This is a genomic window from Phocaeicola sp. RTP21198st1_B8_RTP21198_201120, from assembly GCF_040929485.1.
Lineage (GTDB): Bacteria > Bacteroidota > Bacteroidia > Bacteroidales > Bacteroidaceae > Phocaeicola > Phocaeicola dorei.
This window is the reverse complement of sequence record NZ_JBCOCI010000002.1, coordinates 173,015-230,685: the sequence shown is the minus strand read 5'-3', so window position 1 is coordinate 230,685 and position 57,671 is coordinate 173,015. Positions and strand designations below refer to the sequence as shown.

The following is a 57,671-nucleotide window of genomic DNA, read 5'->3' as shown; positions in this document are numbered from 1 at the left end:
CATTCAAACAGGCACGCCAAATGAAAAATATCATTGACATGATTCTGAACATGCGCAAAATGGAGGTGGAGAAGAATATCCTGCGCATGTCTCCCGCGCCTTTTAATGAATGGCTGCAAAGTATCCTGAATGATTTCAAGGATGAACTTTCATTACGTAACATTTCGTTGATATTTGCTCCCGATACTGCTATAGATAGTATGTATTTCGACCATAGCCAATGCGAAATCATTATAAATAACCTCTTGACAAATGCCTATAAATTCAGCGAAGAAAACTCTACCGTTACAGTTTCCACTTATCTGGAAGGCAACGGGAACCGCATCCGGATAACTGTAAAGGACGAAGGAACAGGACTTCAAAAAGAGGACATCGCCAACTTATTCACCCGTTTCTATCAAGGCAAACATAGCCTGCAAGGTTCAGGAATCGGCTTGTCATATGCCAAACAACTGGTCGAAATGCATGGAGGCATTATCGGAGCACAAAATAATGAAACCAAAGGAGCGACCTTCTTTTTCACCTTACCGTATAGACAGGAAGCCGCCGACATTCAATCCACACCTCAAACCTATTTGAATGACGCATTACATCTATCAGCCGACATAGATCGCAAACAACCTCAACAAGACAGCATAGAGAAATTCCATTCTATTTTAATAGTGGAAGATGATCGTGACTTATGTAATTACCTGATTTGTAATCTACAAGTTCTGTTTGAAGAAGTATATGAAGCCCATGATGGTATGGAAGCACTCCCTATCCTCACGTCACGACGTCCCCAAATTGTATTAAGTGACATAAAAATGCCTCGCATGAACGGCTTCGAACTATGTCGCTATATTAAACAAAAGCCTGATTTAAACTACATGCCCGTAATCTTACTTACCTCCTGCGTTGATGACACCAGTATGGAAGAAGGATACAAAATGGGCGCAGAAGCCTATATTACCAAACCGTTCGATATGGATTTGCTGTTTATTCAGATACAGAATATCATGCATAATCACAACTTCATGAAAAATCACTATGCCACCATAGATATCCCTATACAAAAACAGGAGAACCTGAATTATATCAATGAACAGCTAATGATCCAATTCAACCGCATTATCAATGAAAATATCAGCAATGTAAATATGGACGTTAATTTCATAGCACAACAAATGGGAATGAGCCGTGCATCACTCTACAATAAGACTAAAGGGATGATGGATATGGGCATCAGCGAATACATCATTAAATGCCGTCTGGAATATGCACGTAAATTATTAGACACGACCACATTATCCATTGGCGAAGTGGCAGAACAGACAGGATTCAAACACTCACGTAATTTCAGTACTGTATTTAAGAATATAGTGGGAATGAGTCCGTCTGATTATAGGAAAAAAGATTCCCGACCTTCTTGCAAATAGAAGAATCGGGAATACTCCATACTATGTTAAATTTAGGTTAGATTAGGTTGTCAGTCTTTGTATATATTCCGGATAGGATCATCATACTGCACTTGAAGACGCAACAATTCGTCTTTCAGTTCTTTTGTTAATTTTTCCGTTCCGGGTTGTCCGTAGATATTATGCATTTCCATACGATCTTCCTGTAAATCATATAGTTCCCAACAGTCTATGTCATTATAAAAATGCATCAATTTATAACGATCTGTACGTACACCATAATGACGGCGGACAGCATGTTCAGCCGGGTATTCATAAAAATGATAATACAATGACTTACGCCAATCGGAAACTTTCTCTCCTTTCAGTAAAGGCAGGAAAGAAACTCCGTGCATATCCGATGGCACCTTCACTCCTGCAAGGTCCAATATAGTAGGGCCATAATCAATATTCTGTACCATTTCATCAATATCACCTTTCTTTCCACCCGGCAAACGGACCATCAGAGGAGTACGGAAAGATTCTTCATACATAAAACGTTTGTCAAACCAACCATGTTCCCCCATATAGAAGCCCTGATCGGAAGTATAGACAATCATCGTATTCCCCATCAATCCATTTTCTTCCAGATATTTCAAGACACGCCCCACATTACGGTCTACAGAATGAATAACTCGCATATAATCATGCATATATTGCTGATATTTCCATTCCGCCAAGGCTTTACCCGTCAGTTTATCCTTTTTGAATCTGGCAATGATAGGATCATAGTGCTTATCCCAAGCAGCCTTCTGTTCCGGGTTCAGAGCATTATACATATTTCTGCCCGCTTCTTCCAGTCCTGTCGTGGTATGGATCTCATTCTCCTTATCCGCCATTTTCAGGTCATACACCAAATCCATATCCTTTATAATACTCATTTCCTGCTTGGATGCAGGAATTCTACCTTCATATTTATCATAGAAGTTTTCGGGCATCGGATAAATCACATCATCATACAAGTCAAGATCACAAAGATCGGGCATCCAGGTACGATGAGGAGCCTTATGATGAATAAAAAGACAGAATGGTTTACTCTTGTCCCGGATACTGTCCATCCAATTTATTGCTAAATCTGTCACAATATTGGTAGCATAACCTTCCCGTTGTACCCGTTCACCATTTTTAATAAATTTCGGATTATAATAATCTCCTTGTCCTATCAAGATGTCCCAATAATCGAATCCTGTAGGTTCAGATACCAGATGCCATTTACCGATCATAGCAGTCTGATAGCCATTAGCCTGAAGCAATTTCGGAAAAGTCTGCTGACTACCGTCAAATGTGATGGTATTATCCGTAAATCCATTGGCATGACTATGTTTACCGGTCAGCATGCAGGCACGGCTGGGACCACTCAGAGAGTTTGCTACAAAGCTGTTTGTGAAACGGACACCCTCACTGGCTATCCGGTCAATATTGGGCGTCTGCATATAACGTTGGTCATAGGCACTGATCGTCTGATAAGAATGGTCGTCACACATGATATAGACTACATTCATCGTTTTTTTTACCTCTTCAGATTTCTTTTCTTTGCAGGAAGACAGCGATGACAACACCACTGCTCCCGTCAAAGAATATAATAACACAGGTGTTACTCTACTCATATCTTTTTTTATTAACATAATTCCTACCATCCAGGATTTTGTTCCCACATACCACCGGTCAAATCTCCTAACATACGTGTCTGAATGGGTAACAGATAGTCACGGTTGACATTAAATTTCCAACCCGATTCATATCCTGCGGGATTCGTAGGTATAATATAGCGCAACGGATCCCCGGACTTGCCTGTCAGGAAAAGATTATTTCCCGAAGCTTGATCATAAATTAACTTATCACCATATACAGGATGGTTCTCAAGATTACTTCCCACAAAGAGCGCACCTTTCGGCCATTTGCCCACTATTAATTCGTCCGCAGCAGCCCAGCGCATGATATCTTCCTGACGGCGTCCTTCACAGGCTTTTTCAACCCGGCGTTCACGACGTACAGCCTGAATATACTTATCAAGATTGCGGAAACCATAATCAGCTTCCTGATTATACTCCCTGTCAAAATCCACCGGAGGCATACCTACACGGTCACGTAAAGGTTGCAAGGCATCAATAATTTTCTGCGCATTCCCCACACCATCCAGTTCAGCCAGAGCTTCTGCATAATTCAGCAGGATATCTGCATAACGGAACTGAATAGCCGGTGTGGCTCCCTTGAACTCGGCATCCAGACTGCCCGTATAATCAATTTGCACATGTTTTAATAAAGAATAACCAGTCATATTCTGATTATAGGATGAAGTACCAATCAATGGCGGTACAACATAATAAGGAGCCTTGTCATCCGGACGTAATTGCTGCCCCGGCATACAAACAGTCTGTGACAAACGCGGATCACGCAAAGTCGGCTGCAATTCATTCCCGAACACCTTTTTCGCTTCAATCCGCTCATCACCAACAAACGGTTTACCATCAATTGTCAGATAATCATCCACTAATGAAGCCGTAACACCTACACTCCCTCCTCCTTGATTTAAGTAACGGTTTACATTATTACCAATCTGATCTCCATCATACTGTTTATACCAAAGTACTTCCGGATTACCCGATAAATCTGTAGTCTGAAACATCTGACGATAATCATCCAATTTGTTACCAGTATTATAAATGGCCCATACGCCACGATCCATCACTTCTTTTGCAGCTGCAACAGCCTGATTAAAATAATCGCGAATTTTTTCATCGGTCACCGTAGAATCAAAAAACTTATCATTTTTCGCTTTATGGTATTTTTCCCAAGTTCCTTCAAACAAGGCCACTTCACTTTTCAAAGCACGCGCCACATCTTTATGAATCCGCATGGTAGCACTATTGTTCTGAGTATTGAGATACATCACCGCTTTATCCAGATCAGCCAAAATACTGTCGGCAATAATCGTGCGGTTAGCACGAGGCAATTTCATTTCTTCCATATTAGGATCAAGCGGAGTGTTCACCCACGTCAGGCGCCCATAGCTGATAAACATCTGATAATAATACCATGCGCGGAAATAATAAGCCTCACCCACATACTGATTATAATCAGCAGATCCTTTTTCCACACAATTATCTAAATTACACAGCATAAAATTTAAATTACGGATAGCTGTATAATTTTGCAGTTTGACCGCACTACTCAATGTCGTTTCACCTGCCAAACGGGTACTGACCGAACTGGAAGCCATATTATCACTATGTGTATCTGCCCCGGCAATATATTGTCCACCACCGGCATCAAAACCTTGCGCACGCATTCCATCACCAAAGCTGACATAGTCATATTTATAATTACCTGTCTGATAGAATTGATCCAGATAATTTCTCATTTCCCCCGTACTTGCAAAAGGAATCGTCGTAGACAATACCCCTTCAGGCATCTTATCCAAATCATAGCAACCGGTAAGACCTAACATCAAAACCAGACCCAAAAATATATTTCTTTTCTTCATAATATTCATCAAATTATAAGTTAACAACTAGACCAAAAGATATCACCTTGTTCATAGGATAGTTCTTTCCACCTTCAGCCGTGTAATCATTCTTGGTAAAGATAGCTTCCGGGTCAAACATTCCTTTCAAAGTGGTAAAAGTCAACAAATTCTCACCAGAGAAAAACACCTGCACTTTCTGTAAACCTACCTTTTTTGTCCATACGGCAGGGATATCATAACTCACTGTCAGATTTTTCAGACGACAATAAGCACCACTCTGGAGATAACGGTCACTAAGCGTCATTGTCTTATTACGGAAAGGAACCACTCCTCCTGCTGTATGAATATAAGGTTTTGGATAATAAGCCCCTGTATTTGTCTCACTCCAATAATCCAAATGCTCTTTAAACACCGTCACCTGCGCATAAGGTCCGCTTCCCCAAAAATAAGCTCCCGTACCAGGATCCCAGTCCCGCTTAGCGACCCCTTGGAACATAGCGCTTACGGTTACACCTTTCCAGCTAATTGAACCGTTAATGGTATATTGATAACGAGGAGTGGTATTACCGATTACTGTCATATCACCCATATCATCCAAGGTATTAAGCCCATTATTGATTTTCTTATCCCCATTCAGGTCACGATATTTTACATCTCCCGGCGTCCAAGGTTTACCGCTTATAAAAGACAAATCATAGGTATTATTATACTCATCCGCCTCTGCCTGAGTCTGGATCAGTCCGTCCGCCCGATATCCCCAAATTTCACCAGCTTTCTTTCCTTTATACCAATTATCTTTAGGATTTGTTCTAGTCCCTTCATATTCAGTTACTTCAGCAGTAGCATCCGAAAGAGAACCGCCTATGCTATAGTCAATATCCTTTCCAATTTTTCCACGATAACTCAGCACCAATTCCCAACCACGGTTACGCATACGGGCATTATTGGTTTTAGGAGCGTCTGCACCAAAGAAATCCGGGAAATCCACCGTAGGTCCTAACATATCCTTCGTATCACGTTGAAAAACATCAAAAGAACCGGTCAACGAATTACCAAAGAAACCGAAATCCAAACCTATATTCTTACTCTCCACTTTTTCCCAAGTCGTATTCGGGTTGACTACGGCAGGGGCCTTAGTAAAGATGTGGCGTCCATCAGAGAATATATAATTTCCCAATTTATCATTCAAATCCATAGTAGCGGCAAAAGTATAAAGGGCCGCACCCGCCTGATTACCCAGTAATCCGTAAGAAGCACGAAGTTTCAAGTTGGAAACTACATCGGCTATTGGCATCATAAACTGTTCCCGGGTAATATTCCATCCTAAAGATGCAGATGGAAAGAAGCCCCAACGATTACCTTTGGCAAAACGTGACGATCCATCATATCGTCCATTCAATTCAAGAAGATAACGTCCGTCATAATCATAATTCACACGTCCGAAAAAGCCACGGGTTGCCCAGCCATTACGAGTATCGACTACCGTCTTATCACCGGTTCCCATACCTACATTAGGATTTGAAGTTGAATAAAGTCCGGTAATCGAGTTCTTCATATAACTATAGTCATTATTTTCTTCCTGATAACCTGCCATTACGGTAAAATTATGCTTGTCTCCCAAAGTAAAGAGATAATTCGAATATAAATTTATAGATTGGTAGCGAGTATGCGCATAATAACGGGTAAACTTGCCATCGGGTGATACACCCAACTCATCACGCACACCTTTTGAAGTACTCACCCCGTCAGCCCCATAAATTAACGGGCTCACGTTCAATGCCTCATATTCCAAATCCATCAATTTATATGTATAATCAAAAAAGATAAACCAGTTTTTCACAGGTTGGATATCTAAACCTGCCGTTAAACTAAAACGGTCACGTTGAGTATTTGTATACGTACCACTCTGCAAATAAGGAATCATAGTCAGTTCTGTAAAATGCCCATTCGGATCAATAGGAGCAACTGTAGGACGGAAACGTGCTAATGAATGATAAAAGCCTTCACTAAGCCCTCCGTCACCAAAAGGAGTATCCTCATCGGAATGCATAAACTTCGTATTTACTTTTACCTTCATCCAATCGGTAATCTGAGAAGAAATATTAGCGGCAAAATTATAACGGCTGAAATCCATATCGGCATAACGGAGAATACCATCTTCCGAATAATAACCACCAGAAATATAATATTGTGCTTTTTTGCCACCCCCACTCAAGCTAAGATTATGATTTTGCTTGAATGCCCAATCCTTATAATGCAAATCGAAATAATTAGTATTTCCTACTCCTAATTCTGAATTTTCGAATGCCGGGTTCATATTAGAATTTTTAGGAAGCTCGAACCAAGGATCCACACTACTGGGATCTTTAATATATTGCTGTAATAACCCCATTTTTTCCTCACTATACAAACGAGGAGAACCTGCATTAATACATCCGGCATTCCAATACTGAGCAAATTCATAGGAATCAACCATATCAGGCAATACAGTCGGCGTACTCCAACCTACGTTTCCTTGGTAATTTACACGCATTTTACCTTCCTCACCTTTCTTGGTAGTGACCAAAATGACACCATACGCCGCACGTGCACCATAAATGGCACAAGCAGCAGCATCTTTCAATACAGAAATACTTTCAATATCATTCGGATTCACGTCCGAGAGACTCATTTCCACTCCATCAACCAAAATATAAGGATTCGCATTATTATCCAGATTGCCTTGTCCGCGCAAAGTCAATGTACCACTAGCTCCCGGACGGCCCGTATTTGAGTTGCTCACCAACAACCCCGGAACCATCCCTTGCAAACTCTGTGTGGCATCAGCTACCGGACGACGTTCCAATGCATCTCCTTTCACTGAAGACACAGATCCGGTAAGATTCACTTTTTTCTGTACGCCATAACCTATTACAACAACTTCATCCAACGTTTCGGTATCCTCAGCCAATACAACACTGAAACTAGTCCTCCCATTAATAGGAAGAGTTTGTGTAGCATAACCAATGTAAGACACAACTAAACTTCCTTTGGAAGGAACATTAGAAAGCATAAAGTTACCATCCAAATCGGTTATTGTACCGTTTGAGGTTCCTTCAATTAAAACACTGGCCCCAATTACAGGCTCCTGACTGTTTTTGTCAATTACCTTACCACTGATAGATAAGGATTGGGCCAACACCTCCGATGAGAACAAAAACAGGATAGCTGTCACCAATCCAAGGATTGAAAGCAGTTTTGTTTTTTTATTCATAATAAAAGAATTTAAGGGTTAATTAGATTAAATCTGTTGCAAATATAAACCTCCTCCCCTTGCCTGCACCTCTTTATTTGTCTAATTAATCTCTATATTTGTCTAGAATAGTCCTCATTATCTACCTCTTAGACAAAAAGAAGACCTGAATACTTCCGGATATACCTCATCACCGGAAGACATTCAGGCCTTCTTTCTATATGTTAAAAAAAAGATTATTTTGTTTCCATACTCATCGCTATTCCTTTTTCTAAGCCACGAAGCTCGGCAAGGCCACGCATACGTCCCAAACAAGAATAACCCGGATTTGTTTTCTTGTTCAAATCATCTATCATCTGATGGCCATGATCCGGACGCATAGGAATAGATATTCCACGACGTTGCTGCACTTTCAACAAGTTCTTAACTACATGATACATGTCCACATCACCCTCTAGATGATTTGCCTCATAAAAGTTCCCTTCAGCATCACGTTGGGTACTGCGCAAATGAACAAAATTGATACGGTCTCCCCAACGTTCCATGATACCCGGCAAATCATTCTGTGCAGATACGCCAAATGAACCACAGCACAGACAAAGTCCGTTTGACGGATTAGGTACAGCTTCCACCAACAGCTTGAAATCCGCTTCCGTACTCATAATGCGCGGCAAGCCCAGAATAGACATAGGCGGATCATCCGGATGAATAACCAGCTTTACTCCCATTTCATCGGCTACCGGACAAATTTCTTTCAAGAAGAAAATCAAATTATTGCGGAGCTTGTCCGCATCAATATCCTTGTAACGGTCCAGTTCTTTTTGGAATTGCTCCAATGTAAAACTTTCCTCCGAACCGGGCAATCCTGCAATCATATTTCGTGTCAGACGATGAATTTCTTCCTCATCCATTTGTGCCAGACGCGCTTTTGCCTTTTCTATCTCTTCGGCCGAGTATTCCTTTTCGGCTCCCGGACGTTTCAAGATGAACAGATCGAACGCTACAAAAGCAGCCCGCTCAAAACGCAATGCCTTGGAACCATCGGGCAACGTATATGCCAGGTCCGTACGGGTCCAATCCAGTACAGGCATGAAGTTATAAGTCACAATATAGATACCACATGCTGCCAGATTGCGCAAACTCTGTTTATAGTTCTCGATATATCTCAGATAGTCTCCTGTCTGTGTCTTAACATGTTCGTGTACGGGCACGGACTCTACGACACTCCAAGTTAATCCTGCTTCTTCAATCAATTTCTTGCGCTTCATTATTTCCTCTACTGTCCATACTTCACCGTTGGGAATATGATGTAAGGCATTGACAATACCGGTTGCTCCGGCTTGTTTGATATCCCACAATGATACGGGATCATTCGGTCCGTACCAGCGCCATGTTTGCTCACATAAAATCATATCAAATAAAAAAATTGAGAATTAAAAACTAAAGACTTGTTACATGGCAAATGCATTGAAACCACCATCTACTACGGCTACTGTACCGGTTACAAAACTGCTGGCATCGCTGATGAGATACTGGATGGTTCCACACAGTTCCTCTGCTTTACCGAAACGTTTGAACGGAGTCTGGCGAATCACATCATTACCACGCTGAGTATATGTACCATCTTCGTTTGTCAACAAAGTACGGTTCTGTTCGGTCAGGAAGAATCCCGGAGCAATGGCATTCACGCGGATGCCTTCACCAAATTTCGTAGCCACTTCATTGGCCATGAACGCAGTGAAATTAGAGATTCCCGCTTTTGCAGCCGCATAACCACATACACGAGTCATCGGACGGAATGCCGCCATAGAAGAGAAATTCACAATAGCCCCTTTCTTCTGCTCCACCATCGGCTTCAAAAATACCTGTGTAGGCAGAACTGTTCCGGTAAGATTCAGATTAAGCACTTTTTGAAACTCATCGACCTTCAAATCAAAGAAATTTCCTGTAGGAGCAATCGTAGCACCCGGCATATTACCTCCTGCTGCATTCAGCAATGCATCTACACGACCATATGCTGCGAGAATATCCTTCAGATTCTGCTCCAATATAGCCTCATCCAACACATTGGTTACAAGAAACATGGCTTCCCCGCCTTTGGCCTTGATTTCGTTTACAATGGCATTTCCTATTTCTGCCTTACGGCCTAATATAACAACCTTGGCACCTTCTTCTGCCAAATGGGCGGCAATAGCCTTTCCCAAAACCCCTGTTCCACCGGTGATTACCACCACCTGGTCTTTTACACTAAACAAATTATTCATGATATTATTCTTTATGGTTTATACCTTTAACACTATCTCGCAAAACAATCAGGCTCTCCGGCCCCATATTAAACAAAAGATCGGCGATACTCAAATTCGGCAGAAAACCGTATTTGGCATCAAAAACTTGATAGTAAGGTTTAGGGCAAAAGTCAGCATCCGCTTCACGCCAGTCACGCTTCGGATGAATAATCTCACGAAAATCAACCTCGCCCGGAACAAATTCCATGCAATATTCCGTTGTTCCTTCCATACGGGGATGAATATCGATCAAATCGCATACTAAAGAACAAATTTCCTGATTATAATCCCACAAGAAGGCATATTTCTTTTCATAAAAGACGTGGAAATCATCAGCATAGTACTCAAAGAAAGGACTATTTCTATATGCAGCCACCAAAGCATTCCAATGTATATGACGCCAATTGCCATGATCCGAAATGCGGACATCCTTCATCAGGCATTTAGGTGTACCGCTTTTTTCTGTAGGGATAGTCAGCGCCAGCGGACCATCGGCTGCCGCAATGACACAACGGTTGCGATAAGTCTGTTTCACATAATTGTCATACTGTTCCACATAGGCCTTCTCACAGGCGAACAGTTTTGTATAATATTCCACCGGGGCCAGATAGGCCGAACTTAAATATATCGTATTCTCCATTATTGCACTCGTTGAAAAATGCGCCCTTTTCTGGATGAAAACCAAATGCGCCAAGCTTTACCGATCAAATGGTCATCGGGCACCAAACCAAATAAACGTGAATCACACAAATTCACCGGATTATTGGATGCCATCCAGTAATAATTTTTATTAAATGTATAGGCTTCTACAGGTTTTCCCCCTACATACAGGGTATCTCCCCTGACAGAAGCCACTCTTCCTTCATGGCGAACAATAGTATTACACAACAAGGTCACATTCCAAGGATATACCTTGACAGGTTTCCCTTTTTCCGGGATCACAAAGGGATGGCTCTTGCTTATATCTTTATGATAGAGAGGAATCAAATCCACTTTTCCTGCCAGTTTTTGTTTTAACAGGTAATATTCATAATGACTGAAGGTACGTATGTACTTCCCCTCGGCATATCCCACTAACCTGTTTCCCTGAATGTTCACTTGCTGCATGGCAGCCTGCATCGTTTCTTCTTCCGTATGAGAATAGACATACAAAGATTTACTATCCGGGCTCAACACTTGTTCGTCAGTCACCCACAGTTCATCATTCAACATCAACGTATCTCCGGGTATTCCTACCACACGGCTTATAAACACCTCCCGGTTGCCCACCGACGTTTGAGGAAACCGTGGATTAGGGTTGTTGAACAACACAATATCCCCCTTCCCGGCAGTTTTTCCCAACCATCGCCAGATAGAAAAAGGCACACGAAACCCATAACTCCACTTATTCACCAGAACCCTTTCCCCTTGATAAAGGCTATTCTCCATACCGGTAGAGGGAATGGTGCAGGAGGTGAAAGCAAATGTCTTTACCAACAGTACCAGAATGACAGCAGTAAGCATTGCTTTTATCCATACAGGAATACAGGGTATGCGCAACTTATTTAATATTATCTACAAAGGTAAACAATCGGTTCCAACGTATTTTTCCATCTAGCCAGCCACGGTCATTATCCAATGACAACCAGATAAAGATGGGTTTTCCCACCACATGATCTTCGGGAACAAATCCCCAAAAACGGGAGTCAGCCGAATTATGACGGTTATCTCCCATCATCCAGTAATAATCCATCTTGAAAGTATACTCATCGGTTTCCTTGCCGTTAATATAAATCTTTCCATCTTTCACTGCCAGTTCATTACCCTCGTAAGCATGAATAGGGCGCTCATAAACAGGAAGATTCTCTAGCGTGAGTTTCACCGTCTCTCCCTTTTTGGGAATCCATACAGGTCCGTAGTTATCCGTAGTCCAGTTCTTATACATATTCAGCGGGTATAAGCCTCCCGCATCATCAGCCGGTGTATTCTCAATACTGACAACAATATCCTTACGCGCCAACAAACCTGCTTTCGCTTTTTCTGTCAGAGGCATATTATAAACAGAAGCATCCGTATAATACATCATCATATCCTCCTTGCTGATACCCAGTTCATGAGCCAGGTCATCGGGAATAGGACGCTTGGTTTTCACCAGATAACGATACTGCACATTATCAGGCTCTTTATTAGCTTTACCATCCAAATAAATAATACGATCCTTTATCTCCAACGTTTGTCCGGGCAAACCCACACATCGCTTCACATAGTTCTCACGGCGGTCTACCGGACGGCTTATTATCTCACCGAAATTCTGTGGATTCTCTTTCAGATACTCCCGTCCCAACTGATAATAATAATCATAGACCACCCGTTGCTGCTCCGGAGTCATGGAAGCCAAATCCACCGGTTTTGCCAGCTCCTTGCCTGCTCCATAACTCAGACGATAAACATCATCATTAGGCACACCAGTGGCAACTGTATCTCCGGCCGGAAAGTTAAAGACAACGATATCATTCAACTGTACGTCCCCCAAACCTTTCACCCGTTTATAATCCCATTGTGGATGCTCAAGGTATGATTTACAATTAAAAAACGGCAATGTGTGTTGCGCCAACGGCATGTGCAGCGGAGTCTGGGGCACACGGGGCCCATAACTCATTTTGCTCACAAACAGATAATCACCCGTCAGCAATGATTTTTCCAGCGAGGAAGAAGGAATCACATAGTTCTGGAAGAAATAGAGGTTGACAAAGTATACTGCCACCAGTGCGAATACAATAGCATCCACCCATCCCATGACGGTCACTACATGACGGTTCTTGGACTTTCTCCACCAAGTCCATGGAATCTTCTTTGTGATATACGCATCGAAGATAAACGGTACAACCACCAATCCCAGCCAGCTTCTCAACCAAACAAGAAATATCAGGTAAAGCGCCAGAACAACGGCAAACTTAATCCACTGTGTACGTGTTGCTTTTATCATATCTTAAAACTGAAATAAATCACTCATTCCTAATAATCCTTCATGCCTGGATGTATATTCCGCCGCCAAAACAGCTCCCAAGGCAAACCCCTTCCGATTCTTGGCATCATGGGTAATTGAGATGCTATCCGCCTCAGAGTCATAGCGGATAGTATGAATACCAAACACCTCCCCTTCACGGATGGAATTTACAGGAAACTCATTCTCGGCACATTCCGATGTTCCCGACACGGTTCCATCCGGTGCCACCATGGTCCCTTTCACCCATTTACTCTTGCGGTTCATATTTTCCAGAATCCCTTCGGCCAGCGTGATGGCTGTTCCGCTGGGCGCATCCAGTTTATGAATATGATGAGTTTCGGTCATAGAAACCTCGTAAGCGGGAAAGTTATTCATTATTTTTGCCAAGTATTTATTTACAGCAGAGAAAATAGCGACCCCCAGACTGAAGTTAGACGACCAGAACAAGGTCTTTCCACCTTTCGTGCATAATTCTTTCACCTCATCACCATGTTTGTCCATCCATCCGGTACTGCCCGATACCAATTTGACACCGGCAGCAAAAGTTTTCATATAGTTGTCATATGCCACCATCGGGTTAGTAAACTCAATAGCCACATCTGCTGATTTAAATGCTTCCGAATTAAAATCATCTTGATTATCAACATCTATAATACTCACAATTTCATGTCCGCGGGCAACTGCAACCTTTTCAATCTCCTTGCCCATCTTTCCATATCCTATTAATGCTATTTTCATAATTACGAATGTTATTTCAGCCACAAAGATAGCGTTTTTCGTTGTAAACCATTACATTTGCCAAACATTTACACCTCATTAACATGGAACAACTATTACACTATGTATGGAAACATAAAATATTTTCTCTCAAAGAACTGAAAACAACAACCGGCCAACAAGTGGAAGTTATAGATACGGGACTGGCGAATACCGACGCCGGTCCCGGTTTTTTTAATGCCAAGCTCAAGCTGGACGGTGTACTTTGGATAGGTAATATCGAGATACATGAAAGATCTTCAGACTGGTTCAAACACGGACATCATGCAGATGCCGGTTACAACTCTGTCATTCTGCATATAGCCTCCGAAATAGATATGGAAATCAGCAGGAGCAATGGAGAAAGAATCCCCCAAATACAACTCATCTGCCCGGAAGCGGTCCGCACCAACTACAAGGAACTGTTGGAAACAGACAGCTACCCTCCTTGTTACCGCATCATTCCTTCGCTCTCCCCTTTCACCGCCCACTCATGGATGTCCGCCTTACAGATGGAAAGATTCGAGCAAAAAGCGACCTTATTGAATGAACGGTTAAAACGTTGTCAAGGCAATTGGGAAGACGCTTTTTTTATCACACTGGCACGTAATTTCGGTTTCGGGCTGAACGGAGACGCTTTCGAAACCTGGGCTCATCAGCTTCCCTTCCGGGCGGTAGACAAACATCGGAACGACCTTTTCCAGATAGAAGCCATCTTCTTTGGACAAGCCGGCATTCTGGAAGATTCTGATGGAGACGGATACTATCTCCGGCTAAAAAAAGAATACATCTATCTACAGCACAAATTCGAACTTATCCCGATGAATACTTCCCTATGGCGTTTTCTCCGGCTACGTCCTACTAATTTTCCGCATATACGGATTGCACAGTTAGCATGTCTTTATCATCGTGCCTACGGACTACTCTCTCGCATCATGGAAACGGAGACACTACAAGGTGTCAGAGATATTCTGAAAGGAGGAACTTCAGAATACTGGCTCACTCATTATACATTTGGCGGTTCTTCCCCTTCCCGTCCGAAGGCTCTAAGTAACACCTCACTGGATTTACTCATTATCAACACGGTAGTGACATTTCTCTATGCTTACGGACTGCATAAAGGAAATCCTGTACTTTGTGCACGTGCCGGCAGTTTTCTGGAAGAATTGAAAGCGGAGAACAATTATATCACCCGCATGTGGGAACAATACGGAATGAAAGCTTCCAATGCCGCCGACAGCCAAGCTTTGATACAATTAAAGAAAGAATATTGCGATAAGAAAAAATGCCTGTATTGCCGGATAGGGTACGAATATCTGAAAAGAAAATAGAAAAAGGGGACTGAAGTCTTGAACTTCAGCCCCACCTGTTCTTATAATTTTCTGAATAACGACATCACTTTGACAAGCTTTTTACAATAGTGGAAACTATCTTTGAAGAACTTTTCCGACTATCCTTACTCAACTTATCTTTACTTTCCAAATTCATGCTGGTAAAATAGTTATTACCTCGGGTTACTTCCTTCTGATTCTTATCAAACAAAGAATAACTGGTGATATGAAACAAAGTACGCAAAGGCTTTTCCTGCCATTTCAAATAATGCTGATTCAAAAATAATACATAATCCGAATCAGTATCCTTTATCAGCTGTTCATACCGATTATCATCCACCTGACTAAGATCCGCATACCTCTCCTCTTCTTCACCTTCCAGTCTGATTTTATCCAACAAACTGCTGATGGCCGCCGCCTTTTCCGGAGTAACGAACTGGTATTTCTTATTCTTATTGGATGCAATAATATTCTTTGCTATAATCTGATTATAAGTATAATCTATGCTATCAGTCGGTATTCCAGTTTCCTCAGTAATCATACTGCCGGGAAAATAGTTGGATTCCACATTGTCGTGAAGTCCTATAACAAGAACCTTTACCAGATTGTTATTAGCCTTGTTAGCACCTTCTTCGTCAGCAGGCGATGCACATACAGAACCTGTCACCCATAATACCAATCCCAAAGCCAATGAGATTTTCTTTAATAAACCAGCTTTCATATTATCCTTTTTTAAATTACAGTGCAAATGTATTGTGTTCCTATTACATCCCTATTTGAAAGGAATTACATTTTTATTAAGAATCTCCTCCATTTTTCCGAATCAGCTTTTCAGTTTCCAATGGATAATCAGTAGTTATATAATCCACCTGCTGGTCAATCATCTTCTGAACCATCTCCATATCATTGACTGTCCACACATTCACCTTCATACCCAACTGATGTGCTTCAGCAATCCATTCCGGTTTCTCAGCCAATACCTTGATATAATAATCAATACCATTAATTCCTTTCGCCTTCAGGTCTTTAGGAGCCACATCACTTTTCAGATAAGCTATTTCCGAATCCGGACTCAGTTTCACCAACTGTTCGCAAATGTTCATGCTGAATGAAATATATTCCACCTGTTTCTCCATTCGCATCTTTTTCACTTTATCTACAATGATTCTTACCGCTTCATTTTCCGCTTCTTCGGTTCTGTGAGGCTTGATTTCCAATATCAGCTGAGTACCAGTCAGTTTCTTACCCGCTACCAGATAATCATCCAAAGTGGACAACTTCTCGCCGTTACTCAATTTCAAATCTTTCAATTCAGCAAAAGGAGTATCAAAAATGCAAATTCCCTGAATGCTATCGTCATGATTGACTACGATTTCCTTGTCCTTCGTCAGTTGTACGTCGAACTCCGAACCATACACCTTTGCCTCTGCAGCCTTTGTCAAAGAAGCAATAGAATTTTGGGCAGAACCTTCACATTTCCAATATCCGCGGTGGGCAATCACTTTGGTCTGGGCAGTCCCGGTCAAAGTAACAGCACACATGGCAAAAGCCATCATTAGTTTACTTAGTTTCATCTTTATTTCTTATTTAATCATTATCTATTAGAATCCATATCTCAAACCTATCTGAACCTGAAAAGGAGTACCGTTCAGACTGGATACACCTGTGTTGGCATTTACATTATAAGTATATTGTTTGGCATCTTTGTCAAATCCCTTGATACTATAAATTTTCTGTGTTCCCAGATTATGACCGGCTCCCCAATCTTTATTCAACATATTGGCCACATTGAAAATATCAACAGACACTTCCAGATTCTGCTTTTTGTAAGTCTTGAATTTCTTGGCCAGACGAAGATCTAAAGTGCCATAGAAACCATTGACCCCTCCATTACGTTCGGCCACTTTACCAAAACTCTTACGAATATAATCTTTCACACTCTTTTCCGCATCCGGATTGTTCAATATAGAATTAATACCTTCACGAATATAATCAGGAGTAGCGCTGCTATTCGGATCATATACATAGGCCAGGTCATTACTATCCACAAAGTCACCGTTCACATTTCCATTCACAATCATGGAATAACGTGTTCCCCCGATGCCGGAAAAGCGAGCACCTACGGTAATGCCCCAGAAAGTAGGCGCCGAACCATAAACCACCAGTTTATGACGGAACTGATTGTTGGAGTAAGTCATTTTGCTTAAATCACGGGGATCGTCAACCACCATTTGGGAAAGAGTAGCGGAATTAGCCACATTACCATTATAGGAAGTATTGTCTTTTGTATCGTTCCAAGTATAGCTGAAAGAAAGTTCTCCGTCTTTATAGTAACGCCATGTTCCATCTACGGTGAAAGCGAACTGATTTACTTTTCCCTCGCTGACCAATTCGAGCACACGCCCTACTTTGGTACTTTTACGTCCTTCCATCCAATCAAGAGTACCATCTTTTCCTATAGTAGAAGCAGGTACATAAATACCCCGGTTCCCTTCTGCAGAAAGACGAAAATAAGGATCATCCACCATGTTCCGGTCTATATACATATAGTTGTTACGTCCCAAAGTCATATATCCGCTGACACTCATTTTCAAACGGTCACTGAAGAAGTGAGTGTATGATATATTCGCCTTATAAACCACGGGAACCTTGGCATCCTTGCTATTCATATTGATCGTAGGTACAGCCTTGTCCGCATATTTGGGATTATTCAGCAAATCAATACCCGGAGCCGTGGAAGGATCTTTCCGATACCCTATAAAATCGGGAGTGGGAACTATATCCGGTTCTTCTTCCGTATTCTTGATATCAACCGACATCACTTTCGTACCATCAAATACCATATTATTAATCATGGCATAGTTGTTGATATCAGATGCAAAGATTCCCCCGCCAATACGAAGAATATCCGTGTGCTTGTCATTAAAGTCCCAAGTAATCTGGACACGAGGCTGAATCTGGAAAGTAGAGAGTCCATTGTCTGTACGCAGTCCCAATTCATCATACACCAGTTGGCTGAAATTACCTTTATTGAAATAAGTGGCATTATCCAAACGTAAGCCTGCCATCAGCTCGAATCCTGTGAACAGTTTAGTCTGCAACTGGGCATAGATACCTGCATTCAATATATTTTGGCGTACACGCTGATTGTTTTGGTCAGGATCCAAATACACTTCACGTACATAACGAGAAGGCTTCAATGCCTCGAAATTATCCAGTCCGGTAAAATAAAAACGCCCGTTGGCCTCACTACCGTAACGAGAATTCAGATTCGTGTACATCAAATCAAAACCATATGTATAGTTTACCTTATTGGTATTATAATAATAATTATCTACCAACTGAAGTACGTGATTATAGAAATTCTCGGGGCTATAACGCTGACCACCCAGCTGAATGGTAGTAGTCGCCGTGTTTCCATCTATTTCCGATTCTACACGTTGCACAATGGCACGTGGAATATTATCAGCCGGCAGTTCACTGCCCGGCATGGATTTTTCCAATGTATAAAGATGTTGCAACTTCAGTTCGTTGGTACTGCGTGGTCCCAGTACAGAACGTAAAGTCAGTAAAGCGCTGTTGTTCAACGAATGTACATCACCATACACTTCATAAAGATTGATAGCACTATTGTCGCTCAAGCCCATATTGTTATTGTCATTCACAAAATTATCAGTAAACGATAACAGGTTTGTAGCATTAATCTGCCAGTCCAGACGAGCAAATACCGCATCGGTATTCTGTTTTTTATCAAAAGACCCGAACTGAGGATGGTCCGACACTCCATATTTATTGCGGGCTATTTCCAGAAAGCGGTCTCTGGTCTCCGTAGTCAAATTATAACGCTTTTCATCGGCAGCATTATGAATATCGGCAATATACAACGGACGTGAATCAGCCTGATGATCCCAAGAAATAAAGAAGTGGGCACGGTCTTTCACCAATGCACCGCCCAATGAGGCTCCAAACTGGTAAGTAGAGAAATCATTCGAGCGCTTGTTGCCCCGGATATCATATTTGCTGGACAACCAGTCGGAACGCAGATAAGTGAAAGCGCTACCTGTCAATTGGTTGGTTCCCGATTTGGTCACCGTACTAATAGTACCTCCTCCGGCACGACCGTTAGTCACATCATATTCATTCGTCACGACTTTGAACTCACGGATAGCCTCCATCGAAATGGCGTATGGCACACCGTTGCGACTGGTTGTACTACCTCCCGAAGTAGGGCCCTTGGCACTCATGCCATCAATGGTATAATTAGTAGAAGAAGCCAACTGTCCGGACAGGCTGGAACCTGTACTCAATGGTGACAGGTCAATGAGCGAAGTAAAGTTACGCCCGTTCACCGGCAGTTTGTTCAGATCATTGGCCGTCACCGAAGTAGCGGCCCCCGTAGTGGCGATAGAATTCTTCAATGAATTAGCCACCACCTGTACAGCCTCCATCACGACACTTTCCTCCTTTAACTGGAAATCCAGACGGAGCACATCACCTTGGTTCAGCGTATATCCTGTCTTTTTCTGATCACCATAGCCTACATAGCTGACGGTGACAGAGTAAGGTGAACCCAAAGGGAGTTGCTTCACAATGTACTCTCCCGTCTCGTTGGTGATAGAACCGGCACTGAAACCGGTCGATTCGTTCTTTACCAACACTGTGGCTCCGATAACCCCCTCTCCGGTTTCGTCAGTCACAATACCTTTTACAATCGCCCGGTAATCCTGTGCGGAAACATAGCCCGCAACGAATAGCGACAAGCATAATAACAACAAAAATCTCTTTGACTCAATAAGAATTTTCATGTTCAAATGATTGATAGCAGTTTAACAATAATACCTATTTTCATTAAATTTAATTTGCAAGTGCAAAAGAATGCTGAATGGATTACGAACAAATTGCTACAAAGTGACAATGCTGTTTCAAAGACAAGGAGATAAAAAAAGTGTGTGGATATGCCCTGCACATCCACACACCATCTATGCTTTTATTACAAAAGAATTACGCTTAAAACGCCTTCTTGTAAAGTTCCAGAATAATTTCTTCCGTCACTTCACGAGGATTGCCCGGCGTACACACATCGGCAATAGCCGAAGCGGCCAGACGGGGCAAGTCTTCTTCCTTAATACCCAGTTCAGACAAATGCTGAGGGATACCCACCTTGACAGACAATGCCTTCACCGCCTCAACAGCAGCCTTCGCAGCCTCTTCCTGGCTCATGCCATCCTTGTACACATTCATCGCCTTGGCGATATCTACATATTTGGGCAAAGCAGCCGGAGCATTGAACTCCATAATGACAGGCAGCAACAGTGCATTAGCCACACCGTGAGGAATATCGAAGATAGCTCCCAACGGATGAGCCATACCGTGAACCACGCCCAAGCCTACATTAGAGAATGCCATACCTGCAATGTACTGTGCCACGGCCATGCCGTTACGAGCTTCCGCATTGGTAGGCTCGAAGACAGCAGTTTCCAGATAACGGGCAATCATTTCAATCGCCTTGATCTCAAACATATCGCTCATTTCCCAAGCACCTTTGGTTATCAACCCTTCGATGGCGTGGGTCAGTGCGTCCAAACCGGTAGAAGCAGTCAGCCCTTTAGGTAAAGTGTACATCAGTTCCGCATCCACAATAGCAATGGCGGGGATATCGTTCGGATCTACACAAACCATCTTCTTATGGTTTTCCTCATCCGTGATGACATAGTTGATAGTCACCTCGGCGGCAGTACCGGCGGTAGTGGGCAGTGCAATGATAGGCACTGACTTTTTCTTTGTAGGAGCCACACCTTCCAGTGACACCACATCACTGAAGTCAGGATTATTAGTGATGATACCAATCGCTTTCGAAGTATCGATAGACGAACCGCCGCCGATAGCCAGAATAAAGTCCGCTCCTGATTTTGCAAAAGCTTCAACTCCTGCCTTTACATTACTTACGGTAGGATTCGGTTTGATTTCACTGAATATTTCGTATGGAATACCTGCATTCTCCAATACTTTCAACACTTTATCAGCCACACCGAATTTAATCAAATCCTTGTCTGTAGCAACAAATGCCTTATGCAAGCCCAAACGTTTAATCTCTTGTGGAAGCACTTCACGCGCACCCGGGCCGAAGTAAGATACTTCGTTTAATACGAATCTGTTAATCATAGTTTTTTTAATTATGTAGTTTGGTTGCAAACTTAGTACAAATTCTTGAGAAAACGGCTTTTTAAAAAGATTCTTATAGTATGTTTTTTGGCATTCATGTACCCCGCCTTCAGACCATTCAGCGTGGTTAACACACTGTCACACAACAAATAAGACTGACAGAAGCCCCTTCAGCCTCCTGTCAGCCCTCTCAGCCGGCCTGATGGACGGGAATTATGCCGCCAGCACCACCTTATACAGATTTCCTTTCTCCGTATGCATCCGTTCCGCCCCCATGGCGCTCATCATCTTGCCGAAACGCACCACCGTCATGCCGCGCATAGCGGCAGGATAACGGCTTTGCAAAATGGTGAAAATGACCGAAGCCGAATAGAGTTTGAACTCCTCTCCTGCCTCGGGCAGATGAAAACAACGGTAGAACACCTCCTGCTCTACGGGCATGGCATAGAACTCGCGGTTGCGCAATTGCAGTTCCGCTTCCTCTTCGGCCGAAAACCAATAACGCTCGCCGCCGTCCAGCTCCGCCTTCAATTGGGCAAACAATTGCTTGTGCTCCAGCGGAGTGCAGTCTATTTTCTCCTTCACCTCGGCACAAAGATAACGGCGGCTGCCCGTGGGGTCGGTCAGCAAATCCTTATGATTACTGGTTCCTATAAACGAGGCCATACGGGGCAGGTGACTGTAGGATGAACGGTGAGACTTACGGAAATCCAACTTCTTCATCTGCATCAGTGTCTTGAGCAACGGCAGTTTTTGAGGAGAAAGACGGTCATACTCATCCAGATTAATCAGCCCGAACTGCGCCAGTTTCTGTTCGCAGCCCGACTGGCCCGTCAACTCAAAACTGTCCGTGTAATAATCCCGCAACCCATCGGGCATCAATAACTGACAAAAAGTAGATTTACACTTGCCCTGCATACGGCTCACCAACATAGGGGCCACTGCATTGGCGCAACGGTCCATGCGTCCTGACCACTGGGCGGCCATTCCCAGCATCCAGCGGTGGAAGCCGTTTATCCAGAAAGTTTTCTTCGAGATGCGCTGCGCCAGCGGAGTGATACGGTCCACTCCGTCCCATTGGGGCAGTGTATCCATATAAGTAAGGAAAGGGTGATAATCTTCCAAGCGTTCCGAATGGAGCAGGCGGCTCACATCTTTATCCCAGCAATTGATGCGATGACGGTGCGCTTCCAGGCACAAGGTGTTCAAGGTACGCTGAGTCACTATCTTATAAGGTGTGTCCGTCCCTTGCCCCTTCGCGCAATATTCGGGCTGTTCCGTCAACACGTTGAAACGGAACTCATAGTGTTTCCACAAGTAGTTCTCCAGACGGTCTTGTACTTCCCGGTTATCCGCAGCCTGTTCTTTTTCCCTTTTATCCGAAGAAGGGCCTGCCTGTTTCGCCGTTGCAGTTTCACCGTTCCATAACTTGCACCATTCCATCACCTTCCGAATCATTTCTTTCATCATGATTTTATTGTTTTTTTAGTTGTTGTTTCCACAAAGATAGCACATTGAAAAGCCTTTGTCAAGGGCTTTCCGGCCTTTCGGGATGAAAAGTGACTAAGCGTAAACATCCTTATGTAAAAGGGATTTCATCAGGACAAGTTTGTGTTTTCGTCTTGAAGAATCAATCGTCTCACTTGGGTGATGAAGTTTCATCACTAAAGTGGTACAAGTTCATCACTAGAGTGATAAGGTTTCATCACTTTAGTGAAACGATAAACTTATCAGGAAGTAACTGGATACATAACAAGGAAGATAAAAGATATGCTCCAAGAAAAGACAGATAAGTATTTCTTAAAATACAGGCATGACGAACACACCTCTCATCTAACAGGTAAGAACAAAAATATGGGCTGGAAGTAACTGACAGGAAACTGAAGGTTCTCCTATCAGGATACTTCCCTATTTTACAAGCAGTTATACCGGATGAATGAACTGAAGAAGCACTCCGGTTTTCATGTATTGAAGCCCCTTTTCCATCATTACAGCTGGTTCACCGCCGTCAAATACTTATCCATCGTTGTAGCCTTCTTTATTGCTTTCTTTATCTTCCGGTCCGCATCGGGCAGCAGGTATTCCCAATAAGGCTTCATTTTACTCAGCAATTGCGCCTCTCCCTGTAAATGGGCTTCATAATATTGAAGAAGGCGTGCGTGAAGCGCCTTCACCTTTTCATGCAATTTATCGGGAGAAAAAGAGGTTCCGTTTACATATTCCCAAGCCAATGCAGGATTGGCCAGCAACCCGCGTCCCAGCATGACGCCCTCCAGGCAGGGAAATTTCTCTTCCACTTTCCGGATATCCTCCACCGTCAGTAAATCGCCGTTATATACCAACGGATGCGCGCACTCCTCATAGAAAGCGGTGAACGCAGCCAAGTCCACCTCTCCTTTGTATTGTTGCTTCCCGATACGGGGATGCAGAACGATCCGCCGCAAGGGGGCAGCGTTCAGCAAAGGCAACAACAGCCGCCATTCATCCGCACTCTCCCATCCCAATCTCATCTTAACCGAAAAACTCAGTTCAGGATAATGTGTCAACTCTTTCAATAAAGCTTCTACCTCGGCAGGATAAGGCAATATGCCGGAGCCCTTGTGCTTTCTTGCAACCAGCGGAAAAGGACACCCCATATTAAAATCCGCTTCCTTATATCCTTTCTCTGTAAACAAAGCGGCCAACCGTTCCAGCTCGACAGGAGTGGACGCGATGAGCTGAGGCACTACATGGGAAACCGTATTGTTTTCGGGAGCAATGTCCCGTACATCCCTGTTACGGAATCCTCCTCTCTCTATTCGTACAAAAGGAGTATAATACGCATCTATTCCACCAAAAACTTCCTCATGAAAGTTTCTCCAGGGAGCTTCCGTAAAACCTTGCAAAGGCGCAGCATATAGTTTCATTCACTTCTTTTTTTTAGTTTAGATGCAAAGTAACACATTTTTCTTATACCTTTGCTTTATGGAAAAGTATATTTATGAACTGAAGATGAAGGTACGCGATTATGAATGCGACCTGCAGGGTATTGTGAACAATGCCAACTATCAACATTATCTGGAACATACACGCCATGAGTTTCTCACATCCGTAGGTATCAGCTTCGCCCGTCTGCACGAGGAAGGAGTGGACCCGGTAGTGGCACGGCTCACCATGGCGTTCAAAACTCCGCTGCGCAGCGGTGACGAATTCGTTTCTAAACTCTATCTGAAAAAAGAAGGTATTAAATATGTGTTCTATCAGGACATCTTCCGTCTGCCCGATATGAAAGTGACTGTCAAGGCCACTGTAGAATCAGTATGCGTGGTAAACGGCAGATTAGGGGACAGCGCTCTATTTGACGAGACTTTCGCACCCTACCTGAGCGAATGACACAAGACGAACAAATTTGCAGCCTGGCCCTAACCCGGATACCGGGATTGGGACTGACAGGCGCATTCAGACTGGTGAGCAGTCTGGGAAGCGCCACCCGTGTTTTCGAACACCGCAAAGAGCTGTCACAATTGGTCCCCGGAGTAAGCGAAAAGATCATTACTGCGTTGAATAACTCCGAAGCTTTCCGGCGTGCAGAGCAGGAATTAACTTTCTGTCAGAAAAATCATATCCGCTGCCTCACCTTAAATGATGAAGGTTATCCCAGCCGTTTGCGTGAATGTGATGATGCTCCGCTAGCTTTATTTTATCGGGGAAATGCCGATCTGAACACGCTGCATATTATTAATATAGTAGGAACCCGTCATGCCACCCCTTATGGGCAGGATATCTGCACCCGTTTCCTTGCCGACTTGTCGGTATTGTGCCCAAACACCTTGATAGTGAGCGGGCTGGCTTATGGCATTGATATCCATGCGCATCGCGCCGCCCTGCAGAATCATTTCAAGACCATAGGCGTGCTGGCACACGGACTGGACCGCATTTATCCTGCCGAACATCGGAAGACAGCCGTCAGCATGTTGGAACAGGGAGGTTTGCTGACCGAATTTACAAGCGGAACCAACCCCGACAGGCAAAATTTCGTGAAACGAAACCGCATTGTAGCAGGTATGAGTGACGCCACCGTCGTTATCGAGTCCGCCGCCAAAGGGGGAGCCCTCATCACCGCCGAACTGGCGGAAAGTTATCACCGGGACTGTTTTGCCTTTCCGGGACGATGCAATGATGAATATTCCATAGGCTGCAACAATCTGATAAGGAAAAACCAGGCAGTGCTTATCACATCGGCCGAGGATTTAGTGAAGGGTATGGGATGGGAAAGCAGCCCCAAAACTGAGAAAACAGTACAACGGGAATTGTTCCCTGATTTAAGCGAGGAAGAAGAACGAATAGTAAAACGACTCGGCAAAATACCGGAAGGATTACAAATCAACACATTGGTGATAGACACCAACATACCTGTAAACCGAATGAGTGCATTACTGTTTGAATTAGAAATGAAAGGGGTGATACGAGCACTGGCAGGAGGAGTGTACCGATTAATAATGTAACCATGTATCAATATACTCATGTACTCATTGACATACGGTAGCTGTATTGTGAACGGACACATGAGTATATTGATACATGGTCATTGCACTCCTAATTCGGCAAAGCCCATCGGACTCTCGTTTTCCACCATCCTCACTGCTTTCAGCAATACATATCTAGCCGTTACCGGAGTGAAATAAACCGATTGGAGAATCGGATTATTCTTGATATTCGAGAATTCCCCGCTGCTCACCACTTGATTCACAGCATTGGCCTCCATACCCACTGAAATCTCATAAGCAGCTATCAGTCCTTTGTTATACTCGCTCTGATCGGGTAGATAATGGAAGGAAGAAACAGTCTGTTCCGTACCTAAATCTATCAAAAGCGTATTGCCATCCACAAAGCAAGTCGTGGCGGCATCTTTATCCGCACATTTTCCGGCTTCCGCCTCATCTACCTGCGGCAATGTAAACGGATACGTTTTCAGTTCTTCCGCTTTCGCAGTAAACACATCCGGGGTTTCTCCTGCATAATAAGCCTCTATATTATTGATACACAAGCAAGCGCGTGATTCCATAAAGTTTATACGAAGTTTGTCCGTAGTGACTGTTTCAAAACGAAGCAAACGTTTATAACCGATTGTGGTTGTCTCTTCATTCAGCTTCACAGGCAGCCACTCCCCTTCTTTATTATATTCCACCACAAAGGATTGTACACGCTGCCCCAACGGAATATATTCCTGCAACAGCATACGGTTCACCTTTTGCGGAGCCGGCCATTCAAACTCGATGACAGCCGATGTGACACTATCCTCCGTAGCCCAATATGTATCATATTCTCCATCCGTCACCGCCTTTGCAGTGTACTTTCCGCCCCGTTCATTGGAAACTATCGGAAGAACACCTTTCAACAGATTGTTTGCCAGCTGTTTCTGAACATTCTTATAAAAGTCAACCGCATTCGCCGAATCTACCGGATGAATCAGCCCATCCCGGTTTACAGGGAAATTGAGCAACAAAGTCGCATTGTGCCCCACACTGCGGTAATAAAGGTCTGTCAATTGCTCCACCGTCTTCACCCTGTCATCTTCCTCCGGATGATAAAACCAGCCCGGACGGATAGACACATCACACTCGGCAGCCGTCCACTGATTGCCGTCTGCATGACCGTATTGCAGTTCCCTGTATTTAGGATATCCCGGATAAACCTCTCCGGCACGCAGGAAAGACCAGTTTGTAGCTCCGGCAAAGCCATTCTCGTTACCTACCCAACGGCATCCGGGTCCGCCATCCGAGAAGACAACGGCCTGCGGCTGATATTTGTCGATCATCTCGTATGCACGCGCATAATCATAATAATTTTTCCGGTCTATGGTACGGGAGTCTTTGGCTCCGCCATACCAGCCATCCCCTCCATTAGCTCCATCAAACCAAATTTCGAACACCGGACCGTAATGGGTCAGCAATTCGTGTAACTGTTGATAGAAATAATCCACATATTCCGGAGTTCCATAATTGGCCTGATGCCTGTCCCACGGTGAGAGATAGACAGCGAATTTTATACCATACTTTTTACAAGCCTCCGAAAGGTCACGTACGATATCTCCTTTTCCATCCTTATAAGGTGTGTTACGGATACAATATTCGGTCAGCCCCGTAGGCCACAGACAAAACCCGTCATGGTGTTTTGCCGTAAGGATAACTCCTTTCATCCCTGCCGCCACAAAAGTTTTCACCCATTGCTCGCAGTCCAGTTTAACCGGATTAAACGTGGCAGGGTCAGAATCTCCATAACCCCATTCACGGTCATTAAAAGTATTCAGTCCGAAATGCACGAAAGCATAAGTTTCCATTTTCTGCCAGTCCACCTGCTTTTTCTCGGGAACAGGAAGAACAGGCTCAGGAGCGTTCACCACCGGGGCGCAAGCATTCAGCAATGCGACAGCAGCCCCCAAGCATAAAAGGTTTGTGTGTCTTTTCATGTAGATTGTTAGTTAGTTTACATTGACACAAAGATAACATAAAATCCATTGGATGAAAACAAGAAACAGAATATTTTAAAAAATCAACGGCATTAAGGAGCTGATGATTAGGAGAATGGAAAGAAACAGAAGGTACTAAAAAAAGAAAGGAGCAACGCCTTGCTCCAACCTTTGTTAACCTTAAATCTAATACTATGAAAAAAATCACATGACAAATGTACAACTTACACTCAATACCTCCAAATATTTGGTTCATTTTTGCTTTTCATTTAGTATTATTTCACAAATACAATCGTTTTCGCACACAGTATTACAATCCGACAAGAAAAGCGGGGTTAAAAAAGGAATATGAAACATTATTCTATCAATATCATAGAATGATTCATTCCTGTCTGCTGGAAAGTGAAAAACAAAAAGAAAGTATTCCCTCATGTTATCCATCCAAAATAAAAGTAAGTCCCCTGCCCTTCTCATTATCCAACCGCCAAAACTTGCAAATTCTATCCAATCGCTTCACAAACCCTTTCAAGTCCGAAAATAGAACATTTAATAAGTCTTTTTTCAGATTTTATCACCTATATTTGCTTCATACATAATGGTAATTCATGAAAAAACGCACTACTATATTCAGCATATTTGTGCTTTTGTGCCTACTGCCAAATAGCATTTATGCCCGGACAATAGAGTACGAAAACCCTAAAGACACCACGTTGGACATGACGCTCTATTTTGACCTGAATGCCCGACAGGTAGACAAGGATTACCAAGGAAACAGTAAAACGCTGACGGTATTGGATTCTCTACTTGCCAATCCTGCCCACAGTATCCATCTTAATTCCATTATTCTGGTTTCACCGGATTTATATAATGGCAAAAAAGAACAGGGCATACCGCTGGGACAAAAAAGAAGTGAGGAAGTAAAAGTGTTCTTATGTGGGAAATATCCGCAGGTCAATACCGTCCAAATCTGTATCCGCAAAGGAGAAGAGTACGGGGATGCCTTACGGAAACTGATACTGGACGACAGACTGGTCCCCGACCGGGAAGATGTATTGGCATTGATAGATTATCACCATAACAATCCCGTAAAAATGCAAGATTTCTTGCAATGCCTGGACGCCGGCATACCTTATCAGTATATTTCTGACCGAGTGCTACCGGAACTCAGACGGACAGAGATAAGAGTCTGCCTGTCTTATCCGGAAGAAAACGGAGGAAAAAACTCCTCCGCAGAACAGGCAGCAAGGATAGAAGAAACTGAATTCATACCGATTGACAGGGAAACGACCGTTACGCCAATGACGATGCAAGTACTTCCACAGAAGGAAAGAACACAAGTAATAATAGAAACAGAAAAAACAGTAATAAAGGTAGAAAAGAAAAAAGAGACAAAAGAGAAACGGAGAAAAAAGCCCAAAGAAAAGGCAGCAAGAAGAAACCAGACAGCCGACAACACAGTGCTTGCACTGAAAAATAATTTATTGTACGACCTGGCACTGGCACCTAATATAGAAATAGAAATTCCTGTAGGAAAGAGATGGTCAGTGAATATGGAATATAAAAGCCCCTGGTGGTCCAACAGCAGTAAAGAAATCTGCTACCAACTGATTTCGGGAGGAATAGAAAGCCGTTACTGGCTGGGCAACCGTGAACTACACAACCGATTGAACGGACATTTCTTTGGATTGTATATCGAGGGAGGTATCTACGACTTTCAGTTTAAAGGAAACGGCTACCAAGGTAAATATTACGGTGCGGCAGGATTCACTTATGGATATTCCACTTTGTTGTCACGACATCTGGCATTGGAATTCAGCCTAGGCATAGGCTATCTGACCACGGAATATCAAAAATATACTCCCTATGAGGGATCACTAGTCTGGATGAGTAGCGGAAATTACACCTTTATAGGCCCTACGAAAGCAAAAATTTCGTTGGTATGGTTGATAACCAAGAAAAGAGGAAGAAAATGAAAAAGACAAGGTACGCAATTCTTGTACTTTTATCTTCACTATTGACTTTAGTGGGATGCAGCCGCCGCGAGATTCTGGACGATTACCCCGTAACAGGAATAAACATCCGTCTGAATTGGGAAGGAGTAACCGACCGTCTGCCGGAAGGAGTCCGGATCATCTTCTATCCCAAGGACGGCCAAGGAAGGAAGATTGATACCTACTTATCGGCGAAAGGCGGAGAAATAAAAGTACCTCCGGGACATTATTCGGCAGTGATTTACAATTATGACACCGAAGTAGTGCAAATAAAAGACGAAGGTAGCTACGAAACAATAATGGCATGTACAGGAAGCTGTACGGGACTGGGTGCCGAGGAAACGAAAGACATGGTATGGGGACCGGATAATTTTTATGTAGCAACCCTGGACGATGTAGAGATAGGAAAAGAGGAAGAATTACCGACACTAGAGGTAAAACCAAAATCTGTGGTAACCACTTACACTTTTTCAATAAAGACAGAAGGGCTGAAAAATGTTGCATCCATCCTGGGCAGTGTTTCCGGAATGGCTGAATGTTACCACCTGGGCAAAGGAGCCAGCCTATGCCGGTTCGCTCCTATTTATTGTGAAACCAGTAAAGGGAATGGGGCTATAAAAGGGAGTTTTACCTGCTTTGGGCATCCCAAACTGACGCAAGCAAGAGCCGATATCACTCAGTTTCTGAACTTGATTATAGTAAAAGTGGATGGTTCCAAACAGGAAGCGAAAGTAGAAATAACGGAAGCGGTAAAACCTCCTGAAGATAAAGACGAACCGGGAGGAGGTGATGAAAAACCTCAAGAGCCGGAGATAGAGATCGAACTTCCGGATGATGAGAAGATTGTGGTGGATGATGTAGAGATTCCTCCTGATGAAAGTGGCGGTGGATTTGATGGGAACGTTAGTGACTGGGATGATGAAACGAATGTAGAATTACCGATCGGTTAAAATATAGAATAAAGAGTCATAGAATTATTAACTTAAAACATAGGATATGAAGAAGATTTTATTTGCAGCTTTAGCTGCATTGGCAATCACAAGTTGCTCACAGAATGAGATTGATGGTATTGACAATGGAACTCCAAAAAGTAAAAATGAGATAGGAGTAAACACGATTGTCAAAAAGAGTTCAAGGGCCACTGTTACAAGTAATAGTAGTTTCACGTCTTTTAAATTACATGCCTATATAATTAAAAGCAGCGATATCGCCACTTCAGGATGGGGTAACGCGTATATGGATGGCATAGAATATAAAGGAGGTCAAGGTAATTGGACTACAACAAGTGGTACTTTTTATTGGCCTATAACAGAAATGCAATTTTTTGGATATACCGATGATGTAACCTATACAGCACCTGCTAGTTCCAGCGCTTATCCCACCATCAGCTATACCCTTCCTGATACCCCGGCCGATCAGAAAGATATTATAGTAGCTTATTCCAAAGATATAACTAAGCCAAGTGATAATACATTAAACCTTACATTCCAACACATCTTAACCCGTATAAACTTTGCTGCAAAACTAGCTGACAGCAACTATACTTACACAGTTGAAAGCATAACTATCACCGGTGCAAAAGGTGGTGCTGCAACGTACACATTCGGAGGAACTGAAGGAAAAGGTGGAAATTGGAATATCACAGGAAGTGCACCTGCTAGTGGTTATAGCTATACATTTGATAACACCGTAACAGCCAAAGATGATATTTATGATTATACACAAAATAATAATTCATTAATGCTGTACCCACAATCTCTTACTGATGCTAAAATTACAGTCAAGTATAAAACAGAGAAAGATAATGCAACATTCTTTAACGGATCAAAAGAAGTAGCTTTAACAGGAGAATGGACTAATGGGCAAAGTATCCGCTATATACTAACTTTACCGGTTGGTGCAGAAAAAATGAGTGTAAACACAACATATGATGAAGATTGGAATGCCACTGATAACGAGCAAACTCCTAAAACTCCTGTATTATAAGAAACCAACAAACTATAAATTAATGAATTTACAAATCCCCCGACAAACATACAGATAAACATAACAATTCCCCGCTCCGCAATGAAACACCGCATCATCCCCTCTATCATTTGCGATTTCATTTGCGGAGCATTTTTACCTGTTGACAATCAGCCGTCCTCAATCATAAAATACCCCTAGAAACAACCACATCCATCGTCACAGGGCTGACTCCGGTAATGAAACAGCGTTTGATGCTGGAATAGGTACCGGATTTTATCTTGTTGAAGAATGCACGCAGATATCCTTCCTTGTGCGTTTCCTTCGTATATCGGTGCAGGCTTTCGACATCCGAAAGGATGGCATTGATAAAATGGTCATACTCATCGATAAAAAGATAAATATCCTGACCGGCACGCTCACACTCATGATAAAGATAGTCTAATTGTTCTACCGCCCCATTCTTTGCGTCCAACTGTTCTTTGATACCCTGCGGCAGGTATTCCGCATAAATATCACAGAAATAGTCGAAACAGGTTTGGCAATGTGCGTCCAATCCGGCACGATAGTTATGCAGTTCGCCAATGATACCGGAGAAATTGAGATACAATACCAAGTAGCTGTTCCAGTCACGTGTAGGATACTTCCCTATGTAGAGGTCTCCAAACAGGGCGTCGAATTTATCCTTGGTTCGTACATCATAGTAATGTTACAGCATATTCAGCGTCAGACTTTTGCCGAAACGACGCGGACGGATAAAGAAAAAATAACGGTTGGAGCGTTCTATCAACGGGATATACATGGTCTTGTCCACATAATAATAACCATCAAGGCGTATATCCGCGAATTTCATCATGCCGTAGGGCAATAATTTCTTATCTGATGATACTACAAATTCCATAATCTATGCTGTTTTAGCCGGTATACCTCCCCATGGGGTACACACAAAGATACTTTCTTTCTGCTACTTTCCCAACAATTGCAACTTCTTTTTGTTTGGCCACACAAATTTAGCCCTCTATGCTCATGCCCACAGGCTATCGTTTTCCGTAACGGCAGAAGACAAACAAGTGGAAACAGGATTCTTCGGTCTTTTTCTTGAAACTTATTGCAAATTATCCATATTTGACCTACATTTGTCAAATCAAAAAAAAGAACACAAGCGTCTCTAACATCTATATATGTCTGGTCTGCCCTGTAATGAAAGGATGGATTGTACCCAATGCCCTAAAGCAGTGGAGAATAGCATCCATTACACACATAACAAAAAAGGTTTCCACTTACCCCCACATAAGTGTGAAACTAATATCTTATTTTTCTTACTCAAAGGCCAAATACTCATCAATAGTGAAGAATATGCCGGTACTATCATCAATCCCGGAGAATTTGTACTGCAAGCTATCGCATCAAAAGTGGAAATACTGGCCATGACAGACTCGGAAGGTATTCTGTACACATTCGATGACCCCAAAGCTTTCTGTTATGACCGCTATACCTATATATTGAAAAACGTGCCCCCGCCACTCATCTCCGAGCCACTTAAAATAAAGCCCGAAATAAAGCTTTTCCTTGAAGGAGTTACCTCCTATCTGAATATAGACAAAATCTGTAAAGAACTGCTTGAATTCAAGCGTAAAGAACTGTATTATCTACTGGCGCACTACTATACAGACTATGAGCTTTCCCCCATTGTACACAGTTTGTCCAAGTATACCAACAGCTTTGAATATTTTATATTAAAACACCACAAGCAAATAAAGTCTGTAGAAGACTTCGCACAACTGGGCGGCTATAGCGTCACCACCTTCCGCCGTATTTTCAAGGCTATCTTCAACGAACCGGCCTATGAATGGATGATGAAGCAGCGCAAAGAAAGTATCCTCTACCAATTGCGCTATACAGAGGCTTCCATCTCCGAAATCTGCTTCGAACATGGATTCGAATCTCTCTCACATTTCTCCAACTTCTGTAAGAAGTTCTTTGGCGATTCTCCCAGAAACATACGTAAGAGAGAAAAAGAAGAAGCCCCAGGCAAAAAAAATGCCCCACCAAAGGCAGGGCATTCTCAAATATCAAGTAAAACTAACCGTGATTAGTCTTTCAGCTTCGCAGCAATAAATTCACGGTTCAAACGAGCGATGTTGCTGATAGAAACCAACTTCGGACATTCTGCCTCACAAGCACGAGTGTTTGTACAGTTACCAAAGCCCAGTTCATCCATCTTGCTCAACATAGCTTTCGCACGGCGTGCAGCTTCCACTTTACCCTGAGGTAACAGTGCCAACTGACTGACCTTTGCAGAAACAAACAACATGGCAGAACCATTCTTACATGCAGCAACACAAGCACCACAACCGATACATGCAGCAGCATCCATAGCCTCGTCAGCAATAGGTTTTGCAATAGGAATTGCGTTAGCGTCAGGAATACCACCGGTATTGATTGACACGTAACCACCGGCCTGCATAATTTTGTCGTATGCGCTACGGTCTACCATCAAGTCGCGGATTACCGGGAAACCGGCAGAACGCCAAGGCTCAACAGTAATGGTGTCACCGTCTTTGAAACGACGCATATAAATCTGGCAGGTAGTAGCACCTGTAGCAGGTCCGTGAGGATGTCCGTTGATATACATAGAGCACATACCGCAGATACCTTCGCGACAGTCGTGGTCGAATACGATAGGTTCTTTACCTTCATTGATAAGCTGCTCGTTCAAGATGTCCATCATTTCCAGGAATGAGGTATCACCCGGAATATCTTTCATTTGGAAGGTATCAAAATGTCCTTTGTCCTTAGGACCTTTCTGACGCCAAACTTTCAGTGTGAAACTTATATTTTTATCCATGATTTCTATACAATTAATAATTAAGACTTATAGTTACGAGTTTGAACCTTAACGAACTGATAGTTCAAATCTTCCTTGATCAATTCGGGTTCTTTTCCTTCACCGGTGTATTTCCAGCAAGCTACATACGAGAACTTGTCATCGTGACGAAGTGCTTCACCTTCCGGAGTCTGGTGCTCTTCACGGAAGTGACCACCACAAGATTCCTCACGGTTCAATGCATCGTAAGCCATCAGCTCACCGATTTCGATGAAATCAGCCAGGCGGATTGCCTTTTCAAGTTCTACATTCAATTCATTAGCTTCACCCGGAATGCGAAGGTCGCTCCAGAAGGTCTTTCTTACTTCTTTCAGTTTAGCCAGAGCAGTAGTCAAAGATTCCTTGGTACGTCCCATACCTACAAAGTCCCACATGATGTGACCCAGCTCCTTGTGAATAGAGTCTACAGAACGATGACCCTTGATATTCATCAGTCTCTGGATCTTATCGTTTACAGCCTTTTCGGCAGCTACGAATTCGGGAAGGTCTGTTGAGAAACGGGGAACCTGAATCTGGTCTGACAAATAGTTCTGGATAGTGTAAGGCAATACGAAGTAACCGTCAGCCAATCCCTGCATCAATGCAGATGCACCCAAACGGTTTGCACCGTGGTCAGAGAAGTTAGCTTCACCGATAGCATACAGACCCTTGATAGAGGTCATCAGTTCATAGTCAACCCAGATACCACCCATCGTATAATGGATAGCCGGGAAGATCATCATCGGAGTTTTATACGGATTTTCATCAGTGATTTCTTCGTACATATCGAACAAGTTACCGTAACGGGCACGAACTACATCTTCACCCAGACGATCGATAGCATACTTAAAGTCGAGGAATACAGCCAAACCTGTGTTGTTCACACCGAAACCTGCGTCGCAACGTTCTTTCGCAGCACGTGAAGCAACGTCACGAGGAACCAAGTTACCGAATGCCGGATAACGACGTTCCAGATAGAAGTCACGGTCTGCATCAGGTATATCAGTCGGTTTTTTAGTTCCTGCCTGCAATGCCTTGGCATCTTCCAGCTTTTTCGGAACCCAGATACGTCCGTCATTACGCAATGACTCAGACATCAAAGTCAGTTTAGACTGCTTGTCACCGTGTACAGGAATACAGGTCGGGTGGATCTGTGCAAAACAAGGATTAGCAAAATAAGCACCTTTGCGGTAAACCTGCATAGCAGCCGATCCATTTGACGCCATAGCGTTGGTAGACAAGAAATAAGTATTACCATAACCACCGGTACCGATTACTACTGCGTGAGCAGCAAAACGTTCAATCTTACCTGTAACCAAGTTACGGGCAATGATACCACGGGCGCGTTCCACACCTTCGTTATCCTTAATCAGCACAACGTCCAACATTTCATAACGAGTGTACAATTTCACGTTACCACGCTGAACTTCACGGCTCAATGCAGAATAAGCACCCAACAACAACTGCTGTCCGGTTTGGCCGCGGGCATAGAATGTACGTGATACCTGAGCACCACCGAATGAACGGTTGTCAAGCAAACCACCGTATTCGCGAGCGAAAGGAACACCTTGAGCTACGCACTGGTCGATAATAGCATTTGACACTTCGGCCAGACGGTAAACGTTGGCTTCGCGTGCACGGTAGTCACCACCTTTAATTGTATCATAGAAAAGACGGTAAACGGAGTCACCATCATTTTGATAATTCTTAGCAGCATTGATACCTCCCTGTGCAGCGATGGAGTGTGCACGACGGGGAGAGTCCTGGATACAGAAGTTTAATACCTTGAAACCCAGAGCACCCAGTGAAGCAGCAGCCGAAGCACCTGCCAAACCGGTACCTACCACAATAATGTCAAGACGACGTTTGTTGGCAGGGTTTACCAATTTTTGATGAGCTTTATAATTGGTCCATTTCTCGGCTAAAGCGCCTTCAGGAATTTTAGAATCTATAGTAGCCATATTCATTTACAATTTTATCATTTACAATTTACGATTAGCAAGCACCACAAGCGAGTGATTTTACGAAGTAGATAACGACTACTGCTGCAAAACCAAGAACTACCAAAGTAGAGTAGATGTTACCAATAGTCTTCCAACGCTCGAACCAGATTTTGTTGCTCCAGCCCAATGTCTGCAAAGCGCTCCAGAATCCGTGAGTCAGGTGGAACCATAAAGCTGCTAACCAAATGAGGTAAAGCACTGTAAATACAGGGCATCCGAATGTTTCACGGATGTAAGCGGCACCGTCTGTAGGGCCGAACGCACCTAAATCATGAACACCGATGATTTCGGCAAACTGCATTTTGTACCAGAAATTGGCAAAGTGAAGAGCCAATCCGGCAATGACGATAATACCCAGGACAAGCATGTTCTGAGATGCCCATTCCACAGTTTTAGGTTTAACGTTCACTGCATAGCGTTCGCTACCACGAGCTGCACGGTTCTGCATGGTCAACCAGAAAGCGTAGATGATGTGGATTACGAACAGAGCAGCCAGTCCGGCAGTTGCAACCAACGCGTACCAGTTAGCTCCCAAGAATTCACAAATCATGTTGTAAGCATCTTCCGAGAAGAGCGCAACAAGGTTCATCGCCATGTGAAACGTCAGAAACAGGACAAGGGCGATACCTGTGACACTCATCACCACTTTCCTTCCAATAGATGAATTACTTAACCACATAAATGATTGAATTTAAATTATTTAATTGTTAGAACTAAAAATTCTGTTAAAAGCTGTGTATTCACGATGCAAAAGTAAAGGAATTCTAGCGATAATACAAGGAATTATGGAAATTATTCTTTAATTCGGGAAGGGTAAATGCGAATTACATTATTTTTCTATCTTTGTACCGAACAAAAACCAAACAAAATGGATATACGAAGAATTATTTTCCTCTTGTTGACAGTAAGTTTTACATTCAGCCTCCCGGCCCAGAATATAGATATCAACACATTGAAAACCATCAATAAATGGAAGGTACACGGCCTCAGCAGAGGACTATCCGCCAGCGGAGTGATTCTGCCCGTAGGAGTGCCTGCCGCCATGGGACTCTATGCATTGATAAAGAAAGACCAGCCGATGCTGAAAGATGCCGTTTACATAGGAACCAGTGTGATTGAGGCGGTAGGTATCACATACGCTGCCAAACATATCATAGGACGTGACCGGCCTTTTGTAAAGTATCCGGATAAGATTCATGCATACGGAGCACCGGATGCAGACAGCCCGTCGTTTCCTTCAGGACACACAGCCGCCGCTTTTTCCCTGGCAACTTCGCTTTCTATCACTTATCCCAAATGGTATGTCATCGCTCCTTCTGCCGTATGGGCCTGTGGAGTGGGGTTTGCACGAATGAACCAAGGAGTGCATTATCCCAGTGATGTAGTGGCAGGAGCAGCGATCGGAGTAGGATGTGCTTTTGCAAATATTTATGTAAACCGATGGCTGAATAAGGTGCTGTTCGGGAGACAGATAAAGTGATGGTTGGATGCAGGAGTGCAACTATGCGCCCCTGCAGTTAATATAAAGTCTTGACTATCGTTTTTTTAGCAGCAATCCTTCAAAATCCGGTTGTTCCAGCAGCTCCAGTGCTTTCCTGATACTTTCATTGGCATCATTGATGACGTGATAATACTCATTCATATCCCATAAATCACGGGCTATCAATGCTTTCATCTGCAATTTCAGCAAAGGAAGGGCCTTCTGGTATTCTTCTTCATTATATTCCACTCCCATCTCCTTGCCGGTAGCAACCAGTTGTGCCAACATATCCGGAGTCACTTCAAAACGTTTGTAGAATTCATTGAAAGTCTTGTATTTGCCCAGCCATTCTTTACGATGGGCATCAATAAAATGAAAGTGAGCTTTCATCAACGCCCCTTTATCACGCAACTGACGATGATATTTAGTATAGAGAGTCGTATCAATCGGCACAAAATAATCGGGCATAATTCCCCCACCGCCATATACCGTACGAGCCAGCTTATGAGTTTTGAACTTCAGTGAATCCGGGAAGTGAATGCTGTCTTCACTCATCATCTCTCCTTTATTATAACGGTCTATCAGGTCCTCATTATACTTTTCAATGCTTTCGTAAGGTTTCTGGATACAACGTCCGGCAGGAGTATAATAACGGGCCACCGTCAAACGAATCATCGACCCGTCCGGCAAATCAATGGGACGCTGCACCAAGCCTTTACCAAAGCTGCGCCGGCCCACAACGACTCCTCTGTCCCAATCCTGAACAGCTCCGGTCACAATCTCACTGGCAGAAGCCGAGAATTCATCGACCAATACAATCAGACGACCATTCTGGAACTCGCCCGTACCTTTAGCAAAAAATTCACTACGGGGATTACGACGGCCTTCCGTATAGACTATCAGTTCCTTTTTGCCCAGAAACTCGTTGGCAATATCGATGGCAGCGTTCAAATAACCTCCGCCATTGCCTTGCAAATCAAGAATCAAATCTTTCATCCCTTTTTTCTGCAATTCAGCTAACGCTTTCTTGAACTCTTCATGGGTAGTGGCGGCAAAACGGTTGATACGGATATAACCAATCTTATCTTTAATCATATAGGAAGCATCCAGGCTGTAAACAGGTATTTTATCCCTTTTCACCGTAAAAGGGAGCAGTTCCTTCACCCCTCGGCGAAGTATTTTCAAATTCACTTTTGAATCTTTAGGACCACGAAGACGACGCATGATATCTTCGGTGCTCATCTTTACACCGGCTATCAGCGTATCTTCCACCATGACGATACGATCGCCGGCCAGAATACCTGCTTTTTCGGAAGGACCGCCCGATACGGGCTGTATCACCAACAATGTATCTTCTGCCATATTGAACTGTATGCCGATACCTTCAAAGTTTCCCTGCAGCGGCTCGTTCATTTTCTTCACTTCCTCCGGGTCGGAATAAGTAGAATGAGGATCAAGCTGTTCCAGCATTTTTACGATGGCTTCCTCTACAAGTTTCCCCTCATTGACTTCGTCTACATAAAGGTTGGCAATGGCAAACTCCGCCAACTGTAATTTGCGTGCCGGAGAATTCAGAAACTTATTTTCCTGAGCCTGTACGGCTACAATAGAAAAAAAGCAGGCAATCAAGCCTGCAAAGTACATAGTATATTTCATGATCAGTCTATTTTCATTCCTTCAGGTAAGAATGGTGTTACGTCTTTACCAAACTGCAATAATTCTCTCACAATAGTAGAGCTGATAGAAGTAAGTTCCGGCTCCGTAAATAACAGAATAGTTTCTATACCGGCCAGTTTCCGGTTGATATCGGCTATGGTTTCCTCATATTCAAAATCGTGTACGGTGCGGATTCCACGAACAATGAACTGCGCTTCTTTAGCTCTGGCAAAGTCTATGGTCAAACAATCGTAAGCGTCGATCTTTACCCGGGGATCATCAGCAAAAAGTTTCTCAATCATCTCCACTCGTTTCTCTGTAGGAAACCAAGTCTTCTTATTCTCATTGATACCGATACCGATTACCACTTCATCCATAAAGGTCAATGCTCTTTTCACGACCGAATAATGGCCGATGGTAAAGGGATCAAATGTCCCCGGAAATATGGCTCTTCTCATATTTGTTAGTGATTCACGCAATGTCTTCTTCTATAACAAGGTTATCTATAATAAAATTCTGACGTTCCATGGTGTTCTTACCCATATAAAACTCCAGCAATTCTTTCACCAGGTCAGTCTTGCGGAGGGAAACTTGCTCCAGACGCATGTCTTTGCCGATAAAGTGCTTGAATTCATCGGGTGAGATCTCTCCCAAACCTTTGAATCGGGTAATTTCGGGATTGGGGCTTAACCGTTCGATAGCGGCAATCCGTTCTTCTTCCGAATAACAATATACGGTTTCATAAACTCCTTTCTTGCGGTTGCGGACACGGAATAAAGGGGTTTGAAGGATATATACATGACCTTTCTTTATCAAGTCAGGGAAGAATTGCAGGAAGAAAGTAATAAGCAATAAACGGATGTGCATACCGTCTACATCAGCATCTGTAGCTACAATTACCTTATTATATCGTAATCCTTCCATACCGTCCTCTATGTTCAGAGCAGCCTGAAGCAGGTTAAACTCTTCATTCTCATATACAATCTTCTTGGTCAGCCCGTAAGAATTCAACGGCTTACCACGCAAACTGAATACTGCCTGAGTATTTACATCACGGCTCTTGGTGATAGAACCGCTTGCCGAGTCTCCCTCGGTAATGAAGATGCAGCTTTCCTCCTTCTTGTCCCCTTTGACATCGTTCAGATGAAAGCGGCAGTCACGTAACTTCCGGTTATGAAGATTTGCCTTCTTGGCTCGCTCACGTGCCAGTTTCGTCACTCCGGCTATCGCTTTACGCTCTTTCTCCGACTCCTGAATCTTCTGCAACATCACATCGGCCACGTCCGTATGCTTGTGCAGATAGTTATCGACCTCAGTCTTTACAAAATCACCTACAAATTTATTGACGGTAGGACCACCGGGAGCCATATTGGTAGAGCCCAGCTTGATTTTAGTCTGACTTTCGAACAACGGTTCCTCCACATTGACGGCAATGGCAGCCACCAGTCCGTTACGGATATCGGAATAATCCATGTTCTTGTTGAAATATTCCTTGATGGTACGGGCAATATGCTCTTTGAAAGCACTTTGATGCGTACCTCCCTGAGTCGTATGCTGTCCGTTGACAAAAGAGTAATACTCTTCACCATACTGGCCGGTATGCGTAAAGGCTATCTCAATATCTTCTCCCTTCAAATGGATGATGGGATATAATCCCACAGCCGTCATGTTGTCGTTAAGCAAATCCACCAACCCGTTACGGGACAAGATACGCTGACCGTTATAGATAATGGCCAGTCCTGTATTCAGATAGGTATAATTGCGGAGCATGGTTTCCACAAACTCCGGACGGAAACTGTAATTCTCAAATAACAGGTTATCCGGTTCAAAGAAAATATAAGTACCGTTCTCCTCTGTTGTATTTTGTGTGGTATCCGTCAACAAGTCTCCCTTGGCAAAGGTAGCGATACGCACCTTTCCATCACGATAGCTGCGCACCTCGAAGCGCGAACTCAATGCGTTGACAGCTTTCACACCGACCCCATTCAGTCCGACACTCTTCTTAAACGCCTTACTGTCATATTTACCTCCCGTATTCAGCACACTTACAGCCTCAATAAGTTTTCCCTGCGGAATACCCCGACCATAGTCACGCACGCTGACACGGAGATTTTCTTCAATGATAATCTCAATCTTTTTACCCGCCTGCATTTTGAATTCATCGATACTGTTGTCGAGAACTTCTTTCAGAAGGACGTAGATACCGTCCTCGGCATGTGATCCGTCACCCAACTTTCCAATATACATACCGGGACGGGTACGCACATGCTCCATGTCACTGAGGTGGCGGATGTTATCGTCGGTATATTCTACAGCGGGATTGTTTATCAGTTCGTTGTTTTCTTCCATATTGACTTATCACATTTTTATATATCGTTGTTACAGAATACTCTTTTTATAAGCACGACGGCGTTTATGCTGCTCGGTCTTGAAATATTCCCACTGGGCCTGCACCTTTCCATTCAGTTCCAGTTCCGGATTACTTTCGGCATACTTGAATCCCAGTTGCTGATATACAGGAATCAAGTCCGAGAATAACAAAGCATTGACTCCTTTGTTCTGATACTCAGGTTTTACAGCAACCAGCAACAAGTCCAGCATAGGGGGATATTTATGCAAAAACAGCACTTTCAGCAAATGATACCAGCCCATAGGCAGCAAACGCCCCTTCGCTTTTCGTAACGCTTCGGACAAAGAAGGCATTGAAATACCCACCGCCACCAGTTTATCTTCAGCATCGGTCACCAAGGTCACCATACGCAAATCTACAATAGGCAAATACATCTTTATATACTGGTTAATCTGTCCTTGAGACAAAGCCGAGAAACCATAAAGCGGAGCATAAGCCTCATTCATCAATTCGAAGATAGCCTGGCCATATTCGGCCGCAATTTTCTTACCCGATGTATATTTCTTCACCTTCAAGTTAAACTTACGTTGAATCAAATCACTGATACGCTTATGCTTATCAGGAATTGCATCCGGAATATAAATTTTATATTCCACCCAATCGGCATCCTTTTCGAATCCCAACTTCTCCATATGCTGTGGATAATAAGGATAATTATAGATAGTCGCCATGGTGCTCAATTGGTCGAATCCTTCTATCAGCATACCCTCCGCATCAAAGTCGGTAAAGCCCAAAGGTCCCTGAATGGTATCCATTCCCTTCGATTTACCCCATTGGGCTACTGCATCCAACAAGGCGCGTGATATTTCGATATCATCCAGGAAATCAATCCATCCGAAACGGACTTCTTTTTTATTCCAAGTTTCGTTTGCGCGTTTATTTATAATCCCTGCAATACGTCCTACCACCTTGTTATCCTTATATGCCAGAAAATACTCCGCCTCACAAAACTCGAAAGCGGCATTCTTCTTCGGGCTGAACGTATTCAGCATATCATCGTACAAGTCGGGTACGGAATAAGGATTCTCTTTGTATAACTCGTAGTTGAACCGTATAAATGTCTTAAGTTCTTTCTTTGAACTGACTTTTTTAATGGTAATAGCCATGCTGTATTTTTATAAAAATTCAGGGTGTAAAGATAGAAGTTTTTTTGCAGATAACTTATTCTTTTTATGGCTTTTTTACTGTTGGGCAATAAGATAGGCGGTATAAACGACATAACAGCCAACCATCAATGCGCCTTCAAGACGGGTTATGGTACGTTTACGGAAAAACCAGCCTACCAGCCACAACAACAGGGAGGAAGCAATCAGCACACTTAAATCGAGATTATTTATATTCCCCATCGGAAGCGGTGATACCGTAGCGCTGCACCCCAGTACAAAGAATATATTGAACAGATTGCTACCGATGACATTGCCGATAGCAATTCCCGGATTCTTCTTTAAAGCTGCCGTAACAGATGTAGCAAGCTCCGGCAAGGAAGTACCTCCGGCTACCAATGTCAGTCCGATTACCGATTCACTGACACCCCATGAACGGGCAAGCCCGCTTGCCCCGTCGACAAAAAGCTGTCCGCCAAATATGAGCCCGGCCAGTCCTCCTGCAATATACAACACCGATTTCCATACAGGCATTTCCTTAATCTTCTGCTCTTCTCCTGCCTCATCTGCCCCATTACGAGCGATAGCAAATGTATAACGCATAAATATAAGGAAGAAAGCCAACAGAACAAACCCATCGGAACGGCTGATAACATTGACCGCTTCCCTGTCCAGCATCATGTCATTGGCACAGACAAACAGTACCAATGAAGAAAGAATGACTAACGGAATCTCTTTACTCATCGTCCCCTCACCTACTTTTATGGGGAGTACCAACGCAGTACAGCCTATAATCATCAAAGCATTGAATATATTACTACCCACCACATTACCAATAGCCATTTCAGCACTGCCATTCAATGCAGAAAGCACACTGATAACCAATTCGGGAGCCGAAGTGCCAAAAGCTACAATGGTAAGCCCGATTACCAAATCAGAAATACGGAAACGTTTGGCAACCGCTGCAGAACCATCTGTCAAGCCATTTGCACCAGCCAAAATAAGAGCCAGACCACCAATCAAAAGGAGTGTATTCAACATAACAAAGAGTACATTTACAGTTTTACACCGCAAATGTACTCTTTTTCCCTAAAATAACTATCCCTATTTGGTGCGTTTTACAGTATAGATTACTTTTCCTTTCTTATCAATCATATGCATATCCAGTTCTTTCTTGTCTGCCGTGAAGATAGAAAAGCCCGGTTCGGGACTGCAGAACTGAGTGCCTTCCACTGGTTTTACCTTACGGCTCAACGAACCTGCCGAATTTACCACATAGTGATATCACTGCCCGGCACACGAAGATGCTGGAAGTTATGAATGTGTCCGCATGCATAGATATCCACCTTATGTTTACGGAGGATAGGATCCAGACGTTTCTGCATATCGCTGCGTTCACTGTCGTCTTTCGACGTTTCAGCATAAATGGGATGATGCCCTATTACGACAACCCAATCTTCTTTGGCAGCAGTAAGCACAGAGTCTATCCATGCCAGTTGCTTGTCCATGTCCTGTTTGCAGGCATCCGGATAAGTTTCGCTCTCGTTACGGTATTTGTCAATCAGAGGAGCGGTATCTATCATCACAAAACGGATGGCAGTTCCTTTCTTCTCAAAAACTTTGGTATAATAACGACCAGGCATCGACCAGCGACGACTCACATTGGTATAATCCAACACAGCCTGCGTATTACCCCGGTATTCATGATTTCCCAAGATCGGGAACCAGTCTATCATCAGTTCGGGATGGCTGTAAATCAACTCGTAGTTGGTCATCCAAAGCGGATCGTTAACGCTGCGTACACCTTCAAAGTGGTGCACGTCTCCAGCTGCAAACACACACTCGGGACCAATAACATCCGCCATTTCTCCCATCAGCTCGGCTATGGGCTTCTGGTCATAATAACCGTTACGTCCCAAATCGTTAGCCATATAAAAATTCAGTTGTTTCTCCAGTCCTTTCCAATCTTGTGGAGTCTGGGCACACACATTCAGGCAGATAGCCGCACCAATGACAACAATCCATACCCATGTCAATACTTCTTTCATTTTTCTAATCATCATCAACGTTTTCATATACTTAATTTTTAGAAATTTATTTTTAAACCTGCATTCATTCTCACGCCATAATATTCTGCCTGCATAGTACGGTCCTTCGTACCCTGGTAGTAACGGAGCGGCTGGTTCAGCAGATTGTTCGCCTCAGCATAAAAGGTCATCTTCACCTTCTTGCCAAAGGTATAACTGGCGTTCACATCCATATAGTTCACGGCATCATAATATCTGTCATAAAATGTACTTGGGCCCATTTCATCGATAAAACTGGAGGCATAGTTATAGCTCAGGCGCACATTCAAGCCTCCTTTTTCAAAGTAAAGAGAGGCATTCGCCGTATGCTCGGGAGACCCCGGCAAACTCAACCCGCTCTCGTTCTCACGTCCTTCGAAGTTAAAGTCCTCCACACGTGAGTGAGTATAAGTATAGGTTCCATAGAAACCCACATACTTCAAGGCCGGAGCAATGAAGCCGAAATCACGCTGATAAGAAAATTCCAATCCCCACAGATTAGCATTTCCTGCATTCTTGGGCTGAGTGAAACGGGTATATTCTGTTCCTTGGTATTCATAGTTGGTCAGTACCTGATCTACGATGAAATCGTCTATTTTCTTATAGAAAAAGCCTGCGCTCACCAAACCTACACTCTTGAAATAATAATCGGCACTCAAATCGAAGTTGTAAGAAATAGTAGGTTTCAGGTCAGAGTTACCAATCTTTATTTCATTATCGCCACGGTTGATATTCACGCTAGGAACCAAAGCTGAATATTTGGGTCGGCTCAAGGTCTGCGTGTAAGAACCGCGTATCTTGAAATCATCATTTACATCCCATTTCACCAAAATAGAAGGAAGGAAATTCACATAACTGTTGACGACGCGGCCGGTCTTGGTGGTCTTATCTGTTTCATCATCATAGTTACGACCGGTATAACGAAGAGAAGTGTGCTCTATGCGGAGCCCTGCCATCAAGTTTATATCAGAGGTAAATTTATGGTCAAATCGTACATACCCGGAACTTACAGTTTCACGAGCCTCAAAGTTCTCAGCCAATTCGGCTTGTACCTGTTCTTTATCGAATTGGGAAGCATCATTTAAGTTCAATCCACCCACATATTCTTTACTGGCAAATGTTCCTACCTGATATTTGTCGCTCGGCATAAATTTATCCGTACTCTGGTCTACCGTATTTTTCAGGCTGTTGGTCATGAAGGCATCCTCGTCTTTCGGAGTATATTCGTAGAAGTCTATTTCTTTTTCTTTCGTTTTACGTACTACTTTCGCACCGAACTTCAGTTTGGCTCCATTATTCAAACTGGTTTTGAAATTGGCCGAAAATTTCATATCCTCTTCTTTGATGTCTTCCTGTTGTTCTGTCAGTTCTTTCAAGCTGAACTTATCACTCAGTGTCAGGGTAGAACCTGCTGTGGGTGTTGCCAACGGCTGGCGTTCATCACTCAAGTCTATATCAAATTCCTGCTTTTTCAGTTGGAAGTCAAGATAACGCTCATTAGGGCGTTCTTCTGTAGCTTTTGCATAACTGGCATTCCAATCCATGCCGATTGCTCCCCATAAGTGTTCTCCGCCCAAAGCGAAATCCATGGTACGCTGACGCTCCAGACGGGCATTGCGATTATCAGGAGTACCAGCTTTGGTTTGGATGCGGACTGTGCCTTTTCCGTTCTCGTCCAAATCCTTGATATTGGTACGGTAACGGTTTTCCCAGTCATTGCGGTTGTTAAAAATACCCTTGAAAGTCAATTTATGGTTTTCATTGAGTTCGAAGTCAAAAGCCGCCGAATAACTTTGACGTTCACGGGTGACAAAGTACTGACGCATCTGATAATCGCTGACATATACTTTGCCATCCTCATTTTGTTCCCACATGAATTCAGTATCATAAGAACCGGAAGGAGCATTCTGATAAGAAGCGGAGAGCAACATGCCCAGTCTGTCATTGAAGAAACGGTCTCCGTAAGTGAAGCCTAAATTCAACTGGGCTTTCTCGCTGATCCAATTGTAACCACTTCCCGCTGTGGCATTGATAGTACGTTTATAAGGAGAATTTTTAGTTACCAGATTGATGGAACCACCGATAGCATCGCCGTCCATATCGGGTGTAACGACTTTGCTTACTTCGATGGTCTGAATCATATCGGCAGGAATCAAGTCCAACTGCACGTTACGAGTATCCCCCTCAGCAGATGGGACACGATTACCATTAATGGTGACGGAGCTTAAATCGGCACTAGTGCCGCGGACTTGTCCAAAACGGGCCTCGCCTTGATCGTATTGCACATTGATGCCACTGATACGTTTCAATGCATCACCTATGTTTGAGTCGGGAAATTTCCCTACTTGGTCGGCAGATACGATATTGGTGATACCCAGATTATTTTTTTGTGTATTGATTGCTTTCTTCTGCCCTTGAAAAGCTCCCTTCACCTGCACTTCCTGCAGTTCCACCCCTTCATTCATCACTATATCTTTCTCTAAAGTCTTGCCTTCGGGAACGGTAACTTTCATTTCAATAGGGCTATAACCTACATAGGTCACTTTGACGGTGTAAGTGCCGGGCTTCAGATTGGGTAATGTGTAGAAACCGTTCACATCACTGATCACTCCGGTTTTCAGATTCTCAATAAAGATGGAAGCACCCGGTAGAATTTGTTTTCCATTGTCTATCACACGTCCGCGAATAGTGCCTTGCCGGACAATGTTTTCATTTTCCTCGGCAAATGCATTTCCACAAACACCTGCCATCAGTAGCATAAGAGACACAGCTCTAACAACCTTTTTCATATACTTTTTTATGCGTTATAAATCTGTCGCAAAAGTAGATGGGTTAAGTTTCGTGAGAGTTACACTCTATTAAAGGTTTCATGACAAACGGATTTCATTCCTGTTACAGGACAGTTCCACACATGTCACCCTCCCCTTTTCCTTCCGGCCATATTACCTAACAATATAAATTAGAGATTTAAGCGCTCTTTCAGCAAACGGTAGCCACTATTACTGACTTTCAGCTTTCGACCGTTTTTTAAGATCAGTTGATAAGACTCCTTGCCGAACAATTCCAGACGGGATATCTGCTTAACCTGAACGATGGCCGAACGATGGATACGGACAAAGTCTGATCCAGGCAGATGAGTTTCAAAATATTTCATCGTCTGTTCTTTAATATACTCCCTTTCAGGAGTAATCAATGTCACATAGTCGCCACAAGACTGAATATAAAGCAAGTCCGCCAATTCTATCAAATGAATTTTAGTCCCATCTTTCACTGTGATCCGATCCAGGCAGTCTTCCGCATCCGCACCGGCTTCTTCCTCTTTCTTCCGGCTGGCCTCCGCTTTCCTGCGGTCTTCCATCCAGGTTTCCTGCATGGTTACCAATTGATTTTCCATCTCCTCACGCTCACCCGCAGCAGATTGCAAACGATACCATAACAGGATGATGCTCCACAGTAAGGCCACATAACAGAGGCGGAAAGGAAGTGTGAGTATAAAAGGAGTGTAGACTGCATGATTAATAAACTCCAAGATCCACCGGATAAAGAAACTGCCCACCAAAGTACAAGATATGCCTAATATAGTGATAAAAAGCGTAGTAATGGAAATATGGACAAAGCCGAGAACATACCATGCCCAATAAGCCGATAGGGCAAACAGCAGAGTTGCAGCCATTCCGTCCAACAAGGAAACCCATATACCATCGTCTGTGTACCCCCACAGGAAAAGGCCTTGTACGCCGGCAACCAGCAGCAAGCCCAAAGCAACTATCCACCTTTGCGGCGACGCCTGTATAGGATGTGTATCCATATTCCGCCCGTCTTAATTTTTAACGACCAAGCCACTCCACGAAAGAGTCCCCCTTATCACCAGCACCTTTTGAGGATTTTCCTCTCTCTCCCAACGTTTGTCCTCATAACCGCCCATGAATGTGCTGCAAAGACATTTTATGGTCCAGTCCGCAGGCACATAGAGTTCAATGCCCCCAAATTTACAATCTACATCCAACGGTGTCTCTCCTACGGGAATGTCCGTACGTCGCATGTCAATGATGCTGCCGCCAAAGCGGGTCTGAATACTCCCCCCCTTCAACATTTCATCCAATATGACCTGACGGACTCCGCTGAAAGCATTCTCCGAATGCAAAAAGCCATCTGCCGAGGTATAATTCATCGTTTTAAATTCTTCCGGAGTTCGACCGTACCCATGGTTTCTAGATTTCCCACCATGACTAAAAACAGTGACAATTCCTATCAGAATCAGAATAGCAGGCAGCATAAATGCCTGCATATCCGTACCACACAAAGCGCTGAGCTGATCATTCAAGTAGTAGACACTGATACCCAGTAATATCAGTCCGAACACTAAATGACGACGTACCAATGAATAAACGCCGACTACTGCCACAACTGCCTGCCAGGATACCAGCAGGTCATAAACGGGAACTGTGATCCATTGCATATTACGTGCCAAAAGGAGTCCTCCGCAGGCGATAAAGAGAAATGCCATCAAGTACTTTACAGACGCATGTCCTCTGTTGAACTGAATTTTTTGTTTTGTTTTCATTGTTCTTTCTTTTAATGATTGATAATCGAGGATTACGGTCACAAAGTTCATCAAATGAAGGCAATACAGAAAGAGTATTTCTATAAATGCACGTTCTTTCCCCGATGAATGACGGATATTTCCCGATAAATAAAAGATGGAAATAAGCAATTCGTTACACGCAAATCTGCACAAAGATAGAAAAGGTTCTTTTGAAGTGGATGAAAAGAGAAAAAAGTTTTTGTATTCTATAGACAGTGCATCTTTATTATGCATAAAAAAACAGGTACTAATTTTAAATCAGCACCTGCATATTTAGAAGATATTTACCTAAACTATCTTTAATTCCTCACAATAGCATTTTTAATTGGAAGCGTCAAAAGTACGATCCCCCTGTGTACTGCTTCTAAAACAAAGCTTCCACTCCCCTAGAAAACGAACCGGCTTAAAATACCAGGTAGTAGTATTGGGACGTGTATCTTTCTCATCATTTTTGGGAAACAAAATCACCTTACAACGGACTTCATTATCAAGAGCTTCTTTAAAAATATAGTCAGTAATGCTATAATCGTATATCGGGAAAGCTTTCAGCCTATGCAACACACTCTTTAACTGAGTATTATCCAAAAGTTCCGGCTGAGCAAAAGGATCATCCGCTTTCGTTTCGTGCAGCATAATAGCTGCATCAGCATATCGCTGCTCCTTTACTGCGGTCATAAACTGATTAGTAAGTTCCAATACCTTTATAGTATCTTTCTTACTCAAAGCCATAGTTTGTTTTACAGTAGATGGATCGTCTCTTTCCTCTTTCTTACCACCCTGACCACACGAAACAATGAGTATTGAAGCAAGCCCAAGAATCAACAAATTAGTTTTTCTCATACGTACTATAATGTAAAGAGAAAAAAAGAGTGCCCGAAAGCACTCTTTTCTTCAAGTTTATTATAAATAGAGTTACTCACTCAGTTTATCCTACAGTCTTAGCTACATGACATACAATATCAAATTTTACTGTACCCCACGCATATTCAACTACTACAGGAAGTTTGATATCAAACTCACCTACTTCAACTTTATTGTTGATATAAGTCAATGTACCAAAGTTGCCCTTGGCAATTTCTTCTGTAGTAACACCATCGTATTTAACCTGTAAATTGGCAGGGATCGGTTCATATTTACCATTTATGGTAGTCTCAGCCTCCTTTGTATCAATAGTAACTGATTTAACACCATAATATGTATAATAGTTAATCGGAGCAATCTTGAATGCTTCATTTCTCCAGTCAGTGAATGCCAACTTAAGATCAATCTTAGAACCTTCTGCACCAACGTCTACACCATCCTTAAAGTTATCCATCTTATCAGCTTCTACAGTGATAGGACGCAAGAACTTAACGTCGAATTCATTGTTTGCTACCGCATTCAATGACTTGCCACATTCATTTACTGTTTCAACAGAAAGTCTAGCAGTCAGGTTGTCAGCCAATGCATCACGACCGGCAACATTCAACAAATCTTTAGCAATATCATTGTTAGCCAATGCGATAAGATCTTCTCCATTATTATCTACAGCATCAGTAATAGTCGCAATGACTGTATTTGCAATAGTTGGAGTACTAGCTAACAACTGAGTACGATCAGCGTTTACACTCAGTGTATAAATTGTTCCAGATACACCAGTCATTTTAGCATCCTTCGGATCAACAAATCTGAAAGTCTTAGTCAGTTCAGCATCTGCAAAGTCTGTATAAACAGAAGCTATTTCAGAAATTGTAACATCATGACCATTAAAGGTATCCAAAATGAATTTATTAAAGCGCATGATATCATGACCTGTTGCAGCAGGAACTTCAGTGTTTACATGGATTTCATCATAGCCTGAACCTCCTTCATTAGAATTGCTAGCAAACCAGATTTGTTTAGTCTTATCAGAATTTGCCAAAGTACCAGTCGGGGTTACATTACGAGGATTAGGAGTCCAAGTCAATGTTACATATACATAATCGTTAGAAATAACATTGCCCTGAATGTCTTTGTTCTCTTTGGTGTAACGAACAATAGCCTTCATTGAAGCATTTGCACTGAAATATTCATAAGCATAGTTTGCAGGAATAGTCCATTGCAAAACTTCAGTCATTGTACCTTCAACATCAGCCTCAGTTTGTTCAACCTTAGTAGACAGTTTAGTCAAAGGCATAGCATCCAAAGTTGCTTCACTATATTGAATCATCGGTCCGTCATAGATATAACTTCTTTCGAAATCTTCCTTAGAGATATTCAGCTGAGCCAAAATTTGTTCTTCAATCTGGAACCAAGTTACCTCCTGAACCCAATCCTCTGTTCTACAGCTCAATGTAAATTCTTCATTGAATGTATATTCTGTTGTCGCAGTAATACGGTCTTCAGCAGGAGCACCTGTAATTTCCACCTTCAAGTAACCTACAGCTACTTTCTTCTTAGAGTTATTATCATTCAAGAATACACGAACCAACGGCATACGCCCTACAGTAGCTTGATTTTGTTCTGTAGCTCCCCATTCAGCAGCTTTACCATCTTTCGGCAACTGAGGTCTCAAAACAGAGCCTTTCAATGCGGCATGTGCACTTTGAGAAGTTTTGTTACTACCATCAATATAACCTACCAATTCATAAGAATAGCTGAAGCCGGCTTTTTCTACTGTACCAGACGCTGCATTTTCATCCCACTTAGTATGAGCATCACCTGCACCATAATGAGTCTGAACATATTCTGCCAAATCAACTGTTTCATCCCAAGCTACTTTTACTTCAGGAGCATTTTGGATAGCATCGGCAGCTTTAACAGCCAAATGATTTTCACCGGCAACTTTTGCATTATTCAAAACTAAATCTGTAATCTTAACAGCCTTAACTGCAGCATAATCAGAAGTGATAACCGAGCGTTTGTTATCACCATTCAAATAATTGGCCTGTAAAGCCAAAACTGTTACTTTGTTGTCATTCACAATATCTTTAATAGTTCCTTCAGTCAACTTAGCCCAAACAGTCAACTCACCATTTTTAGGTTCAACCTTAGAAATCTCTGGAACTACCACTCCATCGGCAGCACGAGCATATTCTTTATCGTAAGCCAAGAATTTCAAATCTTCTTTAACCAAATTACGAACATCAGCTGTAGATGGGTTCATGTGGTATGTAGCAGATAATTCAGGAGTGACCTCAGTTGTTACAGTTTCTTTTACAGGAGCATCATCTTTATTATCAGCATCTGCATTTACATCTGTAGCAGTCAAAGCCTTGTAAACAAATGATTTTACAGCAATTGCTTCAATACCCTGATAGTACAGTTCCGGTTCAAATACCAAAGCTTTCAAATCAGTTACGACAGAGAATGTAGCAGATTTGCCATCTAGTTCAATGACATAACCAATCACCTCACCAGTTTCTTCATCTTTCACTTCTGTAATAGAACCAACGCTTTGAGGTTTCTCTACACCTGAGATTTTTACATCTCCATAATACAGATAGCCATTGTTCCACTTCAACAAAGTAGGATCAAATGTCGCAGGAACATCAGTTGTAGGCAGGGTTGCTTCAGAAACGACCTTGTCACCATCTAACAACTGTATCTTACCATCTACAACTTTCAAAGAGTAAGTGGGAAGTTCAGCAGGCATCGGAAGTTGGAAAGTTTCACCGTTACCGCCGGTAACAGTCAACTTACCTGTTGCCGCATCATACTTGACAGCTGTGACATATTTTCCAGCTGCGGCCTGTAATTCAGACAAATCTTTAGTCAGCTTATCCACTTTCTCGTTTAAGCTGTCGATGTCATCATCATAGTCCTTACAAGATACAAATGTTCCTGTCGAGGTCACCATTAAGGCACCGAACAGGATTGCACTTAAAAACTTTTTGTTCATAATAGAAAAACTTTAAATTTATAAATTTAAAAAACTAAAATTGATTATACATAAATCATTGATTCTAAGAGCGAATTATTCTGTTCACGAGCTAGAAAGCGCAAAGGAGACATTCCGACTATTTTACTAAAAGAGGCATAAAAAGCACTTCTAGAGGCAAAACCACATCGCTGTGGGAGTTCCTCTAATGAACATTTCCCAGCATGGAGTAACTCTTTAGCATATTCCACACGGTAGGTATTCAACAACTCCTTCAAATTGCAGTTGAAATACTTGTTTACCACATTCGATAGGTAAGTTTGGTTGGTGTCTATCATTACGCTAAACTTTTTCAAAGAAAGCTCCGAATCCAAAAAGACTTGCTTTATTTCAAGGTTGTACAATATACATTTATATAGGGTACAATCCACCTTTCTCCCTTCAGCCCCCTTGTTGGCGAACTGTAGTTCCCACTGGCGTTCAGCAGCCTTAAGAAGCAGGTTTTTCTGCCTCTTCGAAGTAGCAGTCCGTCTGTGTCGTCTCAAGAATAGATAGTCCATATTTTTATTTACTTTTAATCTTCACTTCAACATCTTCACAACTATACATTATTATATAGCATGTCATCAGTTATACGATAGATCTCTTATTAAGAGATATGTTACGCACACATAACACACTATAAATCAACGAACTATATTAATATAAGAATACTTCAGAAGACTAAATCTTGTATTCAAAAAACGTTTTTTTTGAATCAATTATTAAATTTCCTCGCTAAATTGTTCTAATTCTCAAAACTTTGCTTAAATTTGCGACAAAATATATATCTCTTAATAAGAGATATACAATATTTTAACTTGGTGTTTTTTGTATAAAGTACTTGTAATAAGAGGATTATCTCCAAAATCAAAGAATAAAATCTAGGTAAACTTTGCCTTTTCTTTTATTCAAGTTTATCCACTAAAATATAGTTGTATCAACTATAATTCATATAAAAACAAACCTATGACAATCATCATATTACGGAAAAATCCTGAATATTTGGGAACTGATATTTTTTTCACAACAAATGGGTGGACGAAAACAGCATGATGGTTTATGGCAATTCTTTCAGGATCTATCTGTAATCCGATTTTCCTTTACTATAACAGCATCTTCTGACAAAAGATAACATAAAGAGATCATGCTGTTCCGACCTTGCAACAAGCATATTCAACTCAGCCACATCAGAAATTGCTATCATCTTTAGAAAGAACAAACACTAATTTATTGAAAAAACACTGGACACACTGGTCCCGTCAAATGGAGGATACCCTGTGATATGATATCCTCTTTTTGACAAGAAACAATATCTTTACCCTATTATCACAAGAATTCTCTCAGCACCACCATATTCGCTTTGTCTATCACGGTGGTATCCAATGCTGCCAGATAAATCAAAGTCGTTTTTTCCGAATCATGTCCCATTCCTTCACTTATTACAGAAAGAGGAATATGTTTGCCTCTGGCAACACTGGCCCATGAATGGCGCGCCACATACATAGTCAGAGGATGAACAAGCCCTAACTTTTTTCCTATTTCTTTTAGCCTTCTGTTTACCAAGCAGATGGAATTTTTATATTGTAATCTTTCATCTTTTCTGATATGAATTATAATAGGAAGAAGATAAGTCGAGAAGTTTCCAGGATATTTATCCACTATATCCTGCATACATTTCTCCCATCTGATGGAAAGCAACTGACCGGTTTTCTTTCTCCTATAAGTCAGCATACCATTATTTAAATCTGTTTTTTTAAGAAAAGCCATGTCCACAAATGACATTCCCCGAGTATAAAAACTGAACATAAACATATCACGCGCAAACTCCATTGACTGAGAGTGACTTAAATCCATCTCCTTCAGTTGTCTGATTACTTTAAAAGAAATAGCCCGCTTCACCGTTTTTTCCACTCCCGTATAGACATGCTTAAAAGGAAAACGCTGTCTGATCACCCCTTTATCTACTGCACGATTATACGTTGCACGCAAAATACGCATATAAAAAGAAACGGTGTTCATACTTGCTCCCTGCGCCTTTAAATAAGTTTCATACCCCATCATCAACTCGGCATCCATATTGCTCAACAGAACATCCTTGCCATCCATAAATTTCATAAAACTGTTCAGTGTAGCTCTATACGTCTCACTGGTACGCAATTTTCCCGATTGTCTCAGACTGGCAATATTCACTTGCATAAAGGAAGACAGTGTCTTCTTACCTGAAAAGGATAATCTTTTACTTCTTACTCTAGTTGATTCCACCATAATACTTGTTTTTAAGTTGATTCTTTTTTTCTGTAAAAACCTCAAGCCAAGATAAGCGATTATTCCCAGCGGTCTTTTATAAGGTCTGCAATAGGGGAGATTGTTCAAAGAAACAGGAATTTTTCACTGCATTTAAAAACAAAAACGCATGTTTATTCCTTTTAAAGAATTATATTTGTAGAAGAAAGCCATAAACCTGTGTCTATGATGAAAAGAATAGAATTCATATATTTATTGACTGGTTTCTGTACAATCTGCTCATGTACCTCGAAAGCAAATAGTGAAATTAAGGAAGTGATAACAGAGGTACACAATACTGTGACAGAAGCCATTGCCGAAATTGTAGAAAAAGATATCAAACCCGAAGACATCAGGCTTGACAAGGAACTGCTGTATGATAAACATACTTTGGAGGATACCTATCCTTATAAAGACACCACCCGTCATTTCCAATGGGAAAAAATAAAGGAACGACTGGCGCTGTTGGAGAACATCCAGAGAAAGCCGACACAATGGTGTATCTTACAGAATTATAAAAACCGGAACGGAGAAGCACCTTTAGTGAAAAATTTTAAAAGAGACGCATACAAACGGATAGCCGACACATTGGGAGTGGAACGCTATCAGGGAATTCCTCTTTTCCTAACAGATGACACCCTTACTGCCAAACGCTACGGACTAGATGGACTTCTTACCCGTCACCTAGGTGAGGAAGGAAAATTTACCAAAGTAGAACCTGTCTTTATAGGTGGTGAATGGTATGCTCCGGCAAAATATATAAAACTGATTCCCGACAGCGTAGTGTTCAACAAAGCTATTTTTATAGACCGCCATAATCAGAATATAACTACTTTGGAACGGAAAGAAAAGGGCTGCTGGCTGATACGTAGCATGAATCCTGCTACAACAGGACAACATCGTCCTCCATACGCCCAAGAAACTCCATTGGGTATGTTCGTTCTACAAGAGAAAAAGACTAAAATGATTTTTCTAAAAGACGGTTCTGCCGCCACCGGTGGTTTTGCACCTTACGCCAGTCGTTTCAATAATGGTGGTTATATCCACGGAGTGCCCACCAATGCGCCGGCAACAGGGATCATAGAATACAGTTATACGTTGGGTACCATCCCCCGCTCACATATGTGTGTAAGAAATGCCACCTCTCATGCCAAGTTTATTTTCGAATGGGCACCTGTTAATGAGACGATTATATTTGTTTTGGAATAGAAATGTGCGTAACTTTGCACCCGTTATCCAGTTTTTCCATACGCATGCAAAAAACTTTTTTACTCCTGTTCC

At 42.6% G+C, this 57,671-nt stretch carries 42 protein-coding genes and 2 pseudogenes (2 of these 44 running past the window's edge); 11 read left to right on the top strand and 33 right to left on the bottom strand.

The features are described from left to right. Window positions 1–1,418 carry the final stretch of an ATP-binding protein gene (locus AB5935_RS02345; protein ID WP_368327321.1) on the top strand. It extends 2,476 nt beyond the left edge of the window, so only the last 1,418 of its 3,894 coding nucleotides appear in the window; the start codon falls outside the window, past its left edge; its stop codon occupies window positions 1,416–1,418. 50 nt (window positions 1,419–1,468) lie between these two features. Here AB5935_RS02345 and AB5935_RS02340 read toward each other — a convergent pair whose 3' ends face one another. From AB5935_RS02340 to dapB, 9 genes are all read right to left on the bottom strand, one after another. Continuing rightward, entirely contained in the window at window positions 1,469–3,043 is a 1,575-nt protein-coding gene (locus AB5935_RS02340; RefSeq protein ID WP_007847692.1) for a sulfatase, read from the bottom strand. Between the two features lie 23 nt (window positions 3,044–3,066). Then, window positions 3,067–4,929 carry a RagB/SusD family nutrient uptake outer membrane protein gene (locus AB5935_RS02335; RefSeq protein ID WP_007847695.1) on the bottom strand — a complete coding sequence of 621 codons (1,863 nt, stop codon included), beginning with the start codon at window positions 4,927–4,929 and terminating at the stop codon, window positions 3,067–3,069. A 4-nt stretch (window positions 4,930–4,933) separates the two neighbouring features. Next, window positions 4,934–8,155, bottom strand: coding sequence for a SusC/RagA family TonB-linked outer membrane protein (locus AB5935_RS02330; RefSeq protein WP_007841771.1), 3,222 nt, complete (start codon window positions 8,153–8,155; stop codon window positions 4,934–4,936). A 215-nt stretch (window positions 8,156–8,370) separates the two neighbouring features. Then, on the bottom strand, window positions 8,371–9,546 hold the full coding sequence (uxuA, locus tag AB5935_RS02325) for a mannonate dehydratase (protein WP_007834403.1): 1,176 nt from the start codon (window positions 9,544–9,546) through the stop codon (window positions 8,371–8,373). Window positions 9,547–9,585: 39 nt separating this feature from the next. Next, window positions 9,586–10,398, bottom strand: coding sequence for an SDR family oxidoreductase (locus AB5935_RS02320; RefSeq protein ID WP_038608454.1), 813 nt, complete (start codon window positions 10,396–10,398; stop codon window positions 9,586–9,588). 4 nt (window positions 10,399–10,402) lie between these two features. Further along, window positions 10,403–11,059 carry a WbqC family protein gene (locus AB5935_RS02315; protein ID WP_007834402.1) on the bottom strand — a complete coding sequence of 219 codons (657 nt, stop codon included), beginning with the start codon at window positions 11,057–11,059 and terminating at the stop codon, window positions 10,403–10,405. Further along, window positions 11,059–11,922, bottom strand: coding sequence for a signal peptidase I (gene lepB, locus AB5935_RS02310; protein ID WP_008654007.1), 864 nt, complete (start codon window positions 11,920–11,922; stop codon window positions 11,059–11,061). The genes AB5935_RS02315 and lepB (AB5935_RS02310) overlap by 1 nt, the downstream gene beginning before the upstream one ends. 37 nt (window positions 11,923–11,959) lie before the next feature. Then, window positions 11,960–13,384, bottom strand: a complete 1,425-nt coding sequence (gene lepB / locus AB5935_RS02305; protein WP_007834400.1) for a signal peptidase I — start codon at window positions 13,382–13,384, stop codon at window positions 11,960–11,962. A 3-nt stretch (window positions 13,385–13,387) separates the two neighbouring features. Next, window positions 13,388–14,143 (bottom strand): 4-hydroxy-tetrahydrodipicolinate reductase, encoded by a 756-nt coding sequence (gene dapB, locus AB5935_RS02300; protein WP_005849815.1) that lies wholly within the window; start codon window positions 14,141–14,143, stop codon window positions 13,388–13,390. Window positions 14,144–14,226: 83 nt separating this feature from the next. On the opposite strand from dapB, the gene AB5935_RS02295 reads away from it, so the two are divergent. After that, window positions 14,227–15,492 (top strand): DUF2851 family protein, encoded by a 1,266-nt coding sequence (locus AB5935_RS02295; protein WP_038608451.1) that lies wholly within the window; start codon window positions 14,227–14,229, stop codon window positions 15,490–15,492. Between the two features lie 64 nt (window positions 15,493–15,556). On the opposite strand, the gene AB5935_RS02290 is transcribed toward AB5935_RS02295, so the two are convergent. The 6 genes from AB5935_RS02290 to AB5935_RS02265 all read right to left on the bottom strand — a co-directional run bounded on the left by AB5935_RS02290 (window position 15,557) and on the right by AB5935_RS02265 (window position 24,560). Further along, window positions 15,557–16,213: a hypothetical protein gene (locus AB5935_RS02290; RefSeq protein ID WP_005849819.1), complete on the bottom strand. Its 657-nt coding sequence runs from the start codon at window positions 16,211–16,213 to the stop codon at window positions 15,557–15,559. 76 nt (window positions 16,214–16,289) lie between these two features. Next, window positions 16,290–17,066 carry a glycerophosphodiester phosphodiesterase gene (locus AB5935_RS02285; RefSeq protein WP_038608448.1) on the bottom strand — a complete coding sequence of 259 codons (777 nt, stop codon included), beginning with the start codon at window positions 17,064–17,066 and terminating at the stop codon, window positions 16,290–16,292. Window positions 17,067–17,093: 27 nt separating this feature from the next. After that, window positions 17,094–20,297, bottom strand: coding sequence for a TonB-dependent receptor (locus tag AB5935_RS02280; RefSeq protein WP_007834391.1), 3,204 nt, complete (start codon window positions 20,295–20,297; stop codon window positions 17,094–17,096). Window positions 20,298–20,499: 202 nt separating this feature from the next. Next, window positions 20,500–21,654: a lactaldehyde reductase gene (gene fucO / locus AB5935_RS02275; RefSeq protein ID WP_007841766.1), complete on the bottom strand. Its 1,155-nt coding sequence runs from the start codon at window positions 21,652–21,654 to the stop codon at window positions 20,500–20,502. A 213-nt stretch (window positions 21,655–21,867) separates the two neighbouring features. Next, window positions 21,868–23,124 (bottom strand): DUF3874 domain-containing protein, encoded by a 1,257-nt coding sequence (locus tag AB5935_RS02270; RefSeq protein WP_038608444.1) that lies wholly within the window; start codon window positions 23,122–23,124, stop codon window positions 21,868–21,870. A 518-nt stretch (window positions 23,125–23,642) separates the two neighbouring features. After that, window positions 23,643–24,560 carry a tRNA-dihydrouridine synthase family protein gene (locus AB5935_RS02265; protein WP_038608441.1) on the bottom strand — a complete coding sequence of 306 codons (918 nt, stop codon included), beginning with the start codon at window positions 24,558–24,560 and terminating at the stop codon, window positions 23,643–23,645. A 58-nt stretch (window positions 24,561–24,618) separates the two neighbouring features. Between AB5935_RS02265 and AB5935_RS02260 the strand changes: the two genes are divergently transcribed. After that, complete coding sequence (locus AB5935_RS02260) at window positions 24,619–25,026, top strand: acyl-CoA thioesterase (RefSeq protein WP_005843849.1); 408 nt, start codon at window positions 24,619–24,621, stop codon at window positions 25,024–25,026. Further along, complete coding sequence (gene dprA / locus AB5935_RS02255; protein ID WP_054349311.1) at window positions 25,023–26,138, top strand: DNA-processing protein DprA; 1,116 nt, start codon at window positions 25,023–25,025, stop codon at window positions 26,136–26,138. Before AB5935_RS02260 ends, dprA begins: the two co-directional genes overlap by 4 nt. Before the next feature lie 80 nt (window positions 26,139–26,218). On the opposite strand, the gene AB5935_RS02250 is transcribed toward dprA, so the two are convergent. Next, window positions 26,219–28,102, bottom strand: coding sequence for an alpha-L-fucosidase (locus AB5935_RS02250; protein WP_038608435.1), 1,884 nt, complete (start codon window positions 28,100–28,102; stop codon window positions 26,219–26,221). A 605-nt stretch (window positions 28,103–28,707) separates the two neighbouring features. Between AB5935_RS02250 and AB5935_RS02245 the strand changes: the two genes are divergently transcribed. Genes AB5935_RS02245 through AB5935_RS02235 form a run of 3 tightly spaced genes read left to right on the top strand, consistent with a single transcriptional unit; the run spans window position 28,708 to window position 32,079 of the window. Continuing rightward, window positions 28,708–30,075, top strand: a complete 1,368-nt coding sequence (locus AB5935_RS02245; RefSeq protein ID WP_038608432.1) for a DUF3575 domain-containing protein — start codon at window positions 28,708–28,710, stop codon at window positions 30,073–30,075. After that, on the top strand, window positions 30,042–31,043 hold the full coding sequence (locus AB5935_RS02240) for a DUF5119 domain-containing protein (protein WP_038608429.1): 1,002 nt from the start codon (window positions 30,042–30,044) through the stop codon (window positions 31,041–31,043). Before AB5935_RS02245 ends, AB5935_RS02240 begins: the two co-directional genes overlap by 34 nt. 46 nt (window positions 31,044–31,089) lie before the next feature. Beyond that, window positions 31,090–32,079, top strand: a complete 990-nt coding sequence (locus AB5935_RS02235) for a fimbrillin family protein (RefSeq protein WP_007847718.1) — start codon at window positions 31,090–31,092, stop codon at window positions 32,077–32,079. Window positions 32,080–32,257: 178 nt separating this feature from the next. On the opposite strand, the pseudogene AB5935_RS02230 reads toward AB5935_RS02235, so the two are convergent. Continuing rightward, window positions 32,258–32,959, bottom strand: a pseudogene (locus AB5935_RS02230) (AAA family ATPase); the annotation flags it as partial. A 280-nt stretch (window positions 32,960–33,239) separates the two neighbouring features. Here AB5935_RS02230 and AB5935_RS02225 point away from each other — a divergent pair. Beyond that, a complete protein-coding gene (locus AB5935_RS02225; RefSeq protein WP_038608426.1) occupies window positions 33,240–34,154 on the top strand; it encodes a helix-turn-helix domain-containing protein in 915 nt (304 codons plus the stop codon). Here AB5935_RS02225 and AB5935_RS02220 read toward each other — a convergent pair. The 3 genes from AB5935_RS02220 to AB5935_RS02210 are packed head-to-tail and all read right to left on the bottom strand — an operon-like array spanning window position 34,151 to window position 37,606. Next, on the bottom strand, window positions 34,151–34,906 hold the full coding sequence (locus tag AB5935_RS02220; protein WP_005843870.1) for a succinate dehydrogenase/fumarate reductase iron-sulfur subunit: 756 nt from the start codon (window positions 34,904–34,906) through the stop codon (window positions 34,151–34,153). The genes AB5935_RS02225 and AB5935_RS02220 overlap by 4 nt on opposite strands. A gap of 20 nt (window positions 34,907–34,926) precedes the next feature. Beyond that, window positions 34,927–36,885: a fumarate reductase/succinate dehydrogenase flavoprotein subunit gene (locus AB5935_RS02215; RefSeq protein ID WP_005945354.1), complete on the bottom strand. Its 1,959-nt coding sequence runs from the start codon at window positions 36,883–36,885 to the stop codon at window positions 34,927–34,929. A gap of 34 nt (window positions 36,886–36,919) precedes the next feature. Further along, entirely contained in the window at window positions 36,920–37,606 is a 687-nt protein-coding gene (locus tag AB5935_RS02210; RefSeq protein WP_007834359.1) for a succinate dehydrogenase/fumarate reductase cytochrome b subunit, read from the bottom strand. 189 nt (window positions 37,607–37,795) lie between these two features. On the opposite strand from AB5935_RS02210, the gene AB5935_RS02205 reads away from it, so the two are divergent. Further along, window positions 37,796–38,407, top strand: a complete 612-nt coding sequence (locus tag AB5935_RS02205) for a phosphatase PAP2 family protein (protein ID WP_008654035.1) — start codon at window positions 37,796–37,798, stop codon at window positions 38,405–38,407. Window positions 38,408–38,461: 54 nt separating this feature from the next. On the opposite strand, the gene AB5935_RS02200 is transcribed toward AB5935_RS02205, so the two are convergent. From AB5935_RS02200 to AB5935_RS02140, 13 genes and pseudogenes are all read right to left on the bottom strand, one after another. Next, entirely contained in the window at window positions 38,462–40,063 is a 1,602-nt protein-coding gene (locus AB5935_RS02200; RefSeq protein WP_007834357.1) for a S41 family peptidase, read from the bottom strand. A gap of 2 nt (window positions 40,064–40,065) precedes the next feature. Continuing rightward, window positions 40,066–40,521, bottom strand: coding sequence for a pantetheine-phosphate adenylyltransferase (coaD, locus tag AB5935_RS02195; protein ID WP_007834356.1), 456 nt, complete (start codon window positions 40,519–40,521; stop codon window positions 40,066–40,068). A gap of 13 nt (window positions 40,522–40,534) precedes the next feature. Then, window positions 40,535–42,412 (bottom strand): DNA topoisomerase IV subunit B, encoded by a 1,878-nt coding sequence (locus AB5935_RS02190; RefSeq protein WP_007834355.1) that lies wholly within the window; start codon window positions 42,410–42,412, stop codon window positions 40,535–40,537. A gap of 30 nt (window positions 42,413–42,442) precedes the next feature. After that, window positions 42,443–43,579 (bottom strand): hypothetical protein, encoded by a 1,137-nt coding sequence (locus AB5935_RS02185; RefSeq protein WP_007834353.1) that lies wholly within the window; start codon window positions 43,577–43,579, stop codon window positions 42,443–42,445. A 75-nt stretch (window positions 43,580–43,654) separates the two neighbouring features. Continuing rightward, window positions 43,655–44,617: a calcium/sodium antiporter gene (locus tag AB5935_RS02180; protein ID WP_005849851.1), complete on the bottom strand. Its 963-nt coding sequence runs from the start codon at window positions 44,615–44,617 to the stop codon at window positions 43,655–43,657. 63 nt (window positions 44,618–44,680) lie between these two features. Then, window positions 44,681–45,651, bottom strand: a pseudogene (locus AB5935_RS02175) (metallophosphoesterase). Window positions 45,652–45,662: 11 nt separating this feature from the next. Further along, entirely contained in the window at window positions 45,663–48,431 is a 2,769-nt protein-coding gene (locus AB5935_RS02170; RefSeq protein ID WP_038608423.1) for a TonB-dependent receptor, read from the bottom strand. 170 nt (window positions 48,432–48,601) lie between these two features. Then, window positions 48,602–49,450: a LytR/AlgR family response regulator transcription factor gene (locus AB5935_RS02165; RefSeq protein ID WP_038608420.1), complete on the bottom strand. Its 849-nt coding sequence runs from the start codon at window positions 49,448–49,450 to the stop codon at window positions 48,602–48,604. Between the two features lie 12 nt (window positions 49,451–49,462). Continuing rightward, window positions 49,463–50,206, bottom strand: a complete 744-nt coding sequence (locus AB5935_RS02160; RefSeq protein WP_038612149.1) for a LiaF transmembrane domain-containing protein — start codon at window positions 50,204–50,206, stop codon at window positions 49,463–49,465. A 342-nt stretch (window positions 50,207–50,548) separates the two neighbouring features. Next, window positions 50,549–51,067, bottom strand: a complete 519-nt coding sequence (locus AB5935_RS02155; RefSeq protein WP_007841743.1) for a hypothetical protein — start codon at window positions 51,065–51,067, stop codon at window positions 50,549–50,551. A gap of 85 nt (window positions 51,068–51,152) precedes the next feature. Then, window positions 51,153–54,086 (bottom strand): hypothetical protein, encoded by a 2,934-nt coding sequence (locus AB5935_RS02150; protein WP_038608417.1) that lies wholly within the window; start codon window positions 54,084–54,086, stop codon window positions 51,153–51,155. Window positions 54,087–54,130: 44 nt separating this feature from the next. After that, window positions 54,131–54,625, bottom strand: a complete 495-nt coding sequence (locus AB5935_RS02145; protein ID WP_007834345.1) for a helix-turn-helix domain-containing protein — start codon at window positions 54,623–54,625, stop codon at window positions 54,131–54,133. 808 nt (window positions 54,626–55,433) lie between these two features. Further along, a complete protein-coding gene (locus tag AB5935_RS02140) occupies window positions 55,434–56,372 on the bottom strand; it encodes a tyrosine-type recombinase/integrase (protein ID WP_007847748.1) in 939 nt (312 codons plus the stop codon). Between the two features lie 207 nt (window positions 56,373–56,579). Between AB5935_RS02140 and AB5935_RS02135 the strand changes: the two genes are divergently transcribed. Together AB5935_RS02135 and AB5935_RS02130 are read left to right on the top strand one after the other, a co-directional pair. Then, complete coding sequence (locus tag AB5935_RS02135) at window positions 56,580–57,599, top strand: L,D-transpeptidase (RefSeq protein WP_007841740.1); 1,020 nt, start codon at window positions 56,580–56,582, stop codon at window positions 57,597–57,599. Window positions 57,600–57,601: 2 nt separating this feature from the next. Further along, a protein-coding gene (locus AB5935_RS02130; RefSeq protein WP_007847751.1) for a murein L,D-transpeptidase catalytic domain family protein crosses the window boundary here: on the top strand, window positions 57,602–57,671 show its start. Its footprint extends 728 nt past the window's final position; the window shows 70 of its 798 coding nt (coding positions 1–70); it begins with the start codon at window positions 57,602–57,604; its stop codon lies beyond the right edge, outside the window.

Bases quoted from the DNA above. Each gene is read 5' to 3' on its own strand.
- AB5935_RS02340 (WP_007847692.1), bottom strand. From the start codon at position 3,043: ATGAGTAGAGTAACACCTGTGTTATTATATTCTTTGACGGGAGCAGTG.
- AB5935_RS02335 (WP_007847695.1), bottom strand. From the start codon at position 4,929: ATGAATATTATGAAGAAAAGAAATATATTTTTGGGTCTGGTTTTGATG.
- AB5935_RS02330 (WP_007841771.1), bottom strand. From the start codon at position 8,155: ATGAATAAAAAAACAAAACTGCTTTCAATCCTTGGATTGGTGACAGCT.
- uxuA (WP_007834403.1), bottom strand. From the start codon at position 9,546: ATGATTTTATGTGAGCAAACATGGCGCTGGTACGGACCGAATGATCCC.
- AB5935_RS02320 (WP_038608454.1), bottom strand. From the start codon at position 10,398: ATGAATAATTTGTTTAGTGTAAAAGACCAGGTGGTGGTAATCACCGGT.
- AB5935_RS02315 (WP_007834402.1), bottom strand. From the start codon at position 11,059: ATGGAGAATACGATATATTTAAGTTCGGCCTATCTGGCCCCGGTGGAA.
- lepB (WP_008654007.1), bottom strand. From the start codon at position 11,922: ATGCTTACTGCTGTCATTCTGGTACTGTTGGTAAAGACATTTGCTTTC.
- lepB (WP_007834400.1), bottom strand. From the start codon at position 13,384: ATGATAAAAGCAACACGTACACAGTGGATTAAGTTTGCCGTTGTTCTG.
- dapB (WP_005849815.1), bottom strand. From the start codon at position 14,143: ATGAAAATAGCATTAATAGGATATGGAAAGATGGGCAAGGAGATTGAA.
- AB5935_RS02295 (WP_038608451.1), top strand. From the start codon at position 14,227: ATGGAACAACTATTACACTATGTATGGAAACATAAAATATTTTCTCTC.
- AB5935_RS02290 (WP_005849819.1), bottom strand. From the start codon at position 16,213: ATGAAAGCTGGTTTATTAAAGAAAATCTCATTGGCTTTGGGATTGGTA.
- AB5935_RS02285 (WP_038608448.1), bottom strand. From the start codon at position 17,066: ATGAAACTAAGTAAACTAATGATGGCTTTTGCCATGTGTGCTGTTACT.
- AB5935_RS02280 (WP_007834391.1), bottom strand. From the start codon at position 20,297: ATGAAAATTCTTATTGAGTCAAAGAGATTTTTGTTGTTATTATGCTTG.
- fucO (WP_007841766.1), bottom strand. From the start codon at position 21,654: ATGATTAACAGATTCGTATTAAACGAAGTATCTTACTTCGGCCCGGGT.
- AB5935_RS02270 (WP_038608444.1), bottom strand. From the start codon at position 23,124: ATGATGAAAGAAATGATTCGGAAGGTGATGGAATGGTGCAAGTTATGG.
- AB5935_RS02265 (WP_038608441.1), bottom strand. From the start codon at position 24,560: ATGAAACTATATGCTGCGCCTTTGCAAGGTTTTACGGAAGCTCCCTGG.
- AB5935_RS02260 (WP_005843849.1), top strand. From the start codon at position 24,619: ATGGAAAAGTATATTTATGAACTGAAGATGAAGGTACGCGATTATGAA.
- dprA (WP_054349311.1), top strand. From the start codon at position 25,023: ATGACACAAGACGAACAAATTTGCAGCCTGGCCCTAACCCGGATACCG.
- AB5935_RS02250 (WP_038608435.1), bottom strand. From the start codon at position 28,102: ATGAAAAGACACACAAACCTTTTATGCTTGGGGGCTGCTGTCGCATTG.
- AB5935_RS02245 (WP_038608432.1), top strand. From the start codon at position 28,708: ATGAAAAAACGCACTACTATATTCAGCATATTTGTGCTTTTGTGCCTA.
- AB5935_RS02240 (WP_038608429.1), top strand. From the start codon at position 30,042: ATGGTTGATAACCAAGAAAAGAGGAAGAAAATGAAAAAGACAAGGTAC.
- AB5935_RS02235 (WP_007847718.1), top strand. From the start codon at position 31,090: ATGAAGAAGATTTTATTTGCAGCTTTAGCTGCATTGGCAATCACAAGT.
- AB5935_RS02225 (WP_038608426.1), top strand. From the start codon at position 33,240: ATGTCTGGTCTGCCCTGTAATGAAAGGATGGATTGTACCCAATGCCCT.
- AB5935_RS02220 (WP_005843870.1), bottom strand. From the start codon at position 34,906: ATGGATAAAAATATAAGTTTCACACTGAAAGTTTGGCGTCAGAAAGGT.
- AB5935_RS02215 (WP_005945354.1), bottom strand. From the start codon at position 36,885: ATGGCTACTATAGATTCTAAAATTCCTGAAGGCGCTTTAGCCGAGAAA.
- AB5935_RS02210 (WP_007834359.1), bottom strand. From the start codon at position 37,606: ATGTGGTTAAGTAATTCATCTATTGGAAGGAAAGTGGTGATGAGTGTC.
- AB5935_RS02205 (WP_008654035.1), top strand. From the start codon at position 37,796: ATGGATATACGAAGAATTATTTTCCTCTTGTTGACAGTAAGTTTTACA.
- AB5935_RS02200 (WP_007834357.1), bottom strand. From the start codon at position 40,063: ATGAAATATACTATGTACTTTGCAGGCTTGATTGCCTGCTTTTTTTCT.
- coaD (WP_007834356.1), bottom strand. From the start codon at position 40,521: ATGAGAAGAGCCATATTTCCGGGGACATTTGATCCCTTTACCATCGGC.
- AB5935_RS02190 (WP_007834355.1), bottom strand. From the start codon at position 42,412: ATGGAAGAAAACAACGAACTGATAAACAATCCCGCTGTAGAATATACC.
- AB5935_RS02185 (WP_007834353.1), bottom strand. From the start codon at position 43,579: ATGGCTATTACCATTAAAAAAGTCAGTTCAAAGAAAGAACTTAAGACA.
- AB5935_RS02180 (WP_005849851.1), bottom strand. From the start codon at position 44,617: ATGTTGAATACACTCCTTTTGATTGGTGGTCTGGCTCTTATTTTGGCT.
- AB5935_RS02170 (WP_038608423.1), bottom strand. From the start codon at position 48,431: ATGAAAAAGGTTGTTAGAGCTGTGTCTCTTATGCTACTGATGGCAGGT.
- AB5935_RS02165 (WP_038608420.1), bottom strand. From the start codon at position 49,450: ATGGATACACATCCTATACAGGCGTCGCCGCAAAGGTGGATAGTTGCT.
- AB5935_RS02160 (WP_038612149.1), bottom strand. From the start codon at position 50,206: ATGAAAACAAAACAAAAAATTCAGTTCAACAGAGGACATGCGTCTGTA.
- AB5935_RS02155 (WP_007841743.1), bottom strand. From the start codon at position 51,067: ATGAGAAAAACTAATTTGTTGATTCTTGGGCTTGCTTCAATACTCATT.
- AB5935_RS02150 (WP_038608417.1), bottom strand. From the start codon at position 54,086: ATGAACAAAAAGTTTTTAAGTGCAATCCTGTTCGGTGCCTTAATGGTG.
- AB5935_RS02145 (WP_007834345.1), bottom strand. From the start codon at position 54,625: ATGGACTATCTATTCTTGAGACGACACAGACGGACTGCTACTTCGAAG.
- AB5935_RS02140 (WP_007847748.1), bottom strand. From the start codon at position 56,372: ATGGTGGAATCAACTAGAGTAAGAAGTAAAAGATTATCCTTTTCAGGT.
- AB5935_RS02135 (WP_007841740.1), top strand. From the start codon at position 56,580: ATGAAAAGAATAGAATTCATATATTTATTGACTGGTTTCTGTACAATC.